The organism is Rhodoferax sp., from assembly GCF_025354435.1.
Lineage (GTDB): Bacteria > Pseudomonadota > Gammaproteobacteria > Burkholderiales > Burkholderiaceae_C > Rhodoferax_B.
The window spans coordinates 1-41,519 of record NZ_JANXMU010000076.1 but is presented as its reverse complement, the minus strand read 5'-3'; the positions used below and the strand labels follow the sequence as shown (position 1 = coordinate 41,519).

Here is a 41,519-nt window from a genome sequence, read left to right as displayed (position 1 = left end):
GTTTGCGGTGCTGGGCGAATCCCGCTTCTTGGTCGGCGGCCAGGGCCAGGGTGTGTTGCTTCATCTTTGTCGCCTTGTGAGGGATGACAATACCAATGCAAGTCACGCGCCAGGTCGGGACTTATTCAGCGTTGCCTTAAGACGCTTTGGCCTTGCCGCTGCGGGGCTCTTTGGTCTTGGGGGCGGCTTCTTCCTTGGTGGCGGCCACGGCTTCTTCGACCAGGGCTCCGCCTTCCACCGGGATTTTGATCACCGAGGCCACGCCCTCGATCTTGTTCTCGCGCATGTAGGTGTCCATTTCCTTCCAGCCGGCAAACACCGAGGCCTTGGAGGCTTTGGGATTCAGGGTGTAGCAGTCTTCGATGCCGCGCAGCGCGTGGCGGCAGGCGCCGCCCGTGGCTTTGGCATCGGCCTCGCGCGCCAGCACCTTGGGGTCGGGGTAGACACCGGGGATCTCGCAGCCCGCCAGCAGCAGGACGGCGCAAGAGACAACGAGGTGGCGGGTAGACATGGGCATATGTGGCAGGTAGTAGCTTAATTATCGGCTTCTGGGCTCCAACATTGACCCCTACTTTGGATATGGCCAAAGAAAAAGGCCCCGCAGGGCCTTTGACAGGGGATTGACCGGGTGGTCAGTCGCGTTCGCCGCCCATGATGCCCAGTAGGGACAACAGGCTCTGGAAAATGTTGAACAGGTCCAGGTACAGGGCCAGGGTGGCGGTGATGTAGTTGGTTTCGCCGCCGTCGATGATCTGCTTCAGGTCGTACAGCATGTAGGCGCTGAAAATACCGATGGCAGCCACCGAGATGGCCATCATGCCCGCAGTGGAGCCCACAAAGATGTTGACCACGCTGCCCACCAGCAGCACCAGCACGCCGACAAACAGCCATTTGCCCATACCGGAGATGTCGCGTTTGATGACGGTGGCCACGCTGGCCATCACGAAGAACACACCTGCCGTGCCTGCGAAGGCGGTCATGATCAGGTCAGGCCCGTTTTTAAAGCCCAGCACCTGGGCAATCATGCGCGACAGCATCAGGCCCATGAAGAAGGTGAAGCCCAGCAATACCGGCACACCGGCGGCCGAGTTCTTGGTCTTTTCGATCGCGTACATAAAGCCGAACGCGCCGCCCATGAAGACCACCAGCCCCAAGCCGCCGTGCAGTGCCTGGGTGATGCCCGTGGCCACGCCTAACCACGCGCCCAGCACCGTGGGTACCAGGCTCAGGGCCAGCAGCCAGTAGGTGTTGCGCATGACGCGGTTGCGCTGCTCTTGCAAGGCGCCGGTGTCGGGGCTGATGCCAAAACCTGCGCTGGTGTAACGGTCGTTCATAGAGATTTGTCCTTCAAATTCTGCAAAGCAGATGGGGAAATTCTAGGGCGATTCAAGGGCAAAGTAAAAATATTACCGTAAGCGTGACCTATTTTCCATGGGGGTACTGGACAAACACAGGTCCCAAATGGCTAGTTTTCATGCTGCGCTGCGGCAAAAAACGCATGCTGCCGTTATGCTTCTGGCTTTAACCACCCACTGGGAATTTGCCTTGAAAACCAAATCTGTACTCGAATTTGCCGACGTGAAAACCATTGCCGCCGCGGCCGAAGCCGAAGCGCTGAAGAACCAGTGGGCGGTGACCATCGCCATCGTCGACGATGGCGGCCATCTGCTGCACTTGCAGCGCCTGGACGGTGCCGCTGCGCTGTCGTCGCACATTGCGCCCGCCAAGGCCCACACCGCTGCGCTGGCCCGCCGCGAATCCAAGGTGTACGAAGACATCATCAACGGCGGCCGCACTGCGTTCCTGACCGCTCCCTTCATCGAAGGCATGCTTGAAGGTGGCGTGCCCATCATCAAAGACGGCCAGTGCATTGGCGCGGTGGGTGTCAGCGGCGTGAAGTCGCCCGAAGACGCGCAAATCGCCAAGGCCGGGATCGCCGCCATCGGTTTGTAAAAGCTACTATTTTTATAGCTACTGGCGTAGACAACATATACGCTAGCGGCCTTTTTTATCTAAAAATGGGCTGTGCAGCAAAGCCTGTTCGCATTCGCCCACGATCCACTGCCTGAAGCGTTGCACCGGCTCGGGTGTGCGCTGGGCGTTGGGCTCCACCAGAAAGTAGCCGTGGGCCGTGGTGGTGGGCTGGGCACAGGCGGCCACCAGTTGGCCGTTGCGCACCAGTTCGTCTACCAGCGGAGTCCAGCCCAGCGCCAGGCCTTGCCCGGCAATCGCGGCCTGGATCACCAGCGGGTAGTTGTTCAGCGTCAGGTCGTGGCTCTCGCCGGTGGCAGCCACACCGTGCAGCGCCCACCAGTTCTCCCAGCCCAGCCAGCGCAGCGGCTCAGCGCTTTCCAGATGCAGCAGGGGCAGCTTGGCCAAATCGGCGGCCTGGCCGGTCAATCTGTGGGTGGCCCAAAACCCGGGGCTGCACACCGGCACCACGATCTCGGGAAACAGCGCCACCGCCGTGCAGCCTGGCCACTGGCCCGCGCCGAAGGCAATCGCGATGTCCACCGGCTCGCCGCGGATGTCGAACGGGTCCTGGGTGGTGACGATGCGCACGTCCAGGTTCGGCACCAGCGCGCGCAGCGCGGCCAGCCGGGGCATCAGCCAGTAGGCGGCAAAGCCGAAGTCGGTGGCCACCGTCAGCACCTGGCGGGCACGGCGGCTGCGGATTTTGGCGGCGGCTTCGCCAATGCCGGCCAGGCTGTCGCGCACTGCATTGAAGAGCTGCAGGCCGTCGGCCGTGAGCGACACGCCCCGGTGGCCGCGTTTGAACAGCGGCACGCCCAAATCTTCCTCCAGCAGGCCGATGCGCTGGCTCACGGCGGGCTGGCTGGTGCCCAGCTCCAGGGCTGCGGCGGTAAAGCTCAGATGGCGTACCGCGGCCTCAAAAAAGACCAGGCTTTGCAGGGGCGGGAGCCGGCGCGGTGTTGCCATAACGAATGTTTATGGATATATAAGAAATGAAAGTCTTCACGCGCAGATTACACCTGCGTAGACTACATTTTTTGCATAAACCCCCATTATGTTTGGAATGAGAGAAACATGGCACAACCGAATATCTTGATCCTGATGGCCGACCAGCTCACGCCCTCGGCGCTGGCCGCGTACGGCAACAAAGTCAGCAAGACCCCACACATCGACGCGCTGGCCGCCGGTGGCGTGGTGTTTGAATCGGCCTACACCAACAGCCCGCTGTGCGCCCCGTCGCGCTACGTGTTTATGGCGGGCAAATTGCCCTCGGCCATTGGCGCGTATGACAACGCCGCCGAGATGCCGTCCGAGGTGCTGACCTTTGGCCACTACCTGCGCCACGCGGGCTACCGCACGATTTTGTCGGGCAAGATGCATTTTTGCGGGGCCGACCAGTTGCACGGCTTTGAAGAGCGCCTGACCACCGACATCTACCCCGCCGACTTCGGCTGGACCCCCGACTGGGACCAGCCCGAGGTGCGCCCCAGCTGGTACCACAACATGGGCTCGGTCACCGATGCGGGCACCTGCATCCGCAGCAACCAGCTCGATTTCGACGAAGAAGTGGTGTTTCTGGCGCAGCAAAAGCTGTTTGACATCGTGCGCGACGACGATGCGCGGCCCTTTTGCATGGTGGTGTCGATGACGCACCCGCACGACCCGTACGCCATTCCGCAGCAGTACTGGGACCTGTACCGCGACGAAGACATAGACATGCCACGTGTGCCGCCCATAGACCCGGCGCTGATGGACCCACACTCAAAGCGCCTGCGCCATGTGAGCGATATGGACAGCACGCCCATCAGCGCCGCGCAAACCCGCCACGCCCGCCACGCCTACTACGGCGCGGTGTCGTACGTGGATGAGCAGATTGGCAAAATCTGCCGCACGCTGGAGCAAACCGGCCTGGCCGACAACACCATCGTCATCCTGCTGTCCGACCACGGCGACATGCTGGGCGAGCGCGGGCTTTGGTACAAGATGAATTTCTTTGAAAACGCCTGCCGCGTGCCGCTGATCGTGCACGCGCCACAGCGTTTCAAGGCGCACCGGGTGGCCGCCTCGGTGTCGTTGGTGGATATCTTGCCCACGCTGGTGGACATGGCGTTTGAAGGTGCAGCCCCGGCCGCCCCCGAGGCGCTGGATGGCCGCAGCGTCTGGCCGCACCTGCTGGGTACGGGCGGGCACGACGAGGTGGTGGGCGAGTATTTGGGCGAGGGGGCGGTGGCACCGCTCATCATGCTGCGGCGCGGCGTGCACAAGTTCGTGCATTCCCCGGGCGATCCGGACCAGTTGTTTGACCTGCAGGCCGACCCGCATGAGCTGAAGAATTTGGCCACCGACCCGGCGGCTGCTGACCTGTTGCAGGCCTTCCGCGCCGAGGTGGCTGGGCGCTGGAATATGCCGCAGTTACGTGCTGAGGTGGTGGCCAGCCAGCGCCGCCGTCGCTTCCATTACGCGGCGCAAAACCGGGGTGTCCCGCAGTACTGGGACCACCAGCCCTTCCAGGCGGCCAGCCAGCGCTACATGCGCAACCACATCGATCTGGATACCTTGGAAGCGCGGGCCCGGTATCCGGTGGTGAAAGCTTGAAATCAGGTGTGTGGGAAAAAAAGCATGGCTAGTCGGCGCGGGGTCGAAACCCCTTGCCGTTGGCTAGCAAAAACGATCCTCTCAGACTCCACGGAGAAGTCTGCGGATCGCCCCACGATGAAACCTATTTCGTCAAAATCAGTTTGCCCAGCTTGGTGTTCTGCAGGCGGTAAATAGAGCCGTTGTGCATGATCTCCACGGCCTTTTGGCCTTTGAGCAGATCACGGCTTTCTACGGCAGATGCCAGTTTAGGGGCAGCCTTGCCCATGTCCATGCCCTGGAGCACGCTGTTGGCGTTCTCGCCCGATGTCGGGTTGAACTGGGGGCGGGCTGAGAGGGTTGCGTACATGGTGTGCTCCTGTAAAGGGTTACGATTCGCTAATGATAATCATTCTCAATTGAATTGGAGCATTTTTCCGGAATATTTTTAATACGGTGTATGCAGCGTAGGCGCGGGTGTATCGGGTCGGCGGAAATGCTTGGTCTATGATTGCTATTTTTTAGATAGCTTCCAACGTATGTCCTAGAAGCGTCAACTGCCTGTTTTGCGTTGGTTCGGCGTAGCCTGTCTGGTGGTGCTGGGTGGTGTGGCATGGTGGTGGAGCCGGGCGGAAGATGCGCATCAGGTGGAGCGCGGGCGACAGTTGTTTGTGGGTAACCAGCCGATGATGGCCCAGTTGTACGGACAAACCGCCCGCCTACCGGCCCTGGCCAGCCGTTGCAGTAATTGCCATGCGGTACAGCCAGTGGTCGCGCTAGGAACCCAGGCCTTTGGTCCGCGGCTCAACCGGGCCACGCTGACCGCGCTGGTACCGCGCCGAGGCGGCCCGCCGTCTCGCTTCACCCAGGAAAGTTTCTGCCGTTTGTTGTCTGAGGGAGTCGACCCCGCTTCCATCTTGCTGGCTGGTGCTATGCCCCGCTACACGCTGACTCCGTACGATTGCCAGTCACTGTGGCATTACTTACTAGACCAAAACCCCTGACATCTGTCTCCACCAATTTTGTCCATCGCCGCTATGTCTTGGCCACGGCCGGCGTGCTCTTAGGTGTACCTCTGTGGGCCAAAGCCCATCAGGGTGCTGGCATTGTGCGGCCGCCGCAAACCTTGCCATCGCTGCGGGTGTCGCCGGTGCTGGGCCCGCCCAAAAGGCTGGACGAGATGCTGGCCCGGCGCATCACGGCGGTCCAGCTCATGTTTACCGGCTGTAGCGCCACTTGCCCGCTCCAGGGGGCCCTGTTTGCAGATCTGCAAAGCCGGCTTGCAGGGGCCTCAGCCGAATTGCAATTGCTGTCGATCAGCATCGACCCCTTGGGTGACGATACCAAGGCTCTGGCCACTTGGCCGCAACGCTTTGGGGCCCAGCCCCGCCGCTGGACGGCGGCGCTTCCGGCCCTGAAGGATGTAGACCGCCTGCAGGACTTTTTCAATGGCCGGGCGATCGGGCCCGATCGGCACACGCCACAGGTTTACCTGTTCGACCGCAGTGCACGGCTGGTTTTCAAAAGTGTGGACTTCCCCAGCACCCAGGAAATAGAGCGTTTGATGACGGAGTTGGCAGCATCCAAGCGCTGAGTAAATTTTTTTCAATAATTTTGTACACAAAAAAATAAAATGCGTTTTGTTTTAAACAAAAGGTATTTTGTGTACACACCAATAAAATTCAGAGCTGCTCACGGAAAGCTTGGCACGGTGTTGGCTTTAGCCCTGGGTCTGGTGGCCTGTGGTGGCGAGTCCACCGACACCGTTGAGCAAGGGCGGGCCAAGGCCGCTGGTGTGCCGATTGCCGCATTCAACAAGGCCAAGTGGGGTGGCAAGATTGATGTCAGCCTGACACCCGCTTCGGCCGCCAATTTGCCCAATGGCAACGTAATGCTCTGGGCGGCCGATGGCGAGTTTATGTTCAGCAATGGCGATGCCCGGGCCTACGCCACCACGTACAACCCCACTACGGGCGGCTTTACAAAGCGTTTGGTCAATGAAACCGGCAGCAATTTGTTTTGCCCCGGCACCAGCATGTTGGCCGATGGGCGGTTGCTGGTCAGCGGTGGTTCTCAGGCAGGCAACACCAGCATTTACAACTCTGCCAACGACACCTGGGCGGCCGGTGCGGCGCTCAATATCACCCGGGCCTATAACGCCAATGCGTTGCTCCAGGACGGCTCGGTCCTCACGTTGGGGGGCTCCTGGAATGGTGGACAAGGCGGCAAGCACGGAGAAGTCTGGACCGAGGCCACCGGTTGGAAGCGCCTGACCGGTGTGCCGGTAGACGACATGGTCGGCCCCGACCCCGCAGGGGTGTACCGGGGAGACAACCACATGTGGCTGCTGCCCACCGGCAACGGCCAGATCCTGCATGCAGGACCGAGCGCCAAGATGCACTGGATCGACACACGTGGCAACGGTAATGTGCGCTCTGCCGGTAACCGGGGCGACGACGCCTACAGCATGAGTGGCAACACTGTGATGTACGACATTGGCAAAATTCTCAAAGTGGGTGGTTCGCCCGCCTACCAAGATGCGAATGCCACCGCCAGCAGCTACCTGATCGACGTAAATGCGGGTGTGCAGGTGCGCAAGATCGCCCCCATGTCCTATGCCCGCGCCTTCCACAATAGTGTGGTGCTGCCCAACGGGCAGGTCATCGTGATTGGTGGCCAAAGTCTGCCAGTGCCTTTCAGCGACAACACTTCGGTGCTGGTGCCTGAATTATTTGATCCGGCCACCGAGACCTTCACCGCGCTGCCACCCATGACCGTGCCGCGCAACTACCACAGCGTGGCTCTGCTGCTGCCCGATGCCCGTGTGATGTCGGCGGGCGGCGGTCTGTGCGGCAACGGTTGCGCGGGCAACCACCCCAACATCGAAATACTCAGCCCGCACTACCTGTTCAACGCAGACGGCAGCCCGGCGACGCGCCCCGTGATCACTGCGGCACCCACCCAAACCAACTACGGTGCAGTGGCAAACGTCACCAGCAACGCGCCGGTGACTGCGTTTGCGCTGGTCCGCATGTCGTCCACCACCCACACGGTGAACAACGACCAGCGGCGCATTCCCCTGAGCTTTACCCCGACCGGGGCCAACAGCTATGCATTGAATATTCCCACCAACCCCGGTTGGGCCTTGCCGGGCTACTACATGCTGTTTGCGATGGACAGTGCGGGCGTGCCGTCGGTTGCCAAAACTGTGCTGCTGAGCCAGGTGTCGGCCCCGTTGATCACACCGGTAGACGACCAATCGGCCAGCCTGGGCAGCGCGGTCAGTTTGGTTCTTCAGGCCCGTAACCCCACGGGCGTGGCCTTGGCCTACCGTGCCACCGGCCTACCACCAGGCTTGGTTTTGAATGCCAACACCGGCACTATCCAAGGTACACCAAGCACATTGGGGCGCTATCCCATGTCGGTCGAGGTGGGCAACGGCGTCCATCGCATATCGACCGAGTTTGTCTGGACCGTGCGAGAGCCTGGGCAGGTTCAGTTCGTCAAGCTGGAAGCCCTGGGAGAGGTGAACAACAACCCATGGTCGTCCATGGCCGAATTCAATCTGCTCGACGAAGCGGGCGTGGCCCTGAACCGCACGGGCTGGACTATCCAGGCGGATAGCCAGCAGGCGGGTAACTCTGCTGAATTGGCCCTGGATGGAGACCCGCAAACCTTTTGGCATACCGCCTGGGGGCCCGATGTGCCGCTGCCGCACTCCGTAGTGGTGGATATGGGCAGCAGCCAAAAGGTCAGTGGCATGCGCTACCTGCCCCGACCAGGCGGTGGCAATGGCACTATCGCCAAGTTCAGGGTCTACTTCAGCGCCGACGGTATCAACTGGGGTACGCCCGTGGCCCAAAGCAATCTGACCGACTACGGTGCTGCCGACCTGGAAAAAACGGTGTATTTCAACAACGTAGCCGCCGGCAAACCGGCCAGCCAGTCCAGCACCGCCGGAAAAGCCACCGCAGCGCTGGTGGTAGACCGCAACCAGGACGGCGTGCTGGCTAATGGCGGCATGGGCCTGACCGGTGCTGACACCAATGCCTGGTGGGAAGTGGATCTGGGTAGCGTCCATAGCCTGACCAGCCTGCGGCTGTGGAACCGTACCGACTGCTGCGCCGCCAATTTGGCTAATTTTTATGTGCTGGTGTCCAGTACCCCGATGGCGGGGCGCACACTGGACCAGTTGTTGGCCGATACCAAGGTGTGGCACTCCGCGCTGAATGCCGCCGCGCCGCGCTCTCTGGCCCTAGCCGCCTTAACCCGTGGTCGCTACATGCGGGTACAACTGGCCGGTAACAATGCCCTGGGCTTGGCCGAAGTGGAGGTGTATGGCACGGCCATCGCCAACCGTGCGCCCAGTCTGGCCACCCCCACGGTGTCGCCGGTGACCCTGGGCCAGGCGGTAACCCTGAACCTCAGCGGTAACGATCCCGATGGCGATGCCCTGGTCTACACCGCTACCGGTTTGCCGCCAGGGCTGGTGCTGCAACCCGCCTCGGGTGTGGTCAGCGGCACCACCAGTGCCGTGGGGCTTTACAACGTCACCGCAACAGCCACCGACACCGGGGGCTTGAAGGCCTCGGCCAGTTTTGTCTGGTCGGTGATGAGCCCACCGGTGACGATTGCCCCTATCGCCGCAACCCCCAGCACCAGCAACGCCAGTGTGGCCTACACCGCCACGGTGGCGGGCAGTGGGCCTTACCAATACCAGTGGAACTATGGCGATGGCAGCCCGGTCACGGCATTTGGCACCAGCGCTACCGCCACGCACACCTATGCGGCACCCGGCCTGTACACCGTGCAATTGACGGTGCGTAGCAGCGATGGCACGACCAGCACCCGCAGCTTTGTCCAGGCAGTCACGGCCGCCGCCGTGCCCGGCGCTGCCAAGGCCTCGTCCAACCTGGTCTTGGAACCCCGTAGCGGGGCCAGCGTGCGTCTCTGGGTGGTCAACCCCGACAACGACACCGTGTCGGTCTTCGATACCGCTACCAACGCCCGGCTGGCGGAGATTGCCGTGGCCGCCCAGCCGCGCACCCTGGCCTTGGCCCCGGATGGCCGGGTGTGGGTGGTCAACCGAGGGGGCGCTAGCATCAGCATCATTAGCCCTGGCACCTTGGCCGTGGTGCAAACCGTGGCCCTGGCGCGGGGTGGGCAGCCCTATGGCGTAGTGCTTGCGGCCAATGGCTCCGCCTATGTTGCGCTGGAAGGTCTGGGCCAACTGCTCAAGCTCTCAGCCGCCGGGGTGGTGCAAGGCACATTGAACGTGGGTCCAAACCCACGCCACATCGCCCTGACCGCCGACGGCAACACCCTTCTGGTGTCGCGTTTCATCACCCGGCCGCAGCCCGGCGAAGCCACCGCCACAGTGCAAACTACCCTGGCCGGGGCCAAGCAAGGCGGTGAGCTGGTGGTGGTCGACCCGGCTACGATGGCTATCCGTCGTACCGTGGTGCTACAGCACAGCGACAAGGCCGACAGCACTACCCAGGGGCGGGGCGTGCCCAACTACCTGGGCGCAGCCGCGTTGTCGCCCGATGGTGCCAGCGCCTGGGTGCCGTCCAAGCAAGACAACATCCAGCGCGGGCTGTTGCGTGATAAGCAAAACCTGGACTTCCAAAACACTGTGCGAGCCATCTCGTCGCGCATCGCCATGGCCGGTCTGACCGAAGACTATGCCGCCAGGGTGGACCATGACAACTCGGGCCTTGCCAGTGCCGCCGTCTACCACCCCAGTGGGGCCTATGTTTTCGTCACTTTAGAGGCCAGTCGGCACCTGGCGGTGCTGGATGCCTCCGGGCGGCGTGAGCTGTTCCGGGTCGATACGGGTCGCGCACCGCAAGGTGTGGTGGTCTCGGCCGACGGTAAAAAGCTGTATGTGCACAACTTCATGGACCGTAGCGTCGGCGTGTACGACCTGTCGCCCTTGGCAGGCTTCGGCCAGATGGCGCTGCCCCTGCTGGCCACCATGGGCAGTGTGGGTACCGAGAAGCTTGCCGCCGATGTACTGGCGGGCAAACAGTTCTTCTACGACGCCCGTGATACCCGGCTGGCCCGCGATGGCTACATGAGCTGCGCCACCTGCCACAACGATGGTGGACACGATGGCCGCACCTGGGACTTTACTGGGCGCGGTGAGGGCTTACGTAACACCATCCGGCTGCAGGGCCGGGCCGGTGGCCAGGGCCCGCTGCACTGGAGTGGCAATTTCGACGAAGGCCAGGACTTTGAGGGCCAGATCCGCAGCCTGGCCCAAGGTACCGGCCTGATGACCGATGCCCAGTTCAACACCGGCACCCGCAGTGCCCCACTGGGGGACAAAAAAGCGGGTGTGAGCGCGGACCTGGATGCCATGGCGGCCTATATGGCTTCGCTCAACACGTTTGAGCCCAGCCCTTGGCGCAACAACGGTGTCTTGACCAGCGCGGCCCTGACCGGCCAGGGCGTATTCAACGCCCAGTGCGCCAGCTGCCACGGTGGTGCGACGTTCACCAACAGTACGTTGGGCTTGCTGAAAAATGTGGGAACCCTCAAACCCGGCAGTGGCAAGCGGCTGGACGGAGTGCTCACCGGCATTGACATCCCTACATTGCGCGACGCGTGGCTGACCGCACCCTACCTGCACGACGGTTCTGCCGCCACTATCGACGATGCCGTGCGGGCCCACACCACGCTGACTTTGAGTGCTGCCGACGTGGCATCGGTGAGTGCCTTTGTGCAGCAGATAGGCTCTGAAGCGGTAGGCGTGTCCGTGGGGCGTTACGTCAAGTTTGAAATGTTAGGCGAGTTCACTGGACAGACCTGGAGCAGCATGGCCGAGTTCAATCTGCTGGGTGCCAACGGTGCGGTGTTGAATCGCACAGGATGGACTGCTACCGCCGACAGCGCCGAGCTGGTGGCTGAAGATAGCAAGGTGGCCAACATCCTGGATGGCAATACCAGCACTTTCTGGCACAGCCAGTGGTACAACGCTAATCCTTTGCCGCCGCATTGGGTGGTGGTGGACATGCACGCGGTGCAGCCTATTTCCGGCTTCCGCTATACGCCTCGCACGGGTGGTGGTAATGGCACGGTGGCCGCCTACAGGCTGTTTGTGAGCGTGGACGGCGTGACGTGGGGCAGCCCGGTGGTGCAGGGTGACCTGAAAACTCTGGGTGCGGCAAATCTGGAGAAAACCGTTCGGCTAGGTGGCCAGTAGTTTAAAATATTTAGCTATTAAAAAAATAGCTGCTGGTGCATGTTAAATATGCGCCAGCAGCTTTTTTTATGCCTGAAATATGTGCTGTCTAAAAAGAACACATAGTAGAAAATTGTCCAACTCCGGGTAAATCCCCATTTTTCGGATGCATGCAAGAACTAAGATTCATACATGCATCTGAAATCATCTGGTCCCTCTGCCCCCAAGCCCAAACCCCGCCAGCGTCTGAGCCGCGAAGAAAGCCGCGAGCAGACCAAAGAATTGCTGCGGGCGGCGGCGCTGACCGAATTTGCGCTGCGCGGTGTGGCGGGCACCTCGGCCGAACGGATTGCCGAAGCCGCGGGCTTCACCCGGGGTGCGTTCTACGCCAACTTCACCAACAAAGAATCCCTGCTGCTGGACCTGATGCGCAGCAAGATGGTCAACGAGTCGCCCCACTGGGTGCGCCTGGCCGACGAGTCCACCGACGTGGAAGATGCCTTGCGCGCCATGGATCTGCGTGCCGCCCAGTTCGACCCCGACGGCCTGTGGGCGCTGATCAGCATCGAGATTTACCTCTGTGCCCTGCGCGACCCGGTACTGGCCGAAGAGTACCGGCATTACCACGAGGGCATCAAGTCGGTGTGCTGCCTGTTCTTGTCGCGCATGTTCGAGCGGATGGGTAAGACCCCCACCGCCTCGTTTGAAGACCTTGCCGAAATCCTGCTTGCCATGAGCATGTCGCTCAGCCTGCCCAGCCCCATGACCCCCGACCGCCGCCCCCGCCCCCACACCGCAGAAATGTTGCTGGTGGTGCTGCGCGGCTTCCTGGCAACCGGTCTGCCCCTGACCGCCGCTGCGCAGTAGGTGGTCGCCATGCCGCGCTAGCGCCGTCTTTTTTCCCGTTTTTCCGTTCTGGCCGAACTTTGTCGACCCACCTTGCACGGTGGGCTGGGCGCAGCTTGGCCATTTTTTGACCCACCCCTAGAAAAAAGAGACAAGTACATGCCTAAAAAACCCCATTCGCCACGGCAGCGCATGCTGCGTGCGGGCCTGCTCAGTTGTGCTGCGGGCTGCACCTTTCCTGCGCTCGCCATCCAGATCGACACGAGCTCGCCGGACGTGACCATCCGCTGGGACAACACCATCCGCCTCAACGCCGGTGTGCGTACCGGTAAGCCCGACAGCCGGATTCTGAACAATCCCAATTACGACGAATCCGATGGCAAGTTCGGCCGGGGCGACTTTGCCACCAAGCGCCTGGACGTGGTGAGCGAGCTGGATGTCAGCTACAAAAACGACTTTGGTGCCCGGGTCACTGCCGCAGGCTGGTACGACGCGTCCTACAACGACACCTCGGTGCACACCACCGTGCCAGGCTATGCCAGCAGCTACAACAACAACCAGTACAACAGCACCGTCAAGCGCTACACACGTGGCCCGTCGGCCGAGTTTTTGGATGCCTTTGTGTGAACCAACTTCCGCATCGGCGACAAACCGGCCAATCTGAAGGTCGGCCGCCTGACCAACTACTGGGGCGAAGCCTATTTGCTGGGCGCGCATGCGATTTCGTATTCGCAGTCGCCGGTGGATGGCGTGAAGGCAGTGACCAGCCCCGGTATCGAGCTGAAAGAGGTTTTCTTGCCACTGGGGCAGGTGTATTTGAAGTTCCAGCCTACGCCCAATCTGTCCCTGGCCGCGCAGTACTTTCTGGAGTGGAAGCCCTCGCGGCTGCCCTACGGTGGCACCTACTTCGGCCCGGCCGACTTCTTCTTTGAAGGCCCGGACCGCCTGCCGGTGGATGCCAACGGCAACTCCCTCAGCCATGCCGATTCCATCAAGCCCAAGAACACCGGCAACTTTGGCCTGAGCGCCAAGCTGAACGCGGAATCCATCGAATCGACGCTGGGCCTGTACTACCGCCGGTTTGACGACTACAACCCATGGTTCGCACCCAACTTCACCAACTTCGTCGCCATTCCCGGTGTCGGCACCGTGCCTACCGGCTACCAATTGGTGTATCCCAAGAAAGTGCAGATGCTGGGCACCAGCTTTGCCCGGGTGGTTGGCCCGGTCAGCGTGGGCGCCGAGTTGTCGTACCGCAAGGACGGCGCACTGAATGCCGCTGGCTTCAACCCGGCTACCAACGAAGGCCCGCGCGGCGACACCTGGCACGCGCTGGTCAACGGCGTGTACCTGTTGCCCAAAACGCCGTTGTTTGACACTGGCTCGCTGCTGGCCGAGGTGGCCTACAGCCGCCTGCAAAGAGTGACCTCTAACGAGGCGTACTACCAGCGTGCAGGCAGTGCGGCCTGCTTCAACCCCGCCGGTGGCCAGGGTGACAAGAGCGACGGTTGCTCCACCAAGGACTACATGGGCATGGGCATGGTCTTTACCCCGCAGTACCTGCAGGTGGCCCCGTCGGTGGACTTGGAGTTCCCAATGTCATTGAACTACGGCCTGCACGGCAATGCGCCGTCGTCCGGTGGTGGTAATGAAGGCGCTGTGACCTGGTCGCTCGGTGCCAAAGCGACCTATGCGCAAAAGCATGAGTTTCAGCTGCTGTATTCGGCCTCCCATGCCCGTGCCAAGTACGACCCCTCGGGCAGCGTACTGGTGGGCGGCAGCGGCGGCCCCAGCACCAATGACCGCAACTGGCTGGTGTTTACCTACAAAACCAGCTTCTGATCTGCCACGGACCTAATTTCATAGAAAGACATTGAGACATGAAAAACCCTATTGCACTGTTGATGGCGGCCAGTCTGGTCGCCCTGGCCAGCCCGGGCCATGCTTCCGTATCGGCCGAAGAGGCCAAGGCCCTGGGCACCACGCTCACCGATTTTGGCGCCATCAAGGCCGGTAACAAAGAGGGCACCATCCCTGAATACACCGGCGGGCTGACCAAGGGACCGGCCAACTTCAAGCCTGGCAGTGGCTACTGGGCCGACCCGTTCGCAGGCGACAAGCCGCTGTACCGCATCGACGGTAAGAACATGGCGCAGTACGCGGACAAGCTCAGCGAATCGCAAAAGTACCTGCTTAAAACCTACGCCGATTACTACATTGACGTGCTCCCCACCCACCGGTCTGTGGTCTATCCTGAGTCGGTGCTCAAGGCTACGGTACGCAACGCCACCACCTGTTCGGGCGGTAAAGACTACTTCTCGGTCGATGTGGCGTGCCGAGGCGGCATACCGTTTCCGATTCCAAAAAATGCCTACGAGGTGATGTGGAACCTGACCCTGAAGTACAGCGGGGCCACCGATATCACCTTCGACCACGGTGTAAGCTTGCTGGTTGATGCCAACGGTTCGCCGACGGTGGTGTCCGACCAGTTCACGCGCACTGAGCGGCCCTACTACCAAATGGACCAGAAAGACCGCGATCCGAACATGATCTTGCGCACCTATTCGGTGGCCAAGGCACCGGCGCGCATTTCGGGCCAGATGACCATGCTGACCGACTACCTGGACATGGATGCCAAGCCGCGCCGGGCCTTTAACTATTCGCCCGGCCAGCGCCGCGTCAAGCTGGCCCCCGAGTTTGCCTATGACACACCGGTGTCGCAGCTGGGCGGTGTCACCTTGTTCGACGAGCTGTTCCTGTTCTCCGGCAAGATGGACCGCTTTGACTTCAAGCTGGTAGGCCGCAAAGAGATGCTGATCCCGTACAACAGCTACAAGTTCTACAACGACTGCAAGGGAGCGGAGCATTTTGTCGGCACGCACCTGAACCCGACCTGCGAACGTTGGGAGCTGCACCGCGTTTGGGTGGTCGAGTCCACCCTGAAGGCCGGCCAGCGCCATGCCTACGCCAAGCGCACCTACTACATCGACGAGGACGGCACCGGTGCCGGCATGTTCGATGCGTTTGACAAGAATGGCGAGCTCTACCGTGGCATGTTCCAGACCCACATCCAGCTGTATGACCACACTACTCCGTACAGCGGCAAGACCATCACCTACGATTTCAGCAAACGCATGATGCTGTTGATCGGCGAAGGCGCCATTCAAGTGTCGCCCAAAAACCTGCCCGAGACAGACTTGAGCGCCGAGGCCGTCGTGGGCCGCGAAACCGTGCGCTAACCGGACCGCCCACCATGAACGAGTTTGACTATGTGATCGTGGGGGCCGGTTCGTCCGGCTGCGTGCTGGCCAGCGAGCTGTCACGCGACCCCGCCTGCCGGGTGCTGTTGCTGGAAAGCGGCCCGCCCGATACCAGCCCCATGGTCCACATGCCGCGCGGCATTGGCAAGCTGCTGGACCGCACCAACCCCCACGTCTGGAGCTACAAGGCCTCGATGGGGCCGGGGCGCGGCCAGGAAGAATGGCTCAAAGGCCGCGCGCTGGGCGGCTCCAGCTCGGTCAACGGCATGGTATACATGCGTGGCCTGCCGTCCGAATACGACGACTGGGCGGCCGCAGGCTGCACCGGCTGGGGTTGGTCGGACATTGGCCGCTGCTACAAGGCCATGGAAGACCACGAGCTGGGCGAAGCCGAGTGGCGCGGTACCGGTGGGCCGCTCAAAATTTCGATGCACCCGCGCGACAACCCGCTGTATGAAGCGATTTTGACCGCCGGTGAACAGGCCGGCGTGCCCCGCGTGGACGATGTCAACGCCGCGCCCCAGGGCGGTATGGGCTACCAGCCGCGCACCATTTTTGAAGGGCGGCGCTGGAGCGCCGCCAAGGCATTTTTGAGCCCAGCACGGGCCCGCCCCAACCTGGAGGTGCGCACCGGTGTGGACGCGCAGCGCGTGGTGTTTGAAGGCACGCGGGCGGTGGGTGTGGAGCTGCTGCAAGGCGGCGTGCGTTCGGTGGTCAAAGCCCGCCGCGAGGTGGTTTTGTGCGCCGGGGCCTGCATACGCCGAAGCTGCTGCAACTGTCGGGCGTGAGCCCGGCGGCCCTGCTGCAGCGCCTGGGCATTCCGCTGGTGGCCGACTCGGCCGGTGTGGGCCAGCACCTGCTGGAGCACCGCTGCATCCTGATGCATGTGCGCATCCGCGAAGGCAGCATGAACCAGGAATACCAGGGCTGGCGGCTGGCCAAGAACCTGCTGCGCTACCTGGGCGCACATTCCGGCCCCATGACCTTTGCCGCACACGAACTCTGCGGCCTGGTCAAAACCCGGCCCGAGCTGGCCCGCCCGGATGCGGAACTGGGCATCGGCTTGTACTTGGTGGCGGTGAAGAACGACAAGGTGGTCATCGACTCTGCTCCCGGTATGACCTGGGTGGGCTACGTCACGCAACCGGACAGCGAAGGCTCGGTGCAGATCACTTCGCGCGACCCGCAGGCGGCGTTGGACATCGACGTGAACTACCTGCACACCGCGCACGACCAGCGCCACGCAGCCGACCTGATCCGCACCATGCGCCGCATGCTGTCGCAGCCCGCCCTGAAGCCCTATGTGGTGGAAGAAGTGGCCCCTGGCCCGGCCTACCAAAGCGATGCCGAGCTGGTCGAGGCTTACCTGAAATTTGGCAACACCGCTTACCACGTGGCGGGCACCTGCCGTATGGGCAGCGACGCGGCCTCGGTGGTCGATCCGCAACTGCGCGTGCGCGGCGTGCAGGGCCTGCGGGTCATCGACACCTCGGTCATGCCGACGCTGATTTCCGGCAACACCAACGGCCCCGCCATGGCCATGGCCATGCGCGCAGCAGAACTCATCCGCGGCCCCCAGACTTCCGCTTGAAAGATATTTTTATGACGATTCCATTCACCCGTTTCAACGGCTTGTACATCAACGGCCAATGGGTGCCGCCTGCCAACGGTGCGCAAGAAGAAGTGATCAACCCCGCCACCGAAGCGGTCATCGGGCTGGCCCCGGTCGGCGGTGTGACCGAGGCCGATGCCGCCATGGCCGCCGCCCGCCAGGCGTTCGACAGCGGCCCCTGGCCCCGCCTGCCGCAGGCCGAGCGCACGGCCTTCATGCGCCACATGCACACCGCCCTGGCGGAGCGTGCCGACCGCATGAAGACCCTGATGGTCGCCGAAGGCGGCTTCACGCTGGCCCTGGCCCACATGATGAATTACGCCCGGCCCATGGAGCTGTTTGCGCTGGCGCTGGAGCGCTCACTGCTGCCATCCACGCAGACCTTGCCGGTGGGCACGGCCATGAACCCGTTCAACCCCAGCGGCCCGGCGCTGATCGGCTCTGGCGTGGTGGTGCGCGAGCCGGTGGGCGTGGTCACGGCCATCACCGCCTACAACGCGCCGTTTTTGATCAACCTGTCGAAGATCGTGCCGGCCCTGCTGGCGGGCAACACCATGGTGCTGAAGCCCTCGCCGTACACCCCGTTTTCGGCCCTGTTGTTTGGCGAAATCGCCAGCGAGATTGGCTTGCCACCCGGCGTGCTGAACATCGTCACCGGCGGCCCCGAAGTGGCCCAGGCGCTGACCAGCGATGCCCGCGTGGACATGGTCACCTTTACCGGCTCCGAAGCCGTGGGCGTGGCGATCCTGGGCCAGGCTGCACCTACCATCAAGAAGGTGCTGCTGGAGCTGGGCGGTAAGTCGGCGCTGATCGTGCGTGCCGATGCCGACGTGCAAAAGGCCGCCATGGAAGGCGTGTTCCAGGTCGCTACCCACTGCGGCCAGGGCTGCGCGCTGGCCACCCGGCATCTGGTGCACAACAGCATCCGCCCCGCGTATGTGGAAATGATGAAAGCCATCGCCGGGCACATCGTGGTCGGTGGTCCGGCCGACCCCGCCACCCAACTGGGCCCGCTGATCCGGGGTGCCGCCCGTGACCGGGTGGAGCGCATGGTGCAGCAAGGCCGCGACGAAGGTGCCAAGCTGGTGCTGGGTGGCTCGGTACCCGCCCATCTGGGCAAGGGCTTCTTCTACAACGTCACCGTGTTCGACGACGTGCACAACAGCATGCGCATCGCCCAGGACGAGGTGTTTGGCTCGGTGGCCAGCGTCATCGGCTTCGACACCGACGAAGAAGCCGTGCAGATCGCCAACGACAGCCGCTACGGCCTGTACGGCGGCATCCACTCGCGCGACCCGGCCAAGGCCTACGAGATGGCCTTGCAACTGCGCACCGGCGGCGTGGTCATCAATGGCGGCCTGTACCGCCAGAACGACGCGCCCTTTGGCGGCTACAAGCGCTCGGGCCTGGGCCGCGAATACGGCGCGGGCTGGCAGCACGAGTACACCCACGAGAAGGCCATCGTCTTCCCGATTGGCCTGTGAGCTGAGCCACAGCCACCATGCCAAGCCCCCGGTTTATCGCTATCGCCATCGCGGTCTGCCTGTGGCTGGTGGCCGTGGGGGCGTGGTTTTTCTACGCCCCCATGCCGCCTGCGGCCGCCGAGCCTGCCGACAGCCGCAGCCTCATGCTGGGCGGCAGGGTGCGCAGTTTCGCGCTGGTGCGGCCACCCGGCTTGCAGCCTAACGCGCCGCTCCTGGTCGTGCTGCACGGCTCGCTGATGAACGGCCCGCAAATGCGCAGCATGCTGGGTACCGGCTTTGAGCGGCTGGCACGGGCGCAGGGCGCGGTGGTGGTGTACCCCACGGGCATCGAAGGGCATTTCAACGATGGCCGGGTGACGGCCTCGTACAGCGCCCGCACCCTGGAGATTGACGACGTGGGCTTTGTCCGCGCCATCGTCGCCACTCTTGTCACCGAGCTGCACATCGACCGTCAGCGGGTCTATGCCTTTGGCTACTCCAACGGCGGCCACATGGCGATGCGCCTGGCCACCGAAGCCCCTGACCTGTTGGCGGGCATTCTGGTGGCCAACGCCAACGTGCCCACGCCCGACAACATGGGCTGGAAGCTGGCCGTAGGCGGCACCGCACCGCCGGTCGTGCTGATCGAAGGCACCAAAGACCCGATCAATCCCTACGCCGGGGGCCGCGTCACCATTTTTGGCTTTGGTGATCGGGGCACGGTGCTGTCGGCCCCCGACAGCGCCCGCTGGTTTGCCCAGCGCGCCGGTATGGCCGCCGAGCCGGTGGTCGACACCACGCAGCCCCTGGATGGGTTGGCAGTGCAGCAGCAGGACTGGGGCACGCCACCCCGCGTGCGCCTGGTCACACTGCACGGCGCAGGCCACACCGTCGCCCAGCCGGACTACCGCTTCCCGCGCTTTCTGGGTGCGACGGTATTGGACGACCGCATTCTGCAAGCCGCCTGGCGCATGGTGGACCAGCGCTGAGTCGGCCTGCTGCGCCCGCGGTGCATAGCCGCCCTACACATCCAACCACGAGAGACAAAAATGACCATTGCATCCCCACCCACGTCCATTCCGTCCCACGTACCGCCCCACCTGGTGCGCGACTGGGACCTGTGGGGAGAAATTTCCGCCAAAGGCCAGGATGCCCACGCCCATGCCGCCAGTCTGCACTTCAGCACACCGCCGATTTTCTACGTGCCCCGGCTCGGCTACCTGCCCGGCTGCTGGGTGCCGCGCCGGTCGGACGATTTGCGGCAAATCCTGCAAGACACCGAAACCTTCACCAGCACCGCCGCCACGCCGTTCCCCCAGATGCTGGGCGAAACCTGGAGCCTGATTCCGCTGGAAATTGACCCGCCCAACCACGCCAAGTACCGCATGCTGCTGAACCCGCTGTTTGCGCCCAAGCGCGTCGATGCGCTGGAGCACGACATCCGCGCCCAGGCTACGGCGCTGATGGCCAGCTTTGCGGCGCGCGGCAGCTGCGACTTCAACACCGAGTTTGCCGAGCAGTTCCCCACGCTGATCTTTCTGCGCGTGATGGGCTGGGATACAAGCGAAGTAGGGCGCTTTGTGGCCTGGACCCAGGCGCTGGTGAAAAGCCAGGACATGCAGGTGGTGGTGGGTGCCGTCATGCAGATCCGCGACTACCGGCGCGAACGTATTGTCGAGCGGCGCGCCCAGCCCACCGACGACTTCACCAGCTCCCTGATCGCCAGCCAGATCGACGGCCAACCTTTGACCGACGACGAGGTGTTTGGCATCTGCTTCTTGGTGTTTTTGGCCGGACTGGACACCGTTACGTCCAGCCTGGGTTTCATGTTTCTGCACCTGGCGCGCCACCCCGCGCAGCAGACCGAGCTGCGCGAGAACCCCGAGCGCATCCCGCAGGCGGTGGAAGAAATGCTGCGCGCCTATTCCATCGTCAACATGCGGCGCACCGTCACCAAAGACATCACCATCGGTGAAGTCACCATGCGCCGCGGCGACTATGTGCTGATCAGCACCGAGTTGGGCAACCTGGACCCCGAGAAGTACGTCAACCCCGAAAAGGTCGATTTCAACCGCCCCGATGCCCACGTGCCGCATATGGCGTTTGCCTACGGCGTGCACCGCTGCCTGGGTTCACATTTGGTGCGGCGCGAGCTGCGCATTGCCATCGAGCTGTGGCTTACAAATCTGCCGCCGTTCCACCTGGTGGCCGATAAACCGGTGCGGGTGCGGGCTGCGGGTGTATTTGGGGTGGACGATCTGCATTTGGCGTGGGGTGCGGCATGAAAATCATCGTCAACACCAGCGCCTGCGTGGGCCATGCCCGCTGCCAGCATGTGGCTCCCGAGTTATTCACCCTGGACGACAACGGCTACATCGCCACCACCAGCTTCGACGTGCCCCCCGGCCAGGAGGCATTGGCCCAGCGCGCGGTGCGGGCCTGCCCGGAAGGGGCGTTGCGTGGGGTAGATGGCCTGGTGCCGCGCTCTCGGTTGCGTTGAACAGGTCCAGACACTATTAAACCGTTTGCTATATAATTAATAGCTATAAGTGTATATTCTATATACGCTATAGGCCTTTTTTTCTATCAAGATCGGCTTGCTGGGAGGGGGTGGACTTGCCGTCGCGCCAGGCCCGAACGCGGGCCCGTGCCTTTCTGGCAGTCTTGCGCCGCTCACGTTTGTGTTTGCGGTGTTGCCAGACCATGATCCCCGCAGCCACGCCCGCAATAAGCAGGATGCTGGCGATCAGATACGCCATAAACCAGCTGAAGTTGCTGCCTGCTTGTTCCATGTCGGTCCCTTTTCCTTTGCGTAATGTGTACAAATGTAATGAATATGCTGTACCTCAAAGGCGCGCTTGCGTGCATTGCGTGACATATTTCACAGCCCCGTAAAATCAAAGGTTGAATTGCCGCCCCCGGCGATCCCCCCTTTGCAGACCCCCATGAAGACATTCCAGCAAATTATTTTGACCCTGCAGTCCTACTGGGCTGAGCAAGGCTGTGCACTTTTGCAGCCCTACGACATGGAAGTGGGCGCGGGTACTTCGCACACTGCTACATTTTTAAGAGCAATCGGCCCCGAGCCATGGAAGGCCGCCTACGTGCAGCCCAGCCGCCGCCCTAAGGACGGCCGCTATGGCGAGAACCCCAACCGCCTGCAGCACTACTACCAGTACCAGGTGGTGCTCAAGCCCGCCCCGGCCAACATCCTGGAGCTGTACCTGGGCTCGCTCGAAGCCCTGGGCTTTGACCTGAAGAAGAACGACATCCGCTTCGTCGAAGACGATTGGGAAAACCCCACCCTGGGTGCCTGGGGTCTGGGCTGGGAAGTCTGGCTCAACGGCATGGAAGTCACCCAGTTCACCTACTTCCAGCAGGTGGGCGGCATCGATTGCAAGCCCGCCACCGGCGAAATCACCTACGGCCTGGAGCGCCTGGCCATGTACCTGCAGGGCGTGGACAACGTCTACAACCTGACCTGGACCGACGGCCTGAGCTATGGCGATGTGTACAAGCAGAACGAGGTGGAGCAATCCACCTACAACTTTGAGCACAGCGACACCGACTTCCTGTTCACCGCCTTTACCGCCCACGAAAAGCAGGCCAAGCACTTGGTGGCCGAGAGCCTGGCACTGCCCGCCTACGAGCAGGTGCTGAAAGCCGCCCACAGCTTCAACCTGCTGGATGCACGCGGAGCCATCAGCGTGACCGAGCGCGCCGCCTACATGGGCCGCATCCGCAACCTGGCCCGCAGCGTGGCGCAAAGCTACCTGGACAGCCGCGCCCGCCTGGGCTTCCCGATGGCACCCAAAGACTGGGCCACTGAAGTCCTGGCCCAGATTGAAAAGAAAGCCGCCTGACATGAATGTGAAGAATTTACTGGTGGAGCTGTTCGTTGAAGAGCTGCCGCCCAAGGCCCTGAACAAACTGGGCAATGCCTTTGCCGTGGTGCTGCTGGAGCAACTCAAGGCCCAGGGCCTGGCCAGTGCCGAGTCCGTCGTGACCGCCTTCGCCTCGCCCCGCCGCCTGGCCGCGCACATCACTGCTGTCGCCCCCTTCGCCGCCGACAAGGCCGTATCCGCCAAGCTGATGCCGGTCGCCGTGGGTCTGAGCGCCGACGGTGCACCCACGCCCGCGCTGCTGAAAAAGCTGCAAGCCCTGGGTGCCGACGTATCCGCCGTGGCAGGCCTCAAACGCGCCCTGGATGGCAAGGCCGAAGCCCTGTTTTTCGAACGCACCGTGGCCGGTGCCCGTCTGCAGGAAGGCCTGCAAAAAGCCCTGCTGGAAGCCATTGCCAAGCTGCCCATCCCCAAGGTCATGACCTACCAACTGGCCAGCGGCTGCGCCCAGCCCGGCTGGACCAGCGTCAGCTTTGTGCGCCCCGCGCATGGCCTGGTGGCGCTGCATGGCAGCGACATCGTGCCGGTGGAAGCCCTGGGCCTGCAGTCTGGCAACACCACCCATGGCCACCGCTTTGAAGCCGCCGTGGACCCGGTGGTCTTGAAAGATGCCGACAGCTACGCCGAAACCCTGGCCCGCGATGGAGCGGTGATTGCCAGCTTCGCCGACCGCCGCGCCGACATTATTCGCCAACTAAATGCGGCTGCAGCGCAGATCGGTGGTGGGGTGCGTGCTATCGAAGATGAAGCATTGCTGGACGAAGTGACCGCCCTGGTCGAGCGCCCCAATGTGCTGGTCTGCAGCTTCGAAGAAGAATTCCTCGGCGTGCCGCAGGAATGCCTGATCCTGACCATGAAGGCCAACCAGAAGTACTTCCCGCTGCTGGACGCGGCAGGCAAGCTGACCCACCAGTTCCTGATCGTCAGCAACATCAGCCCGGCAGATCCCAGCCAGGTCATCGGCGGCAACGAGCGCGTGGTGCGCCCGCGCCTGGCCGATGCGAAGTTTTTCTTTGACCAAGACCGTAAGAAAACGCTGGAGTCGCGCGTGGCGGGGCTGGACAAAGTGGTCTACCACAACCAACTCGGCTCGCAGGGTGAACGCGTGGTGCGCGTGCGCGCCATTGCCAAAGCCATTGCCCAGCAACTCGGCGGCGATGCGCTAGCCCAGCAGGCCGACCAGGCCGCGCTGCTGGCCAAGACCGACCTAGTCACCGACATGGTCGGTGAGTTCCCCGAGCTGCAAGGCACCATGGGCCGCTACTACGCACTCAACGACGGCCTAGGCGTGGACGTGGCCGATGCCATCGAAGACCACTACAAACCCCGCTTCGCAGGCGACAGCCTGCCGCGCAACCCCGTGGGCACCGCCGTGGCGCTGGCCGACAAGCTGGAAACCCTGGTCGGTATGTTCGGCATTGGCAACCTGCCGACGGGCGATAAAGACCCGTTTGCGTTGCGCCGCCACGCCCTGGGTGTGATCCGCATGCTGACCGAGCAAAACCTGCCGCTGGACGTGACCGCGCTGGTCGAAGCCGCGTTCAACGTGCTGGGCGACAAATGCACTGCGCCGCGCGAAGCTTCGGTGCAGGCCCTGCTGACCTTCATGTACGACCGCCTCGGCGGCAGCCTGCGTGAAGAAGGCTATAGCGCCCAAGAGGTCGATGCCGTCCTGGCCCTGCGTCCGCAGCGCCTGGCCGAAGTCCCCAAGCGCCTGGCCGCCGTGCGCGCCTTTGCCGCCTTGCCCGAAGCCGCAGCGCTGGCGGCAGCCAATAAGCGCATCGGCAACATCCTGAAAAAGGCCGATACGGTCGATCCCCATGTCAGCACGGTGCTGTTGCAGGAGCCCGCCGAAATCGCCTTGCACGCCGCCATGCAGCAAGCCGCCCCAGCCGCCCAGGCCCAGTTCGAGTCCGGCGACTACACCGCCAGTCTGCAATCCCTGGCCGCCCTGCGCGCGCCGGTGGATGCGTTCTTTGACGGCGTGATGGTCAACGCCGAAGCCATCGACGTGCGGCTGAACCGCCTGGGCCTGTTGCAAAGCCTGCACAACGCCATGAACCGCGTGGCCGATTTGTCCAAGCTAGCCACGTAAACCTGAGTCCATGCCTGGAGCCCACCCCATGAAACTCGCCATCCTCGACCGCGACGGCACCATCAATGTGGACAGTGACGAGTTCGTCAAGTCGCCCGACGAATGGCTGCCGCTGCCCGGTGCGCTGGAGGCGATTGCCAAGCTCAACCATGCGGGCTGGCACGTGGTGGTGGCGACCAACCAGTCGGGGCTGGGGCGGGGGTTGTTTGACATGGCGGCGCTGAACGCCATGCATGCCAAGATGTTCAAGCTGCTGGCCGCCGCCGGGGGCAAGATCGACGCGGTGTTCTTTTGCCCGCACGCGCCCGATGACGGCTGCCACTGCCGCAAGCCCGCGCCGGGGCTGTTTGAGCAGATTGGCGAGCGTTTTGGCATCGACCTGCACGGCGTGCCCACGGTGGGCGACAGCCTGCGCGACCTGCAGGCCGGGGTGGCGGTGGGCTGCGAGCCGCATGTGGTGCTGACCGGCAAGGCTGCCCGGTTTCGCGGGCTGGGCGTGCTGCCCGCAGAGTTTCCGGTGGGCACCTGGGTGCACCAGGACCTGCTGGCGTTTGCCACCTTTCTCATCAACCGCGAACTGGCCGCCAAAACGCCTGCGGCCTGATACTCCTAAATTTATAGCTGCATGCGTATATGTTATTTACGCTAGAAGCCAAAAAGACCTAAAAAATGCCTTTGATCCGCTCTGTTTTGCACATGCTGTTTTTGGCGGTCACCGTCATCCCTTGGGCTACGGCCGTGTTCGTGATCCGGCTGTTTGCCGGGCCCACTGCGGTGTACTGGGCTTGCGCGCGCTGGCTGAAGCTGTCGGTGGACAGTGGTACGGCCATTTTGGGCATCCAGAACCGCATCACCGGCATGGAAAACCTACCCACTGGCCCGTTGGATTCGGCCGTGCTGCTGGTCAAGCACCAGTCCACCTGGGAGGCGCTGTTGATGCCCGCCATCATGCCGCGCCCGCTGGCCTATGTGTTCAAGAAAGAGCTGCTGTACGTGCCGTTTTTCGGCTGGGCCATGGCCTGCATGGACATGATCCACATCGACCGCAGCCAGGGTACGCAGGCATTTAAAAAGATGGTCGCCTCGGGTAAGCGGCTGGTGGGGCAGGGCACCTGGATCATTATGTTCCCCGAGGGCACGCGCATCGACCGCGGCCAGGTGGGCGAGTACAAAACCGGCGGCACGCGGCTGGCCATCCAGTGCGGCGTGCCGGTGATCCCGATCGCCGTGACCTCGGCCAAATGCTGGCCGCGCAAGGCCTTCATCAAGACCCCGGGGATTGTGGACATTTCTATTGGCAAGCCCATCCCTAGTGTGGGCCGCCGCCCGGACGAGCTGATGGCCGAGGTGCAGGCCTGGATCGAAGCCGAAATGCGCCGCCTGGACCCGGACGCCTACAAGTAAGCCACTCCCATGCTGCTGCGCTTGTTGCAATCCACGCTGGACCTGTTCGAGCCTGCAGCTGTGGAGCCAAAATCAACACCAAATAGGCCTCTAGCGCCCATTCCACTTGCAGTAGCAGCTCCTGATTCAGGAGCAAGTGGTGTGGCCTACCGCCACCCCGCCACCAACCGCACCCTGCAGTTGCCCGGCGCGCTGGTGGGTTTTGCGTTCAAGCGTAGCAAGCGCCGCAGCATCGGCTTTGTGGTGGGTGCGCAAGGCCTGGTGGTGAGCGCGCCGAAATGGGTGCCGCTGGCCGAGGTGGATGCCGCGGTGCGCAGCAAGGGCGGCTGGATCGTGCAAAAGCTCGGCCAGTCGCAGGAGCGGCAGGCCGAGCAGCAAGCCTCGCGGGTGGTCTGGCAAAACGGGGCGGCCTTTCCCTACCTGGGCCAACCGCTGACCCTGGTGCTGGAGCCCGCGTTGCACCGGGCGCACAAGGGCGGGCTGGTGATCGACCACACCTTGCGTCTGGGCTTGCCGCTGGATGCCGTGCCCGCGCATATCCGCGCTGCCGTGCACAAATGGCTGCTGCTACAGGCCCGCGCGCGGTTCACCGAGCGCCTGAACCACTTTGCGCCGCAGCTGGGCGTGCAGTGGAAGCGGCTGGCCTTGTCCAACGCTGTTACGCGCTGGGGCAGCGCCAGCAGCATTGGCTCGATCCGGCTGAATTGGCGGCTGCTGCACCACCGCATGGACGTTATCGACTACGTGGTGGTGCACGAGCTGAGCCACCTGCGCTTTATGGACCACAGCGCCCAGTTCTGGGACACGGTGGCCTCCATCCTGCCCGGCTATGCGCCGCTGCGCGCCGAGCTGCGCAGCGTGGTCGTGCCCAAATGGGATGAGGTTTAGGCGCTGACGGGTATGGCTTCGCTGGGCTCCAGCGCCGCGCTTTCGGGGTAGGCTAGCGCTGTCGGGTTGAACCGGTACACCCCGTCTGCGCCGCGGGTGCGCTGCAAGTAGCCATCCACCCACAGCTTGTGCAGATGCGCCACCGCCTCGCCCATGGCGAAGGTGATCTGGTGCAAGTCCAGCTGGCGGGTGAACAGCACCGGCAGGATGTCGCTGGCGCTGCACGGCTGCTGCTGGGCGAAGGCCATCACGCGGGCCAGGTGGTCGCGGTGGTGGTCGTGCAACTGCCGGATGCGCGTGTGCAGGCCCTGGAAGGGTTTGCCGTGCGCGGGCAGGGTGAGGGTGTCGGGGTGCAGCGGCGCAAACTTGTCAATCGACTCCAGAAACTGCTGCAACGGATTGCTTTCGGGCTCCACATCGAACACGCTGACGTTGGTGGAAATGCGCGGCAGCATCATGTCGCCGCCAATCAGCACCCGGGTTTCGCTGCAATACAGCGCAATGTGTTCCGGCGCATGCCCGTAGCCGCTGATGCAGCGCCAGTCGCGTCCGCCGATGCGCAGGGTCTGGCCGTCTTGCATGCGTACAAAACTGGGCGGCAAGGCAGGCACCATGGCCGAAAAATAGCCAGTGCGGGCGCGGATTTTGGCCACCGATTCCGGGTCGGTCAGGCCATGTTTTTGGAAGAATTCTGCAGCGCCCGGCCCGCCGTTGCCGCTGGAATGCAAGATGTTGTGCCCCGCCACAAAGTAGTCGGTGGCGCTGATCCACAACGGCGCATTCCAGCGCGCGCACAGCCAAGAGGCCAGGCCGATGTGGTCGGGGTGCATGTGGGTCACGATGACGCGCAGGATGGGCAGGCCGCCAAGCTGGGTGGCAAAAATCGCCTCCCACTGGGTGCGGGATGCGTCGGCGCTTATACAGCAGTCCACCACGCTCCACCCCCGCTGTCCTTCGATCTCGTCTTCCAGCAACCACAGGTTGATGTGGTTCAGCGCAAAGGGCAGCGCCATGCGGATCCAGCGTACGCCGGATGCCACGGCGACGGTTGCGCCCTGCGCGGGCAGGGTGTCGCCCAGGGGGTAGTGCAGTTGTTGTTCAAGCAGATTCATGGCGCTATAGTCGGCTTTTGTGTTGACGTTTACGTAAAAGTCATTCTAGGCCCGCTCTTTGCACCCCACTGACACCATGGCGATAAGCACCTACAGCATCAGCGACCTGGCCCTTGAGTTCGACCTGACCACCCGGGCCATCCGTTTCTACGAAGACATGGGCCTGCTGCAGCCTACGCGCAGCGGCCCGGGCGGCCGTACCCGCGTCTACAGCCAGCGTGACCGCACCCGCCTCAAGTTGACCCTGCGCGCCAAGCGCCTGGGCCTGAGCCTGACGCAGGCCAAGGAGGTCATCGACATGTACGACAGTCCGCGCGACACCACCGCCCAGCTCGGCAAGTTTCTGGCCGTGCTGGCCGCGCACCGCCAGCAACTGGAAGACCAGCTGGCCGAGCTGCAGGCCAATATCGACGAGGTCAAAGCCCAAGAGAAGGACGGGCGGGCGCAGCTTTCCAAGAGCCTCAAACAGGCCAAACCTGCTTGAAGGCTGGGTGTTTCAAGGCGCGGGCGAGGCCAGCGGCTGGCCTTTTTCCACCACGTACACGCCCACTAGCTTGGTCGGCACGGCCCCGTCGTTGTGGGCATCGTGCACCACCCCGGCGGGCACCACAAACGACTCACCGGCCTTGACGATGCGGGGCGGCTGGCCATCTACCAGCAGCGTGGCCTCGCCTTCCAATACATAGCTGATTTCATCGCCGGGGTGGGTGTGCCGCCCGGCTTTGCCACCGGGGGCTACCTCGACCCGTGCCACCACCGCCTCGCGCCCCGGCACCGACACATCGGCCCGGCCTACCAACGTACGCTGCAAGCCCGGGTTTTGCGCCAGCAGCGTGCCGACCGATACCAGCCCCACCAGCAGCAGTGCGTAGGGGCGCAATTTTTGGAATGGCTTCATGGTTGTCTCCTTGGGTGGCTGCGGACCGCATGCCATCGTGTGATTTTCCGCCCCTGGCCCGCAGGGCGGGGCTAGTGCATCCACCAAGTGGGGGAAGCTTGGCTATACTTGACGTTAACGTCAACTGACGTAGGAGCCTTGCACCGGTGTGCGGCCCGCCTGGTTCCGTTTGGTAACCCGGCTGATGCACTACAGTTTTAATAGCTTCTTGCGCAGGCGGGATATGCGCTAGCTGCCAATTTAATGCCTAATTTTGACTATTTGGCCCGTCCCAGTGGCGGCAAAATACCCCCCATGATCCAATCCATACCTGATATTTTTGCCAACAACCGTGCCTGGGCCGCCGAGATGGAGCGTGAGCGCCCTGGTTTCTTTACCGAGCTGACGCGCCAGCAAAAGCCCAAGTACATGTGGATTGGCTGCTCCGACAGCCGCGTCCCGGCCAACGAGATCATGGGCCTGGCCCCGGGCGAGGTGTTTGTGCACCGCAACGTGGCCAACGTGGTGGTGCATTCCGACCTGAACGCGCTCTCCACCGTGCAGTTTGCGGTGGACGTGATCAAGGTCGAGCACATCACCGTGGTGGGCCACTATGGCTGCTCGGGCGTGGCGGCGGCGCTGGCGGGCCAGCGGGTCGGCCTGGCCGACAACTGGCTGCGCCATATCCAGGACGTGCGGGACCGCCACTGGAACCTGCTGGACCGCATCGCCGAACCCCAGCGCCACGACGCGCTGGTCGAGCTCAATGCCATCGAGCAGGTGGTCAACGTCTGCCAAAGCACGGTGATGGTCGATGCCTGGGCGCGCGGCCAGAACGTCACCGTGCACGGCTGGGTTTACGGTATCCACGACGGACTGCTGCAAAACCTGCACATCACCGTGAATGGTTTCGAGGGCCTGGAGGCGGCCTACCGGGCAGCGGTGGCGGGGGTGGCGGCAGCCGTGCGGGTCGCGCGCTAGCCTGACCTCGGAGGGCACGTCTGGGTAGACTGTGCCCATGTTCCCCCAACGCCTGGACTCCCCGCTCGCCTACGACATTGCCAAAGCCATGGTCGATGGCTTTAACCGGCATTACCGCCTGTTCCGCAGCGAATCGGCCCGGGCCAAGCACCGGTTTGAAACAGCCGACTGGCATGGCCAGCAGCGTGCCCAGCGCGAACGCATCGAGTTCTATGACTTGCGGGTGCGCGAATGCTCGATCCGCCTGGAGCGTGAATTCAAGGCGGACGCGCAGGGCATGGATGTGTGGCATCAGGTCAAGCTGCACTACATCGGCCTGTTGGTAGACCACCGCCAGCCCGAGCTGGCCGAGACCTTCTTCAACTCGGTCACCACCAAGATGCTGCACCGCAGCTACTTCCAGAACGACTTCATCTTTGTGCGCCCTGCGGTCAGCACCGAGTACCTGGAAGCCACCGAGCCACGCCCCACCTACCGCGCCTACTACCCCACGCGCGCCAACCTGGGCGCGGTGCTGTTGCAGATGGTGCAAGACTTCGACCTGCAGCGCGCGTTTGGCGACTTGGCCCATGACATCGCCCAGGTGGAGGCGGCGGTGCGCCAGCAGCTGGGTGAGGTCACGCTGCGGGCCAACTTCCAGATCCAGGTACTGACCGGACTGTTCTTTCGCAACAAGGGCGCGTACATCTGCGGCAAGGTGATCAACGGCTTCCAGGAGCATCCGTTTGCCTTGCCAATATTGCACAACGCCGATGCCAAGCTGGTCATCGATGCCGCGCTGTTCGGCGAGGACGACATGCTGCTGCTGTTCAGCTTTGCGCGCGCCTACTTCATGGTGGACATGGAAATCCCCAGCGCCTACGTGCAGTTTCTGCGCAGCATGATGCCGCGCAAGCCGCGCAATGAGATCTACAACGCGCTGGGCCTGGCCAAGCAGGGCAAGACCCTGTTCTACCGCGACCTGCTGCTGCACCAGCGCCATTCCAGCGACCAGTTTCGCATCGCGCCGGGCATCAAGGGCATGGTGATGCTGGTGTTTGACATGCCCTCGTTTCCCTACGTGTTCAAGGTCATCAAAGACTTTTATCCGCCGCAAAAGGACACCACCCGCGAACAGGTCAAGGCCAAGTATTTGCTGGTCAAGCAGCACGACCGCGTGGGCCGCATGGCCGATACGCTGGAGTACAGCGAGGTAGCGTTCCCGCGGGCCCGCTTCAGCGACGAGGTGATTGCCGAGTTGGAAAAGTTCGCCCCCAGCCAGCTGGAAATCAGCGACCGCGATGGGGATGGGCAGATGGAGGTGGTGATCAAACACGTCTACATCGAGCGCCGCATGATCCCGCTCAACCTCTACCTGCAAGAGGCCTTTGATGCGGGCCCGGACGACCGCCGCGCCCGTGCCCAGATCGAGCGCTCGGTGGTCGAGTACGGCAACGCCATCAAGGACCTGGTGGCCGCCAACATCTTCCCCGGCGACATGCTGTGGAAGAACTTTGGCGTGACGCGCCACGGCAAGGTGGTGTTCTACGACTACGACGAGATCGAATACCTCACCGACTGCAACTTCCGCACCGTGCCCCAGCCGCGCACCGAAGAGGAAGAGATGAGCGGCGAGATTTGGTACCGGGTCGGCCCCAAGGACGTGTTTCCTGAAACCTTTGCCCCTTTTCTGCTGGGCAACTCGCTGGTGCGCGAAGTCTTCATGCGCCACCACGCCGACCTGCTGGATGCCCGCTTTTGGCAGGTGCACAAGGAGCGCATCCAGGCGGGCTATGTGCACGACGTGTTTCCTTACGAGCAGGACAAGCGGTTTGGATCGGCTGACAGGCCAGATAAAGCGTGAGAGTGTGAAAAAGTTCCGGTTCGTGCTAGATTTTACTTTTATTTTGTACACACGCATGCAATAAAAATAATAAAAATTGGTGCGGACTATAAAATTCCTGGGCTTTCCGTGATCGCCTTGCTTGCGTTCACGTGCCACATCCGTGCGGTTCACCGCCATGCATGTCTTTAACGACACAGGAGAAATTCACACCATGAACAATTCAATACTTCGACGCCGCACCCTGTCTGTGCTGCGTTTAGGCGCTGCAGTGCTGCTGGGCGTGACTCTGGCGGCTTGCCAGACACCACCACCCGCACCACAACCGGTGGTGTACACCGGCCCCACCCTGGATATCGAGCAGACCGAGCGTGGCGTGCAAATCGTTTTGCCCGTCACGGTCTTGTTTGCCACCGGCGAATACACCTTCAAAACCGAGGAAGCCGCGCCGTACCTGGACCGTCTGGCCAGCCTCCTGAAAACCAAAACCACGCACGATGTCAGCGTAGAGGGGCATACCGACAACGTGGGTAGCCTGGCCATGAACCAGACCCTGTCTGACAACCGGGCGCGCGCGCTGCGCAACGCACTGGTAGAGCGCGGTGTGGAAACCCAGCGCATCGTCTCCGCCGGTTTCGCCTTTAACCGGCCCGTTGCATCCAACGCCAGCGAACAAGGGCGCACGCTGAACCGCCGGGTCGAGTTGATGGTGCTGGATGAAAAGGTGGAGACGCTGACCCGTGGTGAGCCCGCCAATGCGTTTGCTTCGGCCTTTGACAAACTGCGCAAGATGGTCGACGAAGGCCTGATCCAACTTCCAGAAAGCAAGTAGTGCTGCGCCGGACTTTGCTGGCTGCCGCAGGGACCGCACCCTTGCTTTCGTATGCGGCGGCTCCGGCCACCAAAAAAATCGGCGTGGCCTTGGGGGCCGGATCGGCCCGGGGGTTTGCCCATATTGGCGTGCTCAAGGCCCTGGTCGAAGCGGGTCTGGCCCCTGAGGTAGTGGCCGGCACCAGTGCGGGGTCCTTGGTGGGGGCTTTTTATGCGGCAGGCTACACGCCCTGGCAAATCGAGGATGTGGCGCTGAAGTTACGCGATATTGAAATTGTGGATTTAGGCCAGAGCAACAAGCGCGGCATGTTCACCGGCGAAACGCTGCAAAAGCTGGTCAACCAGTACGTCAAGGATGTGCCGATGGAGCGCTTCAAACGCCGGTTCGGGGCGGTTGCCACGGTGCTGAAATCTGGCGAACTGCGGCTGCTGTCCAGCGGCAATGCTGGCGCGGCCATTCGTGCATCGTGTTCGATTCCCGGGGTGTTTGTGCCCTGCGTGATTGGCGACGAAGAGCTGGTGGACGGCGGGCTGGTCAGCCCCTTGCCGGTCAAAGCCGCCCGCAAGTTAGGTGCCGATGTGGTGATTGGCGTGGACGTGGGGGTGCTGCCGCAAAACACCACCCGTGTGGGCCTGTACGAGGTGATTCTGCAGTCGTTTGAAATCATGGGCCGCTCGCTTTCGCAGCTAGAGGGGCAAACCGCCGACTTCATGATCCGCCCGGACACGGCACGGTTTTCCAGCACCGATTTCACGGTGCGCAAGGAAATCGTCCAGGCGGGCTACGAGGCTGGTGTGGCCGCCTTGCCGGAGCTGCGGCAACTGTTGCGGGCGCGGGGTTTCGGCTTGGGCCGGGCTGGCTAGGCGATGCCGTACACTGTGCGTTGCCCGGGGTGCGCAGTGGCTGCGCTGAGATGGAATCCAAACCCGCGAACTTGATCTGGTTCATACCAGCGTAAGAAGAGCTTGACGACAGCGTCCTATCCTTTGCGGTACGGGCGCATGCCGTCTACACGCCCCACCTGCAACGCAGAGGGGCATCTCCTTGGGGGTTTGCGCGGTTTGGCTGCGCATTCTGGGCTCCCCCAACCACAGGAGACCCCCATGAATGCACCCGACAAATTCACCCAGTTACTGCGCTACGCCTGCGACCCGTTGCCCGCCAGCACCAAGCGCTACATCCAGGGCAGCCGCCCCGACTTGCGCGTGCCGCTGCGCGAAATCATGCAGACCAATGGCGAAGCCGTTACCGTCTACGACACCTCTGGCCCCTACACCGACCCCACTGCCCAGATCGATGTGCGGGCGGGTTTGCAGGCCCTGCGCGCGGGGTGGATCGAAGCCCGGGGCGACATCGAGGCCTACGCCGCCCGCATCCTGCATGCGCTGGACGATGGCCGCAAGAGCGACGAGAACGAAGCCCTGCACCTGCTGCGCGCCCAGGCTTCCGGTCTGCAACGCACGCCCCGCCGCGCCAAAGCCGGTGCCAACGTGTCGCAAATGCACTATGCCCGCCAAGGCATCATCACCCCCGAAATGGAATTCGTCGCCTTGCGCGAGAACCAGAAAATGGAGTGGATGGCGCAATATGCCGCCAACACCGAACGCGACCAGCGCCTGGCGGGCAACAGCTTCGGCGCGTCCATTCCGAAGGTGATGACCCCCGAGTTCGTGCGCTCCGAAGTGGCCCGTGGCCGCGCCGTGATTCCGCTCAACATCAACCATCCCGAAGTTGAGCCCATGGTGATTGGCCGCAACTTCCTGGTCAAGATCAACGCCAACATCGGCAACTCCGCCGTCACCTCCAGCATCGAAGAAGAAGTCGAAAAACTGGTCTGGGCGATCCGCTGGGGAGCCGACACGGTGATGGACCTGTCCACCGGCAAAAACATCCACACCACCCGCGATTGGATCATCCGCAACAGCCCCGTGCCCATTGGCACCGTGCCCATCTACCAGGCACTGGAAAAAGTGGGCGGCGTGGCCGAAGACCTCACCTGGGAAATCTTCCGCGACACGCTGATCGAGCAGGCCGAGCAGGGCGTGGACTACTTCACCGTGCACGCCGGGGTGCGCCTGCCCTTCATCCACCTCACCGCCAACCGCATGACCGGCATCGTCTCGCGCGGCGGCTCCATCATGGCCAAGTGGTGCATCGCCCACCACAAAGAAAATTTCATCTACACCCACTTCGATGAAATGACCGAGATCCTGAAGGCCTACGACGTGAGCTACTCGCTCGGCGACGGCCTGCGCCCCGGCTCCAGCGCCGACGCGAACGACGAAGCCCAGTTTGCCGAGCTGCGCACCCTGGGCGAGTTGACGCAACGCGCCTGGCAGCAAGACGTGCAGGTGATGATCGAAGGCCCCGGCCACGTCCCCATGCACATGGTGCAAGAGAACATGACCGAGCAGCTCAAGCACTGCGGTGAGGCCCCGTTCTACACCCTGGGCCCGCTGACCACCGACATTGCCCCCGGCTACGACCACATCACCAGCGGCATCGGCGCGGCCATGATCGGCTGGTTTGGCACCGCCATGCTGTGCTACGTCACGCCCAAAGAACACCTGGGCTTGCCCGACCGCGACGACGTGAAGGTGGGCATCATCACCTACAAAATTGCCGCCCACGCCGCCGACGTGGCCAAGGGCCACCCCGGTGCGCGCTACCGCGACGACGCGTTGTCCAAGGCCCGCTTCGAGTTTCGCTGGATGGACCAGTTCAACCTGTCGCTGGACCCCGAGACCGCCAAGAAATTCCACGACGCAACCCTGCCCAAAGACTCGGCCAAGGTGGCACATTTCTGCTCCATGTGCGGCCCCAAGTTCTGCTCCATGAAGATCACGCAAGAGGTGCGCGAATACGCCAAGAACCTGGGGCTCAGCGAAGCCGCCGCCGCGGAGCAGGGCATGCTGGAGAAGTCGCAAGAGTTCAAGAGCGGCGGCGGTGAAATCTATGTGCCGGTGAACGCGGTGATCCCGATCGCGCAGGTCTAAAACCCGCCCCTCACCGTAGGGTTGAGGGGCGGGAGCGCGCCTACAGCATCTCGGCCAGCGCCTCCTTCACCCCTTCTTCCACCAGCGGCGAGCTGGTGCCGCCCAGGTGCAGCGCGGCTTCATCGGGCACCGGGGTGGCGCAGTCTTTGTGGACCACGCCGTCCTTCATCACCAGCTGGATTTTGGCGGGGTCGGTCAGCAGGGCCAGGTTTTCCAGCGGGTTGCCATCCACCAGAATAATGTCGGCCAGGTAACCGGCTTTGAGCAGGCCCAGCTCGTCGGGGCGCTGCATGATTTGTCCGCCCAACTGGGTGGCAGAGCGCAGGGCTTCGGCGGGGGTCATGCCGATGTAATCCACAAAATACTGCAGGTCGTTGGCATTGGTGCCGTGCGGCATCCAGGCAAAGCCGTAGTCGCCGCCGGGCAGGATGCGGATGCCGCGTTGGTGCATGGCGCGCAGCGAGGCGGCGGCGACTTCCAGCTCGCGCTTGTAGCCCATTTGCGTGGCCACGGCTTCGGTGATGCCGAACTCGGCGGCGTGGTAGGTGGTGCGGATCAGCCAGCCGATGCCGGGGGCCACAAAGTGCTTGTCCTTGGCGGCCTCCAGCATGTCCAGCGCTTCCTCGTCGGCAAAGCTGGCGTGGTAGACCATCTCGATGCCGTGGCGCACGCACTGCTTCACCGATTCGCTGGAGCGGGCATGCGCCGCCATGCGCTTGCCGTAGCGCTTGGCCTCGCTGGCGAGCATGGCCACTTCTTCCTCGGCAAACGGCGACATCTCGGCGGGCAGCCCGGCGATGTATTCGCCTGACAGGTTGATCTTCAAATGGTCCACGCCGTACTTGATGAAGGTGCGCGCCGAGCGGCGGATTTCTTCCGGCCCGCTGCACACGCTGCCAAAGCTCAGCTCCGAGAACGGCATGTGCGGCAGCGTGTTGTCACCCAGCGCGCCGATGGTGGTGATCTCCTGGCTGCCCGCCAGGTAGCGCGGGCCGGGAAACTCGCCCGCGTCGATAGCGTTGCGCAGCACCACGTCGAGCCGGGGCTTGGCGGCGGCAGCACCGATGGCCGAGGTCCAGCCCATATCCAGGTAGCGCTTGGCCACGCGCACGCATCACAGCATGTGCTCTTCGGGCGGCATGAACTGGATGGCCGCCAGCGAGGGCTGGTCGTTCCACGAGAAATGCGTGTGCGCCTCGGTCATGCCGGGCATCAGAAAGCGGCCCCGGCCGGCGATGACGCGGGCGTCGTCGGTGCTCACGCGCTCGGGCAGGCGGGTGACCTGTACGATGCGCTTGCCCTCCACGAGTACGTCGCCCAGGTAGGTGTCGGCGCCGCTGCCGTCGAAGATGCGGACATGGGTGAATGCGGTACGGGTCATGGTGGTCTCCTGTTTTTTCTAGATCAAAGGGTGGCGTAAAAGGTTTGCAGGGCCTGCATGCAGCGGGCCGGTTGCTCGAACGGGGTCCAGTGGCCGCAGGCCTCGAACAGCAGCGTCTGGCTGCCCGGAATGCGCGCGGCCATCACGGCCACATTGGCAGCAGGGGCCACGCCGTCCTGGTCGCCGGTGACCAGCAGCGTAGGCACGCGGATCTGCTCGATGGCGGCAGACTCGGCCCGGGCCAGGGCTTCGCAGCTCTGGGCGTAGCCTTCTGCCGATTGGCGCATCACGATCTCGCGCACCAGGGCCAGGACGGCGGGCTGCTGGGCTTTGGTTTGCGCGCCGGTGGCGCCCTTGGCGATGGCATCGGCAATCTCCTGCATGCCTATCAAGCCGGTACGGGCTAGTTGGGCGCGGGCGTGGATGCCAGCGCGCCCGGCATCGGGCGGGGCCACCAGCGGGCCGAACAGTGCCAGCGACAAGACGCGGCCCGGGTACTGCACCGCCAGGTGCTGCGCCACCAGCGTGCCCAGCGAATGCGCGGCGATGTGGGCCGCCGGAATGTCCAGCGCGTCCAGCAGGCCTATGAGCGCATCCACATAGCCCTGGATGGACAGGGCCCCTGGCGGCAGGGCCGAGCGGGCGCTGCCCGGCAGGTCGGGGCGCACTACGCGAAAGCCTGCGAACGCGCCCAGCAGCGGGGTCCACACATTCGACGAGCCGCCCAAGCCGTGGATGCACAGCAGCGGCGGGCCGCTGCCTTCGATTTCAACGGCCAAGCCGTGGATAGTTTGGCTTGCCATGGCCACCTCAGACGAAGCGGTTTTCGATGGCACCGATGCCGTCGACTTCGATGCGCACCACGTCGCCCGCCGCCAAGTAGCGGGGTGGCTGCATGCCCATGCCCACGCCCGCCGGGGTGCCGGTGGCAATCACATCGCCGGGGTACAGGGTGATGCCGCGCGAGATGGTTTCGATCAGCGTGGGGATGTCGAAAATCATGTTCTGCGTGGGGCCGTCCTGGCGCAACTCGCCGTTGATCCAGCAGCGCACGCGGGTCTGGCGGCCGTCCAGCACGTCGGCGGTGACGATCCACGGACCCATGGGGCAGAAGGTGTCAAACGACTTGCCCATGTCCCACTGCTGGTGGCGCACCTGCACGTCGCGGGCCGACACGTCGTTGACGATGGTGTAGCCAAACACATGCTCCATGGCGGCGGCGCGGGGGATGTTCTTGCCGCCCTTGCCGATCACCACGGCCAGCTCGGCCTCGTAGTCCACCGCCGTGGTCACTTTTACCGGCACACGCACCGCGTCGTGCGGGCCGACCACGCATTCGGGCACCTTGGTGAAGACGATGGGCCACTCTTCGGTGTCGGCGCTGTTGTCCTTGAAGACCGACGCGGCCAGCTCCTTGGCATGTGCGTGGTAGTTGCGGCCCACGCACCAGAGGTTGCGCCGAGGCAGGGGGATGGGCGCGCCGGTGGTGGCGGGCATCTTGCCGCTTGCGGCCAGGGTTTCGATGACGGACAGAGCTCCTTTCAATGCGTCGGCACGGGATAAGTCCAGCGCGGTGACGGTGCGGTCGTCGGCAGAGACGAGGCCCACATAACGTTGGCCTTCAACGAGGTAGGTGGCGATTTTCATGGTGGTTTTTTCCAGTGAGAAAGAGGTGGATGGAGAGCGCAGGGCCACTGTAGGTAGACCCGCTCAACCCGGCTTATCCGCCCGTCCAGTGGCGTATCAAATCGTCTGATGGCGTGCTAAGTACATTCCCTAGGCGGGTGTTTTTGCGGCGGGGGCGGCGCACACAATGCGGCCATTCCCACAGACTAGGATCCCCCACATGGCCGAGGCGTATGCACTCCACACCGGCGCATTCGGCACGGCCATCGTGCTGGAGCTGCGCGCCAACCTGGTGGCGCACGCGCACTCCGAGACGCAGATCGCCTTCTGGCTCGGCGGTGCCCGCGCCCGTGCCCAAGTGGGTTAGGCGGTGGTGGACTACAGCGAAAACATCGCCCTGGGCGCGAACGCTTTTGAGTCGCACGACATGGTGCTGCTGGACGACAGCGGCCCCTGTTTGTTCCTAGCCTTCATGCTGTCCAAGCCCTGGCTGGACGCGCGCAGCCAGGCGCTGGGGCGCAACTTCCGCTTCCCGTCGCCGCGCATCCCCATCCACCCGGCGTTGCGCCAGGCCTGCTGGCGGGTGCTGGATTTGATTCTGGCGCTGGACACGCCGCGCGATGCCGTGGACGAAGAGGTGGGCTTGCTGCTGGAGGCCGCCATCCAGGCCTCGACCGAGCAGGTCGATGTACCGCCGCCCGCCGCCATGGGCCCCACGCTAGACCACCGGCTGCGCAAGGCCATCGCCCACATGCGCGAGCACGTGGCCGAGAAGACCACCGTGGACGACATCGCCGCCAAAGTAGGTTTGTCGCGGGCGCATTTCTTCGCGCTGTTCCGCGACCAGCTCAACGCCACGCCGCAGGTGTTCTGGAGCGCGGTACGCGTCGAGGAAGCCATGCGCCGCGTCAGCGAAGGCCTGCCGCTGACCGACGTGGCGCTGGATTTGGGCTTCTCGGCCCCGGGCAACTTCTCGCGCTTCTTCAAGGAGCACACCGGCGTGTCGCCGTCGATCTTTCGGCGGGCCGTGCGGGCACCGCTGCCGAATACGGTGACGGGTATTCCCCGCTAAAATTAAGTGCAAAATCGGACTCTAGCGCATATCCTACTTGCGCTAAGTGCTATGAAAAGCATAGTTTTTACCCCCCACGCCCGCAGGCGTAAAGTGGATGCAAAGGACTGTCACCATGCCCACCACCGACCCTATCGTCATCCTGTCCGCCGCCCGCACCCCCATGGGTGCATTCCAGGGGGCTTTTGCCACGTTAGCGGCGCACGACCTGGGCGGGGCGGCCATCCGGGCGGCGGTGGCGCGGGCGGGGGTGGACCCGGCGCGCGTCGACCAGGTGGTGTTTGGCAACTGCCTGATGGCCGGGCAGGGGCAGGCACCGGCGCGGCAGGCGGGGTTCAAGGGCGGATTGCCGCAGAGCACGGGTGCCGTCACGCTGTCCAAGATGTGCGGCTCAGGTATGTTCGCCACCATGCTGGCGCACGACATGCTGGTGGCGGGCAGCCAGGATCTGGTGGTCGCTGGCGGCATGGAGAGCATGACCAATGCGCCGCACCTGCTGCCCCAGGGGCGCAGTGGCATCCGCATCGGCCCGGGGCGGGTGCTGGACCACATGATGCTCGACGGGCTAGAGGATGCGTATGAGCCGGGCCGCTCCATGGGCAGCTTTGGCGAAGACTGCGCGGCCCAATACGGCTTTACCCGTGCCGCGCAGGATGCGTTTGCCACCACCAGCGTGCAGCGGGCGAAGGCGGCGATTGCGTCTGGCGCGTTTGCGGCAGAGATCACCCCGGTGCTGGCCAAAGGGGCCGAAGTCATTACCGACGAAGAACCCGGCAAGATCCGCCTGGACAAAATCCCCACGTTGAAACCCGCGTTCCAAACCGACGGCACCATCACCGCCGCCAGCAGCTCGTCCATTAGCGACGGAGCCGCCGCGTTGGTGCTGGCCTGCGCCTCCACCGCTGCGCAGCTGGGTGTGCAGCCGCTGGCCCGCATCGTCGGCCATGCCACCTTTGCCCAGGCACCGGATTGGTTTGCCACCGCGCCGCTGGGAGCCGTGCAGAAGTTGCTGGCCAAGATTGGTTGGGCCGTTGCCGAGGTGGACCTGTGGGAAATCAACGAAGCTTTTGCCGTGGTGCCGATGGCGCTGATGGCCGAGCTGGACCTGCCGCACAGCCGCGTGAATGTGCACGGCGGGGCTTGTGCGCTGGGCCACCCCATTGGGGCCAGCGGGGCGCGGATTCTGGTCACGCTGCTGTACGCGCTGCGAGCCCATGGCCTGCGCCGGGGCGTGGCCACGCTGTGCATTGGCGGCGGCGAAGCAACGGCTGTAGCAGTCGAGCTATTATAAAAATCAGATCCGCTCGTGCAGGTGGGATCAGCACACATGGCCTGTTTTTTAAATTTTTTACCACGAAATGCGGGGCGGCCGATGTGGTGCCTATGTGGAAAATACGTTAGTACTTGCCCCCTGCGGCGGGGCAGGGTGACGACCTAGGATGCGGGCTCTTACAACAGGAGTTTGCATGTCTTTGTTTAAGGCAACGCTGAATAAGTCCCGACCTGGCGCGTGACTTGCATTGGTATTGTCATCCCTCACAAGGCGACAAAGATGAAGCAACACACCCTGGCCCTGGCCGCCGACCAAGAAGCGGGATTCGCCCAGCACCGCAAAC

At 63.2% G+C, this 41,519-nt stretch carries 36 protein-coding genes, 2 pseudogenes and 1 riboswitch; of the genes and pseudogenes, 28 read left to right on the top strand and 10 right to left on the bottom strand.

Features of this window, described 5'->3' with window-relative positions; translation table 11 throughout:
* Positions 1 to 136 precede the first annotated feature (136 nt).
* A complete protein-coding gene (locus tag Q0T48_RS19275; RefSeq protein ID WP_295959797.1) occupies positions 137 to 511 on the bottom strand; it encodes a hypothetical protein in 375 nt (124 codons plus the stop codon).
* 121 nt (positions 512 to 632) lie between these two features.
* The gene (locus Q0T48_RS19270) at positions 633 to 1,334 is read right to left on the bottom strand and encodes a Bax inhibitor-1 family protein (RefSeq protein WP_295959796.1); all 702 of its coding nucleotides are present in this window, start codon (positions 1,332 to 1,334) and stop codon (positions 633 to 635) included.
* 211 nt (positions 1,335 to 1,545) lie between these two features.
* Between Q0T48_RS19270 and Q0T48_RS19265 the strand changes: the two genes are divergently transcribed.
* Positions 1,546 to 1,953, top strand: coding sequence for a heme-binding protein (locus tag Q0T48_RS19265; RefSeq protein WP_295959794.1), 408 nt, complete (start codon positions 1,546 to 1,548; stop codon positions 1,951 to 1,953).
* Positions 1,954 to 1,995: 42 nt separating this feature from the next.
* Here Q0T48_RS19265 and Q0T48_RS19260 read toward each other — a convergent pair whose 3' ends face one another.
* Positions 1,996 to 2,940 carry a LysR substrate-binding domain-containing protein gene (locus Q0T48_RS19260; protein ID WP_295959789.1) on the bottom strand — a complete coding sequence of 315 codons (945 nt, stop codon included), beginning with the start codon at positions 2,938 to 2,940 and terminating at the stop codon, positions 1,996 to 1,998.
* 108 nt (positions 2,941 to 3,048) lie between these two features.
* Here Q0T48_RS19260 and betC point away from each other — a divergent pair, with 108 nt between their 5' ends.
* Positions 3,049 to 4,569, top strand: a complete 1,521-nt coding sequence (betC, locus tag Q0T48_RS19255; RefSeq protein ID WP_295959787.1) for a choline-sulfatase — start codon at positions 3,049 to 3,051, stop codon at positions 4,567 to 4,569.
* 124 nt (positions 4,570 to 4,693) lie between these two features.
* Here betC and Q0T48_RS19250 read toward each other — a convergent pair whose 3' ends face one another.
* Positions 4,694 to 4,918: a hemin uptake protein HemP gene (locus Q0T48_RS19250; protein WP_295959784.1), complete on the bottom strand. Its 225-nt coding sequence runs from the start codon at positions 4,916 to 4,918 to the stop codon at positions 4,694 to 4,696.
* Positions 4,919 to 5,114: 196 nt separating this feature from the next.
* Between Q0T48_RS19250 and Q0T48_RS19245 the strand changes: the two genes are divergently transcribed.
* The 12 genes and pseudogenes from Q0T48_RS19245 (at position 5,115) to Q0T48_RS19190 (ending at position 21,415) form a co-directional block, all read left to right on the top strand.
* On the top strand, positions 5,115 to 5,552 hold the full coding sequence (locus Q0T48_RS19245) for a hypothetical protein (RefSeq protein WP_295959782.1): 438 nt from the start codon (positions 5,115 to 5,117) through the stop codon (positions 5,550 to 5,552).
* Between the two features lie 53 nt (positions 5,553 to 5,605).
* Positions 5,606 to 6,142, top strand: coding sequence for an SCO family protein (locus tag Q0T48_RS19240; protein WP_295959781.1), 537 nt, complete (start codon positions 5,606 to 5,608; stop codon positions 6,140 to 6,142).
* A gap of 117 nt (positions 6,143 to 6,259) precedes the next feature.
* Positions 6,260 to 11,755 (top strand): discoidin domain-containing protein, encoded by a 5,496-nt coding sequence (locus Q0T48_RS19235; protein WP_295959778.1) that lies wholly within the window; start codon positions 6,260 to 6,262, stop codon positions 11,753 to 11,755.
* Between the two features lie 171 nt (positions 11,756 to 11,926).
* On the top strand, positions 11,927 to 12,601 hold the full coding sequence (locus tag Q0T48_RS19230; RefSeq protein ID WP_295959775.1) for a TetR/AcrR family transcriptional regulator: 675 nt from the start codon (positions 11,927 to 11,929) through the stop codon (positions 12,599 to 12,601).
* A gap of 138 nt (positions 12,602 to 12,739) precedes the next feature.
* A pseudogene (locus Q0T48_RS19225) lies at positions 12,740 to 14,422 on the top strand (DUF1302 family protein).
* Positions 14,423 to 14,460: 38 nt separating this feature from the next.
* Positions 14,461 to 15,819 (top strand): DUF1329 domain-containing protein, encoded by a 1,359-nt coding sequence (locus tag Q0T48_RS19220; protein WP_295959772.1) that lies wholly within the window; start codon positions 14,461 to 14,463, stop codon positions 15,817 to 15,819.
* Between the two features lie 14 nt (positions 15,820 to 15,833).
* Positions 15,834 to 16,628 carry a GMC family oxidoreductase N-terminal domain-containing protein gene (locus Q0T48_RS19215; protein WP_295959769.1) on the top strand — a complete coding sequence of 265 codons (795 nt, stop codon included), beginning with the start codon at positions 15,834 to 15,836 and terminating at the stop codon, positions 16,626 to 16,628.
* On the top strand, positions 16,580 to 17,431 hold the full coding sequence (locus tag Q0T48_RS19210) for a GMC oxidoreductase (RefSeq protein ID WP_295959767.1): 852 nt from the start codon (positions 16,580 to 16,582) through the stop codon (positions 17,429 to 17,431). The genes Q0T48_RS19215 and Q0T48_RS19210 overlap by 49 nt, the downstream gene beginning before the upstream one ends.
* A gap of 11 nt (positions 17,432 to 17,442) precedes the next feature.
* Entirely contained in the window at positions 17,443 to 18,936 is a 1,494-nt protein-coding gene (locus tag Q0T48_RS19205) for an aldehyde dehydrogenase family protein (RefSeq protein ID WP_295959764.1), read from the top strand.
* A gap of 17 nt (positions 18,937 to 18,953) precedes the next feature.
* Positions 18,954 to 19,904: a PHB depolymerase family esterase gene (locus tag Q0T48_RS19200; protein WP_295959761.1), complete on the top strand. Its 951-nt coding sequence runs from the start codon at positions 18,954 to 18,956 to the stop codon at positions 19,902 to 19,904.
* A gap of 60 nt (positions 19,905 to 19,964) precedes the next feature.
* Positions 19,965 to 21,200, top strand: a complete 1,236-nt coding sequence (locus tag Q0T48_RS19195; RefSeq protein ID WP_295959758.1) for a cytochrome P450 — start codon at positions 19,965 to 19,967, stop codon at positions 21,198 to 21,200.
* The gene (locus tag Q0T48_RS19190; protein ID WP_295959755.1) at positions 21,197 to 21,415 is read left to right on the top strand and encodes a ferredoxin; all 219 of its coding nucleotides are present in this window, start codon (positions 21,197 to 21,199) and stop codon (positions 21,413 to 21,415) included. The genes Q0T48_RS19195 and Q0T48_RS19190 overlap by 4 nt, the downstream gene beginning before the upstream one ends.
* Before the next feature lie 67 nt (positions 21,416 to 21,482).
* Here Q0T48_RS19190 and Q0T48_RS19185 read toward each other — a convergent pair whose 3' ends face one another.
* The gene (locus Q0T48_RS19185; RefSeq protein WP_295959752.1) at positions 21,483 to 21,707 is read right to left on the bottom strand and encodes a hypothetical protein; all 225 of its coding nucleotides are present in this window, start codon (positions 21,705 to 21,707) and stop codon (positions 21,483 to 21,485) included.
* Positions 21,708 to 21,860: 153 nt separating this feature from the next.
* On the opposite strand from Q0T48_RS19185, the gene glyQ reads away from it, so the two are divergent.
* From glyQ to Q0T48_RS19160, 5 genes are all read left to right on the top strand, one after another.
* The gene (glyQ, locus tag Q0T48_RS19180) at positions 21,861 to 22,778 is read left to right on the top strand and encodes a glycine--tRNA ligase subunit alpha (protein WP_295959749.1); all 918 of its coding nucleotides are present in this window, start codon (positions 21,861 to 21,863) and stop codon (positions 22,776 to 22,778) included.
* Between the two features lies 1 nt (position 22,779).
* The gene (glyS, locus tag Q0T48_RS19175) at positions 22,780 to 24,912 is read left to right on the top strand and encodes a glycine--tRNA ligase subunit beta (protein WP_295959747.1); all 2,133 of its coding nucleotides are present in this window, start codon (positions 22,780 to 22,782) and stop codon (positions 24,910 to 24,912) included.
* Between the two features lie 28 nt (positions 24,913 to 24,940).
* Positions 24,941 to 25,516, top strand: a complete 576-nt coding sequence (gmhB, locus tag Q0T48_RS19170; protein ID WP_295959744.1) for a D-glycero-beta-D-manno-heptose 1,7-bisphosphate 7-phosphatase — start codon at positions 24,941 to 24,943, stop codon at positions 25,514 to 25,516.
* Positions 25,517 to 25,581: 65 nt separating this feature from the next.
* The gene (locus tag Q0T48_RS19165; protein ID WP_295959741.1) at positions 25,582 to 26,316 is read left to right on the top strand and encodes a lysophospholipid acyltransferase family protein; all 735 of its coding nucleotides are present in this window, start codon (positions 25,582 to 25,584) and stop codon (positions 26,314 to 26,316) included.
* A gap of 141 nt (positions 26,317 to 26,457) precedes the next feature.
* Positions 26,458 to 27,204 (top strand): SprT family zinc-dependent metalloprotease, encoded by a 747-nt coding sequence (locus Q0T48_RS19160; protein WP_295959738.1) that lies wholly within the window; start codon positions 26,458 to 26,460, stop codon positions 27,202 to 27,204.
* On the opposite strand, the gene Q0T48_RS19155 is transcribed toward Q0T48_RS19160, so the two are convergent.
* The gene (locus tag Q0T48_RS19155; RefSeq protein WP_295959735.1) at positions 27,201 to 28,316 is read right to left on the bottom strand and encodes an MBL fold metallo-hydrolase; all 1,116 of its coding nucleotides are present in this window, start codon (positions 28,314 to 28,316) and stop codon (positions 27,201 to 27,203) included. The two genes, Q0T48_RS19160 and Q0T48_RS19155, sit on opposite strands and share 4 nt — an antisense overlap.
* 76 nt (positions 28,317 to 28,392) lie before the next feature.
* Here Q0T48_RS19155 and Q0T48_RS19150 point away from each other — a divergent pair, with 76 nt between their 5' ends.
* Positions 28,393 to 28,800: a MerR family DNA-binding transcriptional regulator gene (locus Q0T48_RS19150; RefSeq protein ID WP_295959733.1), complete on the top strand. Its 408-nt coding sequence runs from the start codon at positions 28,393 to 28,395 to the stop codon at positions 28,798 to 28,800.
* Positions 28,801 to 28,812: 12 nt separating this feature from the next.
* Here the strand turns inward: Q0T48_RS19150 and Q0T48_RS19145 are convergent, their stop codons facing one another.
* Complete coding sequence (locus Q0T48_RS19145) at positions 28,813 to 29,214, bottom strand: cupin domain-containing protein (protein WP_295959730.1); 402 nt, start codon at positions 29,212 to 29,214, stop codon at positions 28,813 to 28,815.
* A gap of 294 nt (positions 29,215 to 29,508) precedes the next feature.
* On the opposite strand from Q0T48_RS19145, the gene can reads away from it, so the two are divergent.
* From can to thiC, 5 genes are all read left to right on the top strand, one after another.
* Positions 29,509 to 30,174: a carbonate dehydratase gene (gene can, locus Q0T48_RS19140; protein WP_295959728.1), complete on the top strand. Its 666-nt coding sequence runs from the start codon at positions 29,509 to 29,511 to the stop codon at positions 30,172 to 30,174.
* Between the two features lie 37 nt (positions 30,175 to 30,211).
* Entirely contained in the window at positions 30,212 to 32,017 is a 1,806-nt protein-coding gene (gene aceK / locus Q0T48_RS19135; RefSeq protein WP_295959724.1) for a bifunctional isocitrate dehydrogenase kinase/phosphatase, read from the top strand.
* A gap of 193 nt (positions 32,018 to 32,210) precedes the next feature.
* Complete coding sequence (locus Q0T48_RS19130; protein WP_295959721.1) at positions 32,211 to 32,828, top strand: OmpA family protein; 618 nt, start codon at positions 32,211 to 32,213, stop codon at positions 32,826 to 32,828.
* Positions 32,828 to 33,691, top strand: coding sequence for a patatin-like phospholipase family protein (locus tag Q0T48_RS19125; RefSeq protein ID WP_295959716.1), 864 nt, complete (start codon positions 32,828 to 32,830; stop codon positions 33,689 to 33,691). Before Q0T48_RS19130 ends, Q0T48_RS19125 begins: the two co-directional genes overlap by 1 nt.
* A 15-nt stretch (positions 33,692 to 33,706) precedes the next feature.
* Positions 33,707 to 33,807: riboswitch (TPP riboswitch) on the top strand.
* Between the two features lie 124 nt (positions 33,808 to 33,931).
* Complete coding sequence (gene thiC, locus Q0T48_RS19120; RefSeq protein ID WP_295959713.1) at positions 33,932 to 35,824, top strand: phosphomethylpyrimidine synthase ThiC; 1,893 nt, start codon at positions 33,932 to 33,934, stop codon at positions 35,822 to 35,824.
* 40 nt (positions 35,825 to 35,864) lie between these two features.
* On the opposite strand, the pseudogene Q0T48_RS19115 reads toward thiC, so the two are convergent.
* The 3 genes and pseudogenes from Q0T48_RS19115 to Q0T48_RS19105 form a co-directional block, all read right to left on the bottom strand.
* Positions 35,865 to 37,205 (bottom strand): annotated as a pseudogene (locus Q0T48_RS19115) (amidohydrolase family protein).
* A 23-nt stretch (positions 37,206 to 37,228) separates the two neighbouring features.
* Complete coding sequence (locus Q0T48_RS19110; RefSeq protein WP_295959711.1) at positions 37,229 to 38,008, bottom strand: alpha/beta fold hydrolase; 780 nt, start codon at positions 38,006 to 38,008, stop codon at positions 37,229 to 37,231.
* A gap of 7 nt (positions 38,009 to 38,015) precedes the next feature.
* Complete coding sequence (locus tag Q0T48_RS19105) at positions 38,016 to 38,852, bottom strand: fumarylacetoacetate hydrolase family protein (protein ID WP_295959709.1); 837 nt, start codon at positions 38,850 to 38,852, stop codon at positions 38,016 to 38,018.
* A 199-nt stretch (positions 38,853 to 39,051) separates the two neighbouring features.
* Here Q0T48_RS19105 and Q0T48_RS19100 point away from each other — a divergent pair, with 199 nt between their 5' ends.
* The 3 genes from Q0T48_RS19100 to Q0T48_RS19090 all read left to right on the top strand — a co-directional run bounded on the left by Q0T48_RS19100 (position 39,052) and on the right by Q0T48_RS19090 (position 41,194).
* Positions 39,052 to 39,198, top strand: coding sequence for a hypothetical protein (locus Q0T48_RS19100; protein WP_295959706.1), 147 nt, complete (start codon positions 39,052 to 39,054; stop codon positions 39,196 to 39,198).
* Between the two features lie 6 nt (positions 39,199 to 39,204).
* The gene (locus tag Q0T48_RS19095; protein ID WP_295959703.1) at positions 39,205 to 39,903 is read left to right on the top strand and encodes an AraC family transcriptional regulator; all 699 of its coding nucleotides are present in this window, start codon (positions 39,205 to 39,207) and stop codon (positions 39,901 to 39,903) included.
* A 115-nt stretch (positions 39,904 to 40,018) separates the two neighbouring features.
* A complete protein-coding gene (locus Q0T48_RS19090; protein WP_295959701.1) occupies positions 40,019 to 41,194 on the top strand; it encodes an acetyl-CoA C-acyltransferase in 1,176 nt (391 codons plus the stop codon).
* Positions 41,195 to 41,519: the final 325 nt, after the last annotated feature.

Bases quoted from the DNA above. Each gene is read 5' to 3' on its own strand.
- Q0T48_RS19275 (WP_295959797.1), bottom strand. From the start codon at position 511: ATGTCTACCCGCCACCTCGTTGTCTCTTGCGCCGTCCTGCTGCTGGCG.
- Q0T48_RS19270 (WP_295959796.1), bottom strand. From the start codon at position 1,334: ATGAACGACCGTTACACCAGCGCAGGTTTTGGCATCAGCCCCGACACC.
- Q0T48_RS19260 (WP_295959789.1), bottom strand. From the start codon at position 2,940: ATGGCAACACCGCGCCGGCTCCCGCCCCTGCAAAGCCTGGTCTTTTTT.
- betC (WP_295959787.1), top strand. From the start codon at position 3,049: ATGGCACAACCGAATATCTTGATCCTGATGGCCGACCAGCTCACGCCC.
- Q0T48_RS19250 (WP_295959784.1), bottom strand. From the start codon at position 4,918: ATGTACGCAACCCTCTCAGCCCGCCCCCAGTTCAACCCGACATCGGGC.
- Q0T48_RS19230 (WP_295959775.1), top strand. From the start codon at position 11,927: ATGCATCTGAAATCATCTGGTCCCTCTGCCCCCAAGCCCAAACCCCGC.
- Q0T48_RS19220 (WP_295959772.1), top strand. From the start codon at position 14,461: ATGAAAAACCCTATTGCACTGTTGATGGCGGCCAGTCTGGTCGCCCTG.
- Q0T48_RS19215 (WP_295959769.1), top strand. From the start codon at position 15,834: ATGAACGAGTTTGACTATGTGATCGTGGGGGCCGGTTCGTCCGGCTGC.
- Q0T48_RS19205 (WP_295959764.1), top strand. From the start codon at position 17,443: ATGACGATTCCATTCACCCGTTTCAACGGCTTGTACATCAACGGCCAA.
- Q0T48_RS19200 (WP_295959761.1), top strand. From the start codon at position 18,954: ATGCCAAGCCCCCGGTTTATCGCTATCGCCATCGCGGTCTGCCTGTGG.
- Q0T48_RS19195 (WP_295959758.1), top strand. From the start codon at position 19,965: ATGACCATTGCATCCCCACCCACGTCCATTCCGTCCCACGTACCGCCC.
- Q0T48_RS19190 (WP_295959755.1), top strand. From the start codon at position 21,197: ATGAAAATCATCGTCAACACCAGCGCCTGCGTGGGCCATGCCCGCTGC.
- Q0T48_RS19185 (WP_295959752.1), bottom strand. From the start codon at position 21,707: ATGGAACAAGCAGGCAGCAACTTCAGCTGGTTTATGGCGTATCTGATC.
- glyQ (WP_295959749.1), top strand. From the start codon at position 21,861: ATGAAGACATTCCAGCAAATTATTTTGACCCTGCAGTCCTACTGGGCT.
- glyS (WP_295959747.1), top strand. From the start codon at position 22,780: ATGAATGTGAAGAATTTACTGGTGGAGCTGTTCGTTGAAGAGCTGCCG.
- gmhB (WP_295959744.1), top strand. From the start codon at position 24,941: ATGAAACTCGCCATCCTCGACCGCGACGGCACCATCAATGTGGACAGT.
- Q0T48_RS19165 (WP_295959741.1), top strand. From the start codon at position 25,582: ATGCCTTTGATCCGCTCTGTTTTGCACATGCTGTTTTTGGCGGTCACC.
- Q0T48_RS19155 (WP_295959735.1), bottom strand. From the start codon at position 28,316: ATGAATCTGCTTGAACAACAACTGCACTACCCCCTGGGCGACACCCTG.
- Q0T48_RS19150 (WP_295959733.1), top strand. From the start codon at position 28,393: ATGGCGATAAGCACCTACAGCATCAGCGACCTGGCCCTTGAGTTCGAC.
- Q0T48_RS19145 (WP_295959730.1), bottom strand. From the start codon at position 29,214: ATGAAGCCATTCCAAAAATTGCGCCCCTACGCACTGCTGCTGGTGGGG.
- can (WP_295959728.1), top strand. From the start codon at position 29,509: ATGATCCAATCCATACCTGATATTTTTGCCAACAACCGTGCCTGGGCC.
- aceK (WP_295959724.1), top strand. From the start codon at position 30,212: ATGTTCCCCCAACGCCTGGACTCCCCGCTCGCCTACGACATTGCCAAA.
- Q0T48_RS19130 (WP_295959721.1), top strand. From the start codon at position 32,211: ATGAACAATTCAATACTTCGACGCCGCACCCTGTCTGTGCTGCGTTTA.
- thiC (WP_295959713.1), top strand. From the start codon at position 33,932: ATGAATGCACCCGACAAATTCACCCAGTTACTGCGCTACGCCTGCGAC.
- Q0T48_RS19110 (WP_295959711.1), bottom strand. From the start codon at position 38,008: ATGGCAAGCCAAACTATCCACGGCTTGGCCGTTGAAATCGAAGGCAGC.
- Q0T48_RS19105 (WP_295959709.1), bottom strand. From the start codon at position 38,852: ATGAAAATCGCCACCTACCTCGTTGAAGGCCAACGTTATGTGGGCCTC.
- Q0T48_RS19100 (WP_295959706.1), top strand. From the start codon at position 39,052: ATGGCCGAGGCGTATGCACTCCACACCGGCGCATTCGGCACGGCCATC.
- Q0T48_RS19090 (WP_295959701.1), top strand. From the start codon at position 40,019: ATGCCCACCACCGACCCTATCGTCATCCTGTCCGCCGCCCGCACCCCC.